Here is a 55,000-nt window from a genome sequence, read left to right as displayed (position 1 = left end):
AGTTCGCCCATCTGGGGCCAGAGATCGCGGGGGAACTGGTTGGTGCGGTCGATTTCTTCGGCTCGCGGCGCGATCTTGTCCTGCGCGAAGTCGCGGACCGTCTCGCGGATCGCATCGGCGGTCTCGCCAAGGTCGAAATTGAAGGCGCGGATGTTCGGGATCATGGCTTTCCTCCAACCTCGTGCGATTTTGGCATCGGCTTGGGTCGAAGGTTCGGGCAGGGAGCGGCAATTTGCAAGGGCGGCAATTTGCAAGGGCGTCAATTTGCAAGAGCGGGAGGCCCCCCCGCGCCGCTACTCTTCCGCGCTCGCGTAAGCCTCTCCGCCGCCCACATTGCTGCAGACGCCGGTGTTCTTCAGCCGGGCGTGGTCGCGGGGGTCGCAATTGCTGGCGAGGAACATGCGCCACTGGTTGTCGGTGCCGTAGAAGGTGTTCCGGTCAATATCGCCCGACACGCCGGGGACGCGGCCGGTGGTGGTGAATTGCCAGAAGGTCCAACGGCGGTCGTTGTAGCGATGGTGCGGCTCGGCGGCGGTGCTGCGGATCCAGAACGGATAATCGGTGAACTCGCCCTCCAGGATCTCCTGGTGGAAGGTGATGTCGGTGTAGATGATGGGGCGCTTGCCCGTATGCGCCTCCATCTCCTTCAGCATCAGGTGGATCATGGCGAGCGCCTGCTCGCGCGGCACCTTCCGCGGGCAGTTGACCGACTCGCCGTTCCATTCGACGTCGAGGACCGGGGGCAGGGCGGTCGGATCGTAGGGGACGTTCCGCTTGAACCACATGGCCTGTTCGTGGGCCGGGCGGCACCAATAGACGAAGTGATAGGCGCCGCGGGGGACCCCGGCCTGTTTGGYGCCGGCCCAGTTTTCCATAAACCGGTTGTCCACGTGGTCGCCACCCTCGGTGGYCTTGATGAAGGCGAATTTCGTTCCGGCCTGGCGCAAAGCCGCCCAATCGACCTTGCCCTGCCACTTGGAAATATCGACCCCGTGAACCGGCATTCCATGGGCGGAGGCGACGCCCGCGTGCGGACGCGCATCGCCCTTGGCGGGGTAGCGGCTGGACGGGGCAATCGCGCAGGAGGCAAGTCCGACGGCCAGCGCCAGGACCGCGCCGGCGCGCGCCGCGACCAGGATCTGGCGCAGTCGGGAGGGAGCTTTCGAGCGGCGGGAAGGACGTCGGGACTTCATCTGGTCAACTATATCCGGCGAAATCGATCTGACCAGCCATGACCCAAGCCCATTAACAACCGCTTACGAAAGAGGCTTAACGGCGGGCTAGAGGCCGAACCAGGCGGTCGCAATCCCMAGGAAAGCGAAGAAGCCGACGATGTCGGTGATGCTGGTCACGAAGGGTCCGGAGGACACCGCCGGATCGACGCCGAACCGATTGAGCGTAAGCGGCACGAAAATGCCCCCGAGCGCCGCGAAGAGCAGCACGGTGATCAGCGCCAGCCCCATGACGACGCCAAGATCGAGCGCCTGGAACCAGAGGCCCGCGATGGTGCCCATGATGACGGCGAACACGATTCCGTTCAGGAGGCCGACCATCGCCTCGCGGCGGATGATGCGCCAGGCGTTCGAGCGGCCGAGCTCGCGGGTGGCAAGCGCCCGCACCGCCACCGTCATGGTCTGGGTGCCCGCATTGCCGCCCATGGAGGCGACGATGGGCATGAGCACCGCGAGCGCCACCATGTGCTCAAGCGAGGCCGAGAAGGCGCCGATCACGTTGGCGGCGACGATCGCCGTGCACATGTTGGYGAAAAGCCAGGGAAAGCGGCTGCGCTGGGTCGTCATCACCGTATCGGACAATTCTTCGTCGGAGTGGACACCGCCGAGCTGCTTGATGTCGGCATCCGCCTCCTCTTCAAGCACGTCGACGATGTCGTCGACCATCATCACGCCGACGAGCCTTCCGGCCTCGTCGACCACGGCCGCCGACACGAGGTTGTAGCGCTCGAACATGCGCGCCACCTCTTCCTGGTTTTCGGTCGCCTTCACGCGGTCCGGCTCGTCATCCATGAGCTGTTCGATGGTCATCGGACGTTTCGACCGCAGGAGCCGGTCGAGCGCCACCGCTCCCAGGAGATGGCCGGCGGGATCGATCACGAAGATCTCGTAGAAGGTCTCCGGCAGGTCCGGCGTCTCGCGCATGAAGTCGATGGTCTGGCCGACGGTCCAGAAGGGGGGGACCGCGATGAACTCGGTCTGCATGCGCCGGCCGGCGCTGTCTTCCGGATAGTCGAGCGAACGCTGGAGCGCCACGCGCTCGATCGCCGGCAGCCGCTCGAGCACATCCGCCTTGTCCTCGTCGTCGAGGCTTTCGAGAATCGTGACGGCATCGTCGGATTCGAGGTCCCGCACGCCCTCCGCGACGGTGGCGGTTTCGAGCTCCTCGAGGATTTCCTCACGAACCGAATCGTCGACCTCGGTCAGGGCCGCGAAGTCGAAATCGGATCCGAGCAATTCGATCAGGCGAGGGCGGTGATCGGTGTCGAGGGCTTCCAGGAGGTCGCCCATTTCGGATTCGTGGAAATCCTCCACGAGATGGAGCAGGCGCGCGGTGTCCGAAGCGTCGATCGCGTCGCCGACCGCGCGGAGAAAGTCCTGGTTGATCTCGCCGTCATCGTCGCGGAACGACCATGGGGCTGTTTCGCCCTCGGGCACGCCAGGTGGCGTCAGATCGTCGACGTCCTGCATGGGTCGTTCCTCGAAGCGCTGGATCCGACGGCCTTTTAGATAGGCGCAAGCATCAGCACAATGCGCCGCAAAAGCCAAAGCCGGATCGGTGGGTTGGGTCGGTTTCCTGCCGTGTCGTTTCAAGCCGGCGCAGCGGATCGGGAAGCGACAGGCAAGTCTTGTGAACGCCACATAGCCGGACCCGCCCGTCAGCCTAGGTGACAATCCCGCGCAGGCAACAAAAAAGGCCCCGTCAGGGACCTTTTTGTAACGCGCCGGCGGATGTCCGCCGAGGCGTTCTTCAAAGCTGGTGCGGCCAAGAGGACTCGAACCTCCACGGGTCTCCCCGCTACCACCTCAAGGTAGTGCGTCTACCAATTCCGCCATGGCCGCAGAGCTTGGAGCCGGGACCGAAATCCCGTGCGAGGCGGGCTATACTAGATGGATTGCGGGACCGCAAGCCCATCGGGCCAAGAGTTTCCGCAAGGTCCAAGGGCAGGGTCCAAAGGCAAATGCCGGCCATCCGCGAGGCTTGTCCGCGGGGCGCCTTGTCTGGTGTTCCGGGGCGCATATCTCAGGCGGGTTGACCGCGCGGGGGAACGGGGATCAATACAGCGCTCCTGCCGCGCCTTTCATCCGGGTGGATCGACTTGCCGAGCCTTCGCGACAATCTCGCCGACAGCTTCCCCGCCCTCGCGGGAACGGTGCCCGTCGAATGGGCCATCGCCGAGGGGCTGACGGGATACGAGGAGGCGGTTGCCTTCATGGAAGCCCGCGCCGAGGCCATCGCCCGGGACGGCGCCCGCGAACTGGTCTGGCTGGTCGAGCATCCCCCTCTCTATACGGCCGGAACCTCGGCGCAGGATTCGGACCTCGTGGAGCCGAACCGCTTTCCGGTCCACCGCAGCGGGCGAGGCGGGCAATATACCTATCACGGCCCCGGCCAGCGGGTGGCCTATGTGATGCTGGATCTCAGTCGCCGGCAGCAGGATCTGCGCCGATACGTGGCGGCCCTCGAAGCCTGGCTCATTGCAACGCTTGCCGAATTCAACGTGCGGGGCGAGCGGCGCGACGATCGGGTCGGGGTCTGGGTTCGCCGTCCCGAACGGGGGGAGGGAGCCGAGGACAAGATCGCCGCCATCGGCATCCGCGTGCGCCGCTGGGTCAGTTTCCACGGCATCAGCCTCAACGTCGAGCCGGACCTTTCCCATTTCTCCGGCATCGTCCCCTGCGGCGTCCGCCAGCACGGCATCACCAGCCTAGTGGATCTCGGCATCCCAGTGACCATGCCGGAGGTGGACGGCGCCCTTCGCCGGAGCTTCGAGACGATCTTCGGGCCGACGGAGCGCGCCTGAGCCGCCCGGACGTGACCCGGAAGTCACAAGCGGCGATTTTTCGGCCTGTCCCCGAGGGATTTCGGCTCCCGCCGCCTCATGGCTTCTCGCCAGCGGTGCTTCATGCTCTAAGCTTGGGAGAAGATTACCTGATCGGCGGATATCCCATGACTCGCGTCCTCATCGCCTCCCTCATCGCCTTGACCGCTTCGGCCTGCGCCTACCGACCCTCTCCGACCGATGTGGTCCAGATCATGGATTCGCCGGCGGACGTGCGGGTCTGCACCCGGCTGGGCGTGGTCTCTCCGACGATCACCACGACGCCGGGCTTCGGTCCTGCCACCCAATCCATGCTGGAGGCGACGGTGGCGCTCGGCGGGACGCATCTCTATCTCGACAAACAATCGAATGATTGGCTGCTCGTCCGCGGCATCGCCYATCGCTGCGGGCCCGGCGCCGTTCGCGAACGGGTCGTCATCCGCGCGAAGGGCTGACGACGAGGTTGACCACGACAAGCAGGAGCTGAGGCGTGCCCGTCATCGCCACATCCGCCGACCTTGCCTCGGATAATGCGCGCGCCAACCGCGCCGCCTGGGCCGAACTCGCGGCGGAACTGCGCGCCAAGCGCGGGATCGTGGCCGAGGGCGGACCGGCAAAAGCCCGCGAGCGGCATTTGGGGCGCGGCAAGCTGCTGCCGCGCGAGCGGGTCACGCGCCTGCTCGACCCCGGCGCGCCGTTTCTCGAACTCGGCGCGCTCGCCGCGCATGAAATGTATGACGGCGCGATCCACGGCGCCGGGATCATCACCGGCATCGGCCGCGTCGAAGGCCGCGAGGTGATGATCGTCTGCAACGATTCCACCATCAAGGGCGGCACCTATTATCCGATGACCGTGAAGAAGCATCTTCGCGCCCAGGAGGTCGCCCGCGAGAATCGCCTGCCCTGCATCTATCTCGTCGATTCGGGCGGCGCGAACCTTCCGCACCAGACCGAGGTGTTTCCCGACCGGGATCATTTCGGGCGAATTTTCTACAACCAGGCGACGCTGTCCTCCCTCGGCATCCCGCAGATCGCCTGTGTGATGGGCTCCTGTACGGCGGGCGGCGCCTATGTGCCGGCGATGTCGGACGAGACGGTGATCGTGCGCCATCAGGGCACCATCTTTCTCGGCGGACCTCCGCTGGTGAAGGCCGCCACGGGCGAAGTCGTCTCGGCGGAAGATCTCGGCGGCGCCGACGTCCACGCGCGCCAATCGGGCGTGGCCGATCATTATGCGACCGACGACGTCCATGCGCTCGCCATCGTGCGCCGGATCGTCTCGACGCTGAACACCCGCAAGGTCGTCGATCTCGACATCGCGGAGCCGGTCGAGCCGAAATACGCCATCGACGATCTCGACGCCATCGTGCCGACGGATCTCAAGAAGCAATACGATATCCGCGAGGTGATCGCGCGGCTGGTGGACGGCTCCGAATTCGACGAGTTCAAGCGCCTCTACGGCACCACGCTGGTCACCGGCTTCGCGCGGATCTGGGGCATGCCGGTCGGCATCATCGGCAATAACGGCATTCTGTTTTCCGAGAGCGCTCTCAAGGGCGCCCACTTCATCGAATTGTGCTGCCAGCGGCGCATCCCGCTGCTGTTCCTGCAGAACATCTCGGGCTTCATGGTGGGCCGGCAATACGAGGCCGGCGGCATCGCCAAGGATGGCGCGAAGCTCGTCACCGCGGTCGCCTGCGCGCAGGTGCCCAAGATCACGCTGCTGCTCGGCGGCTCGTTCGGCGCCGGCAATTACGGCATGTGCGGCCGGGCCTATTCGCCGCGCTTCCTGTTCACCTGGCCCAATTCGCGAATTTCAGTGATGGGAGGCGAGCAGGCGGCGAGCGTTCTCGCCACCGTCCGGCGCGACAACATCGAGGCGGAGGGCGGGAGCTGGAGCGCGGAGGACGAGGAAGCCTTCAAGGCGCCGATCCGCGATACTTACGAGCTGGAAGGCAGCCCCTACCATGCCACCGCCCGGCTCTGGGACGACGGCATCATCCTGCCGTCGGAGACCCGCCGCGTTCTCGCGCTCGCGTTTTCAGCGACCTTGAACGCGCCGGTGCCGGAGACCCGTTTCGGCGTGTTCCGGATGTAGCGCCGGCGCGAAGCCGCGACGGTCTCCGGGTGACATGGTTTGCCGATTCACGGCGGATTCATGTGGCGCGGCCGCAACACCTTCAAACCTTCCTGATCTGGCCGCGCTTGGCCCACGCTCCGCCGCGATCCCGCCATAAACCGAAGGCACCTCATGGGTCTCGCTAAACTGCTTTAACGGCAAAGCTTTAGGGCAGTGGGGCGCAGACGACGGCCAGGCGCGAGCGGGTTTTTTCTGACTCTCTTGGGACGTTGCGCGAAAGGTGTGGCGCATGGCAGAGCACCAGGGTTCCGTAACCATTCGGGACCCAGTGTTACGCCAAGCGGGGAAGAGTGAAGTTCATGGATGCGCGCCGGTTCGACAAATCGAAACTCCCAAGTCGCTACGTAACGGAAGGCGCAGCTCGCGCGCCGCACCGTTCGTACCTCTACGCGATGGGTCTGACCCAGGAGCAGATTCACCAGCCATTCGTCGGCGTCGCCACCTGCTGGAACGAAGCCGCGCCCTGCAACATCTCCCTGATGCGCCAGGCGCAGGCCGTGAAGAAGGGCGTCTCCTCCGCTCAGGGCACGCCCCGAGAGTTTTGCACCATTACCGTGACCGACGGCATCGCCATGGGTCACCAGGGCATGAAGTCCTCGCTGCCGTCGCGCGAGGTCATCGCCGATTCGGTCGAGCTGACCATGCGCGGCCACGCCTATGACGCCCTCGTGGGCATGGCCGGCTGCGACAAGTCTTTGCCCGGCATGATGATGGCGATGGTGCGCCTCAACGTCCCGTCGATCTTCATCTACGGCGGAAGCATTCTGCCCGGCTCGTTCCGGGGCAAGCCCGTGACCGTGCAGGATCTGTTCGAGGCCGTCGGCAAGCATTCGGTCGGCGAGATGTCGGACGAGGACCTGACCGAACTCGAGCAGGTGGCGTGCCCGTCCGCCGGTGCCTGCGGCGCTCAGTTCACCGCCAACACCATGGCGACCGTGTCCGAGGCCATCGGCCTCGCGCTGCCCTATTCGGCGGGCGCTCCCGCCCCTTACGAAATCCGCGACCGGTTCTGCTTCACCGCCGGCGAGATGGTGATGGAGCTTCTGGCGAAGAACATCCGTCCCCGCGATATCGTCACCCTCAAGGCTCTGGAAAACGCCGCCACGGTGGTGGCCGCGTCCGGCGGCTCGACGAATGCGGCGCTTCACCTGCCGGCGATCGCTCACGAGATCGGCATCAAGTTCGACCTGTTCGACGTGGCCGAAATCTTCAAGCGCACGCCCTATATCGCCGACCTGAAGCCGGGCGGCCGCTATGTGGCGAAGGACATGTTCGAAGTCGGCGGCATTCCGCTCCTCATGAAGACCCTTCTCGATCACGGCTTCATGCATGGCGATTGCATGACGGTGACTGGCCGCACGATTGCCGAGAACCTTGCCAATGTGCGCTGGAACGACGAGCAGGACGTGGTGCGTCCGGCCAACAAGCCGATCACCGCGACCGGCGGCGTCGTCGGCCTGCGCGGCAACCTCGCGCCCGAAGGCGCCATCGTGAAGGTCGCGGGCATGCCGGTCGACAAGCAGGTGTTCCGCGGTCCCGCGCGCTGCTTCGACGGCGAGGAGGCATGCTTCCAGGCCGTCAGCAAGAAGCAGTACAAGGAAGGCGAAGTCCTCGTCATCCGCTACGAGGGTCCGCGCGGCGGGCCCGGCATGCGCGAGATGCTGTCCACGACGGYGGCGCTCTACGGCCAGGGCATGGGCGACAAGGTCGCGCTCATCACCGACGGCCGGTTCTCGGGCGCGACGCGCGGCTTCTGCATCGGCCATGCGGGTCCGGAAGCGGCGGTCGGCGGCCCCATCGCGCTGGTGCGCGACGGCGACATCATCGCCCTCGACGCCATCAAGGGCACCATCGACATCGAGCTGTCCGACGAGGAACTCGCGCGCCGGCACGCCGAATGGAAGCCGCGCGAGACCGATGCGACATCGGGCTACCTCTGGAAATATGCGCAKACGGTGGGACCGGCGCGGGACGGCGCCGTGACCCATCCCGGCGGATCGGCCGAGAAGGAATGCTATGCGGACATCTAGTCTGATTGCCGCTTGCGGCGTGGCGTTGCTTGGCTCGAGCGCAGCTTTCGCGCTCGATGCCGCGCCGCGTCCGCAGCCTCTCACGCCGACCATCAAGTATGGCTCGGCGCGCGAGGCTTTGCGCAACGGCATGAGGGACTACAACGCAGGCGACAAGCAGGGCGCTGCCCTCGCGCTCGAATATGCGGCGGGGCAGGGGCATACCCTGGCTCTCTGGAAACTCGGCCGCATGTATGCGGATGGCGACGGGGTCGAGCATGACGACCTCAAGGCCTTCGAGTATTTCTCGAAACTCGCGGACCAGAACGCCGACGAGAGCCCGGATTCGCCGAACGCCGCGGTGGTGTCGAGCGCCTTCGTGGCCTTGGGGACCTATTTCCTCGACGGCATCCAGGGCACGTATGTCTCGGCCAACCCGGGCCGGGCGGTCGAGATGTTCAATTACGCCGCGAGCTATTTCAGCGATTCGAACGCCCAGTACAATCTCGCGCGCCTCTACCTCGAAGGCACGGGCGTCGAGAAGGATTCGCGGCAGGCGGCGCGCTGGTTCAACCTGGCGGCCGAAAAGGGCCACCACCCCTCGCAGGCCCTGCTGGGGCATCTGCTGATGACGGGCAACGGCGTTCCCCGTCAGCGCGCCAAGGGCCTGATGTGGCTGACCCTGGCGCGTGAATCGATTGAGCCGAACAAGTACCAGTGGATCGGGAAGCTCTACGACGAGGCATTTGCCGTGTCGGGCGACAGTGACCGCAAACTGGCGCTCGATCTTCTCGAGCAATACATTCAGGCGCGCCGCTAAGCGTTTGCGTTTAGGCCTCGATCTTGAGGTCCACCAGCACCGGCACGTGGTCCGACGGTTTCTCCCAGCCGCGGACATCCTTGCGAATGCTGACCGATTGCAGCTTGTCCTGCGCCTGCGGCGACAGGAGCAGGTGATCGATGCGGATGCCGTTGTTCCGTTGGAACGCGCCGGCCTGATAATCCCAGAAGGTGTAGAGGCCTGCCTGGTCGTTGCAGGCCCGCAGGGCATCCACGAAGCCGAGATCGAGCAGCGCCCGGAAGCGTGCCCGGCTCTCCGGCTGGAACAGCGCATCATTGACCCAGAGAGCGGGATCGGCGGCGTCCTTCGGCTCGGGAATGACATTGTAATCCCCGCACAGGACGAGGTTCTCCTCCAGCCGGAGGAGTTCCCGCGCGTGCGCCGTCAGCCGGTCCAGCCAAGCGAGCTTGTAGGGAAATTTCGGCGTGCCGATGGGATTGCCGTTGGGGAGATAGATGGACGCCACCCGCACGACCCCGTTCGCCGTCGGCACGACCCCCTCGATATAGCGCGCATGGTCGTCGCCATCGTCGCCCGGCAGGCCGCGACGGACGTCTTCGAGGGGCCGCTTCGACAGGATGGCAACGCCGTTATAGGCCTTCTGGCCGTGAGTCGCGACGTTGTAGCCGAGCGCCTCGACCTCGAATCGCGGAAAGGCGTCGTCGACGCATTTCAGCTCCTGCAGGCAGACCACATCCGGCTCGCTCGTCTTGAGGAATTCGGCCAGATGCTCGAGCCGCTGCTTGATCGAGTTCACGTTCCACGTCGCAATCCGCATCGGCTCACTCTCGTTTCGAGATCCTTGTGGGGTTTCATCGGATGTTCGCGCAGGTCTGGCAAGGCCGGAGCCGAACGCCATCCCCATCCCCGTCCCAATCGCCATGTCGCGACGATGCGCGATGGCGGCGCAGCCCGATGGTGCGGTAGAATGGGCTGGCGGAAAAACAGGGGTTCGCTGTGACGATCCACATCCACGGCTACGCGATCGTCTCGGATGACGACCGCATCACCGATTCGACCGGCGAGACGCCCCCGTCGCTCAGGAACGACGCCGACTGGGCGTATTTCCAGCGCGAGCTCGACCGGGCCGATCTCGTGGTGCTCGGACGGATCGGGCATGAGGCCAATCCCAACACGAAGGGCCGCCCGCGTCTCGTCGTCTCGACATCGTCGTCGGGACTCGAAAAGCGCGGCGACGAGTGGTGGTGGAATCCCGACCGCTGCGGCTGGGAGGAGGCCATGTCGACCATTCTCCCGCAGGGCGGGCGCGTGGCGGTGCCGGGCGGGCGCAGGGTGTTCGATCTGTTTTTGCGAATTGGCTACGACGTCTTTCACCTTTCCCGCGCCGAAGGCATCCGGGTCGGCCCCGGCATCGGCCTGTTCTCGGTTTGCGACGCGGGGAAATCCGCCTGCGCGGCGCTCTTCGAGAGCGGTCTCGAGGCGGGGCCGCGACAGGTGCTCGATCCGCGCCAGCCGGTGAGCTTGACCCTGTGGAGCCGTTGAGCCGAAACTCGGCTGGCTGTTCCACGTTGGTCTGGAGCATTCGCGAGGAGGGAGCATTGCGGACACTCACATTGGCGACGCTGACGATTGCCGGGCTGTTCGTCGGGCAGGCCCTCGCTCAATCCGGAGGCTCGGCGGGAAGCTCCGGTTCGACAGGCAGCTCCATGGGGAGCCCAAGTCCCGGAAGCGCCGGCACCAAGACTGCGCCCGGCAGGGCGACCCCGTCTCCGGGTTCGCGGCCCAGCGCCGTCACCACGCCACGGCCCGCGCCGGGAACGGAGGGCAGCACGGGCGCCGCCCCGTCCACCGCCGGGGCGCTCGACCCGTCCGGACCCGCGCCGACGGCGCGCGAACTCGAAATGCGGCGCAAGAGCGAGATGATCGACCGCAAGGTGCGGCGCGGGATTTGCGTAGGCTGCTGACGCCGAGGCGTTGGCGGCGCGTCTGGACTTGATCAGGCCGAGGCCCGGTCGAGCCGTGCGATCGCCTCGGAACCGAGTTCGAGCCGCGTCGCCGCGACGAGATCGGCCAGTTGCTCGACGCTCCGCGCACTGGCGATGGGCGCCGTGATGCTGGGGCGGGCGATGAGCCAGGCGAGCGCCACCTGCGCCGGCACGGTGTTCCTTTCCGCCGCCACCTCGTCGAGGGCCGCGAGAATGCGTGTGCCGCGATCGTTGAGATAATCGGCCATGCGCCCGCCGCGCACGCTCTTGCCGAAATCTGCTTCCGACCGGTACTTGCCGGTCAGAAAACCGCTGGCGAGACCGTAATACGGGATCACGCCGACCTCGTGCGCAAGACAGAGGGGTTCGAGTTCGCTCTCGAATTCGGCGCGGTCGTGGAGATTGTATTTCGGCTGCAGGGATTCGTAGCGGGGCAAGCCGTCCTTGGCGCTGATGTCGAGCGCCGATTTCAGCCGCGCGGCGGTGAAGTTCGACGCGCCGATGACGCGGACTTTGCCCGCCTCGATGAGTTCCTGATAGGCACCGAGCGTCTCCGCCTGCGGCGTCTCCTCGTCATCCCGATGGGATTGATAGAGGTCGATGTAATCGGTCTGCAGCCGCGTCAGCGAATCCTCCACCGCCCGGCGGATATAGGTCTTCGACAATCCTTTACGCCCTTCGCCCATGTCGGACCCGACTTTCGTGGCGATGACCAGCTTCTGCCGATTGCCGCGCGCTTTCATCCACTTGCCGATGATGGTCTCGGATTCGCCGCCTTTGTTGCCGGGCGCCCAGCTGGAATAGACGTCCGCCGTGTCGATGAATTCGAGGCCGCTTGCGACGAACGCATCGAGGACGCGGAAGGACGCCGCCTCGTCGGACGTCCAGCCGAACACATTCCCGCCGAGGCAAAGGGGCGACACCATCAGGTCCGAGCGACCGAGCCGACGTTTGTTCATGGGAAAGTTCCTTCTTTGGCGGCCGCGCGGTTTTGCAGACGATCGTGGGCGACAACGGGTTTATGGGGCAGGGGCATGGGTTTTGCAGGTCTGCGAACCTATATCCCGTGTCGCACGATCCTATCCTGCCCAATCACCGCATGGAAACCGTATGCCGCCGCTTTCTGTCCTCGATCTGTCTTTCGTCACCGCGGGCTCGACGCCGGCGCACGCCCTGCGCAACACGCTCGATCTCGCGCGGCATACCGACCGGCTCGGCTTCACGCGGTTCTGGGTCGCCGAACATCATAACCTGCCATCCGTCGCCAGCGGCGCGCCGGAGATCATGATCGGCCAGATCGCCGCCGTCACCGAACGGATCCGCGTCGGCTCCGGCGGCGTGATGCTGCCCAACCATGCGCCGCTGATGGTGGCGGAGCGGTTCAAGCTCCTCGAAGCGCTGTTTCCCGGCCGCATCGACCTAGGACTCGGCCGCGCCCCGGGCACCGATCCGGTGACGTCCTATGCGCTGCGGCGGCTGCAGCAGCAGGAGCGGGGCGGCGACGACTTTCCGGAGCGCCTTCAGGAGCTGTTGCTGCTGGAGACCAAGGGATTTCCGGCCACTCATCCGTTCTCCAAGATCGACATCATGCCGTCTGGCGTGCCCCTGCCGCCGATCTGGCTTCTCGGATCGAGCGATTACAGCGCGCATCTGTCGGCGCAGCTCGGGCTTGGCTTCGGCTTCGCGCAGCATTTCGCAAGCCATGACGCGACCGATGCGATGATGAGCTACCGGCGCGAGTTCACACCCTCGTCATGGCGCAGCGCACCCCACGCGATCCTCACCATCGCGGCGATCTGCGCCGAGACGGATGCGGATGCGGAGCGGCTCGCCTCGAGCGCCGATCTCAACGTCCTGCGCCGCAATCGCGGCGAATACGGTCCCCTGCCGAGTCCCGAGGAGGCGCTCGCTTATGATTATTCGGCCGCCGAGCGTGAGGCCATCCGGCGCAACCGGCAACGGCTGTTCGTCGGCTCGCAGCAGACAATGCGCGAGCTGCTTGCACCGCTCCTGGAGGCGACCCAGGCTGACGAATTGATGATCACCGCGGCGGTCTTCGACCACGACGCCAAGCTGCGCTCCTATGACCTGCTCGCAGATGCGTTCGGCGCAAAAGGATAGGGGACTCGCCTCGCGCGCCGGCGAGGCTAGAATGGCGCGGTCGTGGCAACGGCTTTGAAGGAACAGTCATCCGGGAGGACGCCATGGGCCGGAAATTCATCGATTGCCGTGAGATCCCCAGCGATGTGAAATGCTCGCTGGCCATCGTCGCCGATAGCGTCGACGAAGTCGTCAACGCCGCCGTCCTGCACGCGGTCGCGGTGCATAAGGAAAAAGACACGCCGGAACTTCGTGACGGGATTAGGGCGCTGATCAAGGACGGCTCGCCGCCGTCCTGAGCACCCGTTCCCTCCCCGCGAAGGGGAGGGAAGCTCGGTTGCCGGACGGAAACCTCACTCCTCGTCGTCAGGATCCGTCACGTCGACGAGGAACATGATGAGAGGACTGTCGTCGTCCTCCGCATCGTCTTCCCCTTCCTCGTCCACATCGGCTTCCTCGAACTCGGTGATCTCGAGGTCGGTGGCAGGTCGCAGGGCAAGGGTGGCGAATCCGTCCCAGAGCGGAGCGCCGTCCGTTTCGAGCGCCTTCAGGTCGTCCTTGAAATCCTCGCTCATGAAAAGCTCGCGCGCTTCATCCTCGTCGGCATTCGTGACGGCCACAGCCTTGTCGCTGATCGTGAGAGTGAACACAGCATGTCCTTTCCGAGAGATCGTGGGTCCAAAAGATCGTGGGCGGATATGTTCAACGCCCGACCCGACCGATCGGGTACGTCGATTTCCTCCCGATGAGGTATAGCTCGCGGCGGATAGTCAAGGGCGGCGGAGGATTACCTTGGGAGAGACCGCGGTCTGGCGCGAAGACATCGACTCGCTGGCCTTCATTCCGGGATGGCATGCGGGCCAATGCGTGGTGCACCGGCTTGCCTTCCGCGTTCTCGTCGGGCCATCACCGACGCCCGGGACCTGCATGACGTTCTTCCTCGACCACCGCTCCATTTTTGACGAAGCGGCGCGAGCCAAGGCGGCGCTGAAACGCCTTCCCCTCGACGCCAACTTTCACCTCACCAGCCGCGACCTCAGGCGCGTGCTGCCGAGCGGCGCCTAGTCACTCGCCTCTTGGGCAGGAGCCAATCTTTTGATTGGCGGTGCGAGTGCTGGCATCTATACCTGTCGTGTCGGATCAAAAGGGAACACGGTGCGGGCCTTCGCCCAAAGCCGCGGCTGCCCCCGCAACTGTAGGCGGAGAGCGCTCCTCGATACTGCCACTGGGATCGTCCTGGGAAGGCAGAGGAGACGCGTCGATCCGTGAGCCAGGAAACCTGCCGACAGCGCTTAAACTCTCGATCGGCCCTCGGGTGGAGGGCGAAAGGACCCACATGACGACCCATCAAACGACACTGCCCCTTTCCGCCGGCACGACATCGGCCTCGCGGCTGACCCAGCTCTGTTTCGCGGCATTCCTCGGCCTCTTCATCGTCGGCTTCGCGGGGCTTTCGCAAGTCAGCGCAGTGCACAACGCGGCGCATGACGTGCGGCATTCGCTCGCCTTCCCCTGCCATTGAGGAAAGGCCCATGAGCCTGTTTCGCAACATCGTCTTTGTCTCGGCGCTGGCTGGGCTCATTGCCGGCCTCGCCATGACGGCGATGCAATATGCCGGCACCGTTCCGCTGATCCTGCGGGCGGAGACCTACGAGAAGGCGGAGCCTTCGCAAGCCTCGCACGATCACGGGGCCGCCGGTCACACGGGCGGCGAGGCCAGGGCGGCGGCGCATCCGCACGAGCACGATGAGGATGCCTGGGCCCCGGCCGACGGCTTCCAGCGCTCGGCCTTCAYGGCGCTTGCCAACATCGTCACGGCCATCGGGTTCGCGGTTCTCCTCGTGACCGCGTCCGAGTTCGCCGGGGGAATGACCGGCTGGCGGCAGGGCGTCTTCTGGGGGCTGGCGGGCTTTGCGGTCTTCACCCTCGCACCGGGGCTCGGCCTCCCGCCGGAGCTGCCGGGAATGCCTGCGGCCGAACTCGCGGCAAGGCAGGTCTGGTGGGTTGCAACTGTCGGCGCGACCGCTGCCGGGTTGGCGCTTCTCGCGTTCACCCGGGCATTGCGGCTGGCCGTGCTGGCCATCGCGCTGATCGTGGTTCCGCATCTGGTCGGAGCGCCGAAGCCGGCAAGCTTCGAAAGCGCGGTTCCGGAAACGCTTGCCCATGACTTCATCGTCATGGCGTCGCTCGTCAGCCTGGTCTTCTGGGTGCTGCTCGGGGGCGCCGCCGGCTTCATCCGCTCGCGGTTCCTGCCGGCTGCCTGACGCAGCGACACGTGACACCGACCGGGGCCTTCGCGAGCCCCGGTTTTCTTCATGCCCGTGCTGAAATTCAGCCGGCGAGAACGTGAAAGAACGTGCCTGTGACGGCACCGTTGCGATGACCGGCGAGGCCAAGCGAAACCCCTGTCGCGTCAGTGACCTGAGCGAGATTGCTCGCATCCTGGCTGACGATGGACGCGTAGTGGAATTCGTGGCCGACCAGCCTCGCGCCCTTGCGGCCCAAGGGGCCGTCCTCGCTGAGCGTGGCGACACGATAGCCGAGGTGGAGCTTGCGCCGCTTGTAGCTGGTTGCAACCGGCAGGAGACCCGACATCGGGTGGGTGACGCCGCCGCCATCCTCCAGGCTTTGCCCCAGCACCATGTAGCCGCCGCACTCGCCATGGATGGGCCGGCTTTCCCCGAACGCGCGCAATCCCTCGAGGAAACGGCCCACGGCGGCAAGGCGTGCGGCATGAAGTTCGGGATAGCCGCCCGGAAGCCAGCAGGAATCGCAATCCGCCGGCGGCTTTTCGTCCGCGAGCGGTGAGAACGGCACGATCTCCGCGCCGGCCTCGCGCCATCCGTGCAGGATATGCGGATAGACGAACGAGAACGCCTCGTCCCGTGCGAGCGCGATGCGCTGGCCCGGGGGCGGAAGCGCCGGGCATGGCCCCGCCATCGGCCGTATCGTGGTGGCGGCCATGGCGACGATCCGGTCGAGATCCACCGCCTTCTCGATCCTGTCTGCGAGATCGTCGAGCCGCCTGTCGAGATCCGCGGTTTCGCCCGCTTGCACCAATCCAAGGTGACGCTCCGGAAGGCTGATCGTGGAATCCCGCGACAGCGCGCCCAGAACCGGAAGCCCGATCCGGTTGATGCCATCCTCGACGAGCCGGCGATGGCGGTCGCTCGCCACCTGGTTGAGAATGACGCCCATGATGGAGATGCGCGGATCGTAGCGGGCGCATCCGAGCGCGATGGCGGCGGCGGATTGCGCCTGCCCCGACACATCGAGCACGAGAAGCACCGGCCAGCCGAAACGGGCCGCCACATCGGCGCTGGCGCCGGTGCGGCCCGTCTCGCCCTCGATGCCGTCGAAGAGGCCCATGGAACCCTCGGCGATGACGAGATCCGCACCCGTGGCGCTGCGCTGGGCGAGGGCATGGAGCAGCGTGTCGTCCATGGCGAAGCTGTCGAGGTTGAGGCTCAACTCGCCGGTGGCGGCCGCGTGAAAGGCGGGGTCGATATAGTCGGGGCCGCACTTGGCGCCCCGCACGCGCAGGCCGCGACGCCGCAGCGCCCGCTGAAGGCCGAGCGTGACGGTCGTCTTGCCGGAGCCGGACCGCGGCGCGGCGACCAGCAGGCCCGGGGCAAGCCCCGTCACGCCGCCGCTTCCGAGCGCAGGCGCAGAAGATGGTGCTGGATCTGGGATCGGAACGCCGCGATCGCGCCGATGACCAGGATGGCGGGAGAGCGCAGCGAACCTTCCAGCGCGAGGCGTGGCAGATCGCCGAGCTTGGCGTCCAGCACCTCCTCGTCCGACGTGGTGGCCGAGCACACGACGAGGACCGGCGTTCCGGCATCGAGCCCGCCCGCGATCAGGTCCGACACGATGGCGGCGATATTGGTGACCCCCATGTAGAGGACGATGGGGACATTGGCGCGGGCCAGGGCCGCCCAATCGCTCTCGTGACCCTCGGCGCAGTGGCCGGTGGCGAGGATGACGGCGTGGTTGGTGTCCCGGGTCGTTGCAGGAATACCGTGGATCGCAAGCGACGCAAGCCCGCTCGACACGCCGGGAATGATCCGGAAATGGATGCCGGCTTCGCTCAGCGCCAAGGCCTCTTCGCCGCCGCGACCGAAGATGAACGGGTCTCCACCCTTCAAACGCACCACCCGGTGGCCGGCCTTCGCCAGCGCGATCAGCCGGTCGGTGATGTCGGATTGGGCGACGGAGGCGCGGCCGCCGCGCTTGCCCGCATGTTCGAGCGTCGCGTCGGGACGGGCAAGCGCGAGAATGCGCGGATCGACCAGCGCGTCGTGGACGATCAAGTCGGCGCCCGCCAGTGCGTTCAGGGCGTGAAGGGTCAGCAGGCCGGGATCGCCGGGCCCCGCACCGACGAGCCAGACGGTGCCCCGATCAAACGTAGGCGAGAGATGCGTCAGGCTCACGTCGATATGTCCTCAGGGCCGGGTGGGATAGTCCGAAACGGTATGACCGAAACGCGGCCTGCTGCAAACCTCGGATCGGTCCTCATGAGCGCGCTCCCCCCGGCCGGAAGCGGCGATCGTAACCCGCCGAATAGAGCGCGCTTTCGCCGAAGGACCCGGTGCCGAGGGCAGGACCCACGAGAATCAGCGCGGTGCGCTCCAATCCGGCCGTCCGGACCAGCGCGGCGATCTCGCCCAAGGTCGACCGCAACACCCGTTCGTCGGGCCAGGACGCGCGCCAGACCACCGCCGCCGGGCAATCGACGCCATAGGTGGGGAGCAGTTCCGCCACCACCTTGTCGATGACATGGATCGACAGGTGAATGGCGAGCGTCGCCCGCGTCGCCGCGAAGGCCGCGAGCTTTTCGGTCTCGGGCATGGCGGACGCCCGGCCCGAGGTGCGTGTCAGGACGACCGACTGGGCGACCTCGGGGAGCGTCAGCTCGCGACCGAGGGCGGCGGCAGCGGCCGCGAAGGCCGGCACGCCGGGGGTCAGCGTATAGGGGATGTCGAGGGCGTCGAGGCGGCGGAGCTGCTCACCGACGGCGCTCCRGATCGAGAGATCGCCCGATTGAAGCCGCGCCACGTCCTGTCCGGCTTCATGCGCGCGGACGAGTTCTTCGACGATCCGATTGAGATCGAGGGGCGCGGTATCGACGATGCGGGCGCCGGGCGGACACCACGACAGCATCTCGGGCGGAATGATCGAACCTGCGTAGAGACAGACCGGGCAACGCGCGATGAGATCGCGGCCCCGGACCGTCACGAGATCGGCTGCGCCCGGACCTGCGCCGATGAAATGGACCGTCATGGCAGGCCTCCCTCGGCAAGAGCGCAGGTGACCGCGGCGGAGGCGATGCGGGGCAGCAGCAGGCGGGCATTGCCGCCGGCGGCGGCGAGCGCCGAGGCCTCGGCGACGGAGCCCACTCCGTGGAGCGCCTCGACGCGAGCCGAATGGGTGCGAACGCTCGCGGCCTTCGCGCGAAGGGATAGCCGCGACACCGGAATTCCCGGCAGGCCGAGGCGAGCGGCGGCGTCTGTGAAGCCCGGTTCGCGCGCCCGTGCTTCGAGCGTGGCGAGGCCATCAAGCCGCGCGACCGCCGCGTCCGCCATCGCGCGGCGGACCAGGTCGACGATCTCTTGCCCCGAGGCTCCCGCCCGCATGCCGATCCCCGCGACGATCATCGTTTCACCGCCGACCATTGGGTGATGGGCATGGCCGGGCRCCAGCCCTGCAGGGAGCCGACCGGTTCGAGATGCGACAGGGCGATGCGCTTGAGCGAACCGCCATGCGCGGCATGCCAGCCGAGAATCGCCCGTTCGGTTTCCAGCGTCACCGCATTGGCGACGAGCCGTCCGCCGGGTTTCAGGGCCGCCCAGCAGGCCTCGAACACGCCCTCGCGCGCGCCGCCGCCGCCGATGAAGATGGCATCCGGCCGGGCCAGATCGTGCAACGCCCCGGGTGCCTCGCCGGTCACGATGTCGATCTCGGGGACGCCGAGATGGCGGGCGTTCCTCAGGATGCGGGCGGCGCGGTCGGGATGCGTCTCCACCGCGATGGCGCGGTTGCGGGCATGGCGCAGCATCCATTCGATGGCGATCGAGCCGGCGCCCGCGCCCACATCCCACAACAGCTCGCCGGCGCGTGGCGCCAGTGCCGCGAGGGTGACGGCCCGCACATCAGCCTTCGTCAATTGCCCGTCATTCTCGAACCAGCCATCGTCGAGGCCGGGAGAAAGCGTCACGATGCGGGCATCGGGCGCGGCAGTGACAGTGATAGCCACGAGATTGAGCGGATCGACGTCGCGCAGATCGAACGCCTCGGCGGCGGCGTGCCGGATGGTTTCGCGCGGGCCGCCCATGGCGGAAAGAACCGTGAGGTGCGACGCGCCGAAGCCGCGCTCGCACAGCAACGCTGCCAGCCTCTCCGGCGTCGTGCCATCCCACGACAGCGCCAGGATGCGGGCCCCCGGCTGGAGGTGCGGGATGACCCGTTCCAGCGCACGCCCGTGAAGGCTGATGCAGGCGCAATCGGGGAGGGACCACCCGAGCCGCGCGGCCGCGAGGCTGAAGGCCGAGGGCTGCGGAAAGCAGGCCATCTCCTGCGGCGGGACGAGCTTCGCCAACTCGGCTCCGACCCCGTAATGAAAAGGATCTCCCGTCGCGAGCACGCAGACGCGCCGGGGGCGCTGGGCCACGATGAGGCGATAGGTGTCGCCGATCGGATGAGACCAGAGCGCGGTCTCGGCCGTCAGCGGTCCGGCCAGCGCAAGGTGACGCGCGCCGCCGACCACCAGATCCGCGTTCTCGACCGCCGCGACCGCCGCCGCCGACAGCCCCGCGCGGCCGTCCTCGCCGATCCCCACGATGGCGAGCCAGGGCTGCGCCTCCCTCGACTCCGGGGCGCTGTTAGGGGACAAGGCACACATGCGCATTCTCATTCTCGGCGGCACCGCGGACGCCGCCGCTCTGGCCAACCGGTTGGCGGGTTTGGCCGATACCGACGTGATGCTGTCGCTCGCGGGCCGGACGCGGCAACCGCTCGCCGCGTCCGTACCCATGCGGGTCGGCGGCTTCGGCGGCGTCGCGGGCCTGAAGACGTGGCTCGTCGAAAACCGGACCGATTGCGTGATCGACGCCACCCATCCGTTCGCGGCGATGATCTCGCGCAACGCCGCGCGCGCCTGCGATGAACTGGGTATCCCGATCGTCGCCCTGCATCGTCCGGCATGGTCGAAAATGGAAGGCGACCGATGGATCGAGGTCGCGGATATGAGCGAGGCCGTCGGCGCGCTGGGCGAGAGGTCCCGCCGGATCTTCCTGACCATCGGCCGTATTGAGATCGCAGCCTTCGCGACCGCCCCGCAGCACCATTATCTGGTTCGCACGATCGAGCCGGTCGGCGACGCCTTGCCGGTACCGCATGTGACGGCGATCGAGGCGAGGGGCCCCTTCGACGAGGAAGCGGAGGTGGGTCTCCTGCGCCAACACCGCATCGAAATTGTCGTGTCGAAGAATTCCGGCGGACCCGCCACTTACGCCAAGATCGCGGCGGCGCGACGGCTCGGTCTTCCGGTCGTGATGATCGCTAGGCCCGAGAGTCCGGACGTCGCGTCGGTGGGGAGCGTCGACGAGGCCCTCGTGTGGCTCGCCGGTCATCGCCCGCCTCCATAGAAACGCGGCGTGTAGACGTAAGGCCGCTCACTGCCCCGTGCGATCAGCCTCGTGGTGCTGGCGCCGATCATGACGAGCGTCGACATGTCGGCTTTGACGTCTCCCGCCCGATCGAGGTTCGTGACGGTCAAGAATTCGTTCGGGCGCCCCACCGCGCGGGCGAAGATCACGGGCGTTTCGCCCGCCCGGATCGTGCCTGCAAGACTCAGGGCTTCGCCCAGTTGCCAGGGGCGCGCCGACGAGATCGGGTTGTAGAGGGAGATGACGAAATCCGCGCTCAGCGCCGCAATCAGCCGCTGCACGATCACCTCCCAGGGCTTGAGATTGTCCGACAGGGACATGGCGCAGAAATCGCCGCCGAGTGGTGCGCCGAGACGCGCGGCTGCCGCCAGCATCGCGGTGATGCCGGGCTCCACCGTGATCGGAATGTTCCGCCATTCCGGCCTGCCGCCATCGAGCGCCTCGAAGACCGCCGCCGCCATGGCGAAGATCCCGGGATCTCCCCCGGAAACCACGGCCACATGTTTGCCTTCGACGGCAAGATCGAGCGCCATCGCGGCGCGCTCCACCTCGACCCGGTTGTCGGAGGCGTGTCGCCGCTGGTGGGCATGCGCCGGTGCGCGGTCGAGATACGGGCCGTAGCCGACGAGGTCGGTGGCGCGGGCGAGTGCGTCGGAGGCCGCGGGCGTGAGCCATTCGGCGGTGCCGGGGCCGAGGCCCACGATCACGAGGGAGCCGACGGCGCTCACAGGCGTCGCCCCTGACCGGGCACGAGGATCAGCGCGAAATAGGGCGCGGCGTCGTCGGTCTTTTCCGTGAGCGGACAGATGAATTCGTCTGCCATCGTCCCGCGCTCCACATAGACGGCGCGCTCGTGCAGGCCCGCCGCTTGCAGAGCCTCCCGGACTTTCGGAAGGTGTCGCCCGAGCTTCATGATGACGGCGGCGTCGGTGGCGCGAAAGCGCGCGACGAGCGTCTCGTGGTCGAGGGTCGCGGGACAGATCGTCAGCACGTCGTCGCCCCAGGTGATGGGAACGCCCKCGCGCGTCCAGCTTCCGGACATGCCGGTGACGCCGGGCACGACTTCGGTGGGAAAACGGGGCGCGAGACGGCGCCAGAGATGCATGAACGAGCCGTAGAAGAACGGGTCGCCCTCGCACAGAACCGCGAGCGAGCGGCCGGCTTCCAGCTCCCGCGCCAGCCGTTCGGCGGCCTCTTCGTAGAACGGCGTGATGGCGGAACCGTAGGCCGGGTCGCGCGCGTCGATCTCGGTGGTCACGGGGTAGACCAGCGCGATCTCGCGGGCGGCATCCGGCGCCATGACCGCGTCGGCGATGGTCCGTCCGTTGCCGCGCTTGCCCTTCCTGCAGAAGTGCACGAGCAGGTCGGCGCTCTCCAGGATTTTCAGCGCGCGGATCGTCATGTAATCCGGATCGCCCGGCCCAAGGCCGACGCCATAGAGATGACCGGCTTTTGCTGCTCCCGCTGTCATTCGTCTGCGCTCGCCAGGGCATTCACCGCCGCTGCCGCCATGGCCGAGCCGCCGCGCCGGCCGTGGACCACCACGAAGGGAAGATCGGATTGTGCGGCCAGAGCCTGTTTGGACTCGACCGCGCCGACGAAGCCGACCGGGATGCCGATCACGGCCGCGGGCAGTGGCGCGCCTTCGCGCACCATTTCGAGCAAGCGGAACAAAGCCGTAGGGGCGTTTCCGAACACAACGATGGAGCCTGCGAGCCGCTCGCGCCACAACTCCATGGCGGCGGCGCTGCGGGTATTGCCGAGGTCGCGGGCAAGGGTGGGAACGCGCGGATCGTCGAGCGTGCAGATCACTTCGTTGCCCGCCGGCAGGCGCGCTCGGGTGATGCCGTTCGCCACCATCTTGCTGTCGCACAGGATCGGCGCGCCGCCGCGAAGGGCCGCGACCGCGGCCTCGGCGAAGTCGCCGGACAGTTCGACGTCCTTCGGCAAATCCGTCATGCCGCAGGCATGGATCATGCGAACGACGAGACGTTCCTCGACTCCGCTGAAACGCGCCAGATCGGCCTCGGACCGGATCATCGCGAAGGAGCGCCGATAGATCTCGGCTCCTTCGCGCACATAGTCGAAGGCCGCGCTCATGGCCGTCCTGCCTCGAAAACCCGCATGAGATCCTTCCCGTCCGAAACGCGCGCCAGCTTGTCGACGATGTCGTCGAGGCCAGCGCGGACGAGGGGCTTATCGCGCGCGCTCCCGCCGAGCACAACCTGATACGAGCCTTCATCGCCCACGAGCGTGAGGTCGGCCGGCGCGGGATGGGCGCAGCCCTTCCGGCAGCCCGAAACGTGGAGCGAAACGCCCACTGGCAGCGCGGCGGCGAGCCGGTCGGAATCMGCATGGGTGAGGGTCGAACCCCTGCCGCAACCCTGCATGCCGGCGCAGGTGCTGACGGCGAGGCGCGGATCGCCCGGGTCCACGATGAAGCCGGTTTCCCTCGCGAGCGCCGCGAGGCTGGCCTCGCCTGAGGCGTTCACGCAGGGGATTGCCAGCGCCCGGAAAGGCGACAGGCGAATCTCGCCGCTGCCGTATTCCTCACTCCAGTCCGCGACCCGGCCAAGCCCCTCGAACGTGCAGCGCCCATAGGGCGGGATGACAAAAACCGAGAGATGCGAGTCGGTTAAGACGCAGCCCGCATGTGGCGCTTGAAGGCGATCGGGAGGGGCTTCCGGTGGCGGGAGCCGGAGAGCGCCGAGAAGCTGCGCCAATCCGTCGTCTCCGATCTCCCGCACACGCAGGCCTGCGAACGCGCCGGCCGCCGCGACCGCGCGCAGCAGCAGGTCGATCGTCGCCGGAACATCCGGGAGAGTCTGCACCCCGGCCCAACGGGTCTCCGTGAGTCTCGCCAAGCCCAGCGCAATGCGGGTTGCGTCCAAAGCCACAAGGCGGATATCCGCGCCGATGGCGTCGAGGGAAATCGCCCCGCCGCCATCCACCACGATCGACAGTTTGGGGTGAAGGCCTCGCGAGTCTCGGGCAATCGCCTCGATGCACTGCGCGAGCGCCGCCGCGTCGATCCGGTCGCGCCGGTCGATTCCGGCGAGCGGCGAAATCGTGGTGAGGCGAAACGGGCTCTGGCTCCGCACCCCGTCCAGCAACCCCGCCGCGACGAGACGATCGACGAGCGGCGGATGCGAGTCGGGCGTCACGCCGCGAATCTGGATGTTGCCCCGCGACGACAGATCGAGAAGGCCGTTGCCAAAAAGGCGCGCGCCCTCCGCGATGGTCCGCGCCTGCGAGTCCGTCAGAACCGAGCAGCGCGGATGGATGCGGACCAGCAGGCCGTCCGCCGTCGGCATCGGGCGCAGCATATCGGGACACCAGCCCCGTCGCATGTCCGTCGGCGCGCTCAAGACGCACCTTCGCGCAGGAGGTCGAGACGGGCATCGACGGAGTTGCGGCGGCTTGCCCAAAGGCCGCGCCGGCGCGCTTCCGTGAGCCGGGCCACGATGGCGCGGGCGGCCTCGGGATTGGCGGCGTGAAGACGGGCATAAAGCGCCTCGTCGGCCAGATAGGCGTTGTAGAGGGCGTCGAAGGCCCCGTTGGTCACCGCGTCCGTGGTGGCGGCGAAGACGAACAGCGCATCGACGCCCTGGGCGAGTTCCGCCGCGCCCCGCCAGCCGTGGCGCAACTGACCTTCCATCCAGCGTCGATTGACGAGGCGGCCATGAACGAGCCGGGCGATGTCCTCGCGCAAAGTGCGGGATTTCGGTGCTTCGCCGCGACTGGTGTCGAGGCTGTAGAGCGACGGATTTCCTCCCAGCAGCCGCGCCGCTGCCGCGAATCCGCCGATCGAATCGCCGTTCGAGTCCCCGTCGAGAAGATCGCGCTCGGCCACGTCCGTCACGTGAACGAACGCGTCGGCCTCGGCGATCCTTTGCGAGAAGGATGGATCGGCGCGCCCGTTCTCATCCTGGCCGAACGCATGGGAGGTGCGCGCCAGATAAGCCTTGGCGAGATCGTCGCGGCTGTCCCAATCGCCGTCCAAAGCCTCGCCCGCGACACCGGCGCCGAAGCGCCCCGGCGCGGCGCCGAACACCCGCGTCAGCGGTTCGCCCCGGCGGCGCGCGGCCGCGAGCGCGTTCCATGAATCCTCCTCGTCGAGTTCGGCCACGGCGCGGGCGGCACGGTCGAGAAGCACGATCTGGTCCGGAAAGGTGTCGCGAAAGACGCCGGAAATACGCAGGGTCACGTCGATGCGTGGATGGTCGAGGAGGGGCGCCGGGATGATGTCGAAGCCGGTGACGCGGGTCGAGGCCGTGTCCCAGCGGGGACGGACGCCCATCAGAACCATGGCGTGCGCCATGTCCTCGCCACCGGAGCGCAGGGTCGGCGAGGCCCAGAGATCCATCACGATCCGGCGCGGATAATCGCCTTCCTCCTGCAGATGGCGGCGGATGACCTCCGCTGCCGCGCGCGCGCCCAATGCCGCGGCGGCGCGGGTCGGGATGGCCCGGGGGTCGAGGGTTGCGAGGTTGCGGCCGGTCGGCATCACGTCGCGTCGTCCCCGCGACGGCGACCCGGCCGGGCCGGGCGCGACGAAGCGGCCATCGAGTGCCCGCAGCAATCCCTCCCGCTCTCCGACGCCGCAGGCATGCAACTCGCCGGAGCCTTCGCCGAAGACATGCAGCCCGTCGCGGATCACGACCTCGCCGAGGTCGCAGAGATGCGCATCGAGCAGGGTCAGCGCTTCGTCGATGGGAGTGTCGGCATCGACGCCGACATTTTCAAAAAGGCCGCCGGCTTCCGCACGATCCATGATCTCGCGGGCGACCAGACCGGCGCGGCGCGGGTCGAGGATCTGCGCGGAGGAATATTCCTCGACGAGCTCGCGGATCACCGCCATGTCGTCCGTCAGGTCGGCGCTGGCGACCGCAGGCGTCATGTGGCCGACGGTGATTGCGCCCAGCCGTCGCTTGGCGGGCGCCGCTTCGCCCGGATCGTCGACGATGAAGGGATAGATCACCGGCAGCGCGCCCATCGTGAGCCGGGGCGCGCATTCCCGGGACAGCGCCACCGCCTTGCCGGGGAGCCATTCGGTGGTTCCGTGCGTGCCGAGATGGATGAGTGCGTCCGCGCTCTCCCTGAGACCGAGATAGAACGCCAGATAGGCGTGGGTCGGGGGCGCGTCGGGGTCGTGGTAGAAGGCCTTGCGATCGGCCCCTCGGCCGCGATCCGGCTGCAGCGCCAGCAGCACCTTGCCCGCCCTGAGGCCGCGGAAACGGAACGCCCCGTCGACCAGCAGAGGATCGGCTTCCGGTGCGCCCCAGGAATCCTCGATGGCGCTGCGCAGCGTTGCCGACAGGGTCGAGAGCCAGGCCTCGTAGCGGCTCAACGGAGTTGCGAAGGATGCGGCGCCGCCGGTCAGCGCCGGCATGATGTCCTCGACATCGAAGGACCGGCCGGCATCGTAACCGGCACCCGCCAGGCAATCGAGGATGGTGCCGACGCTCGCAGGCGTATCGAGGCCGACCGCGAACCCGGCGCGGCCGCCCCGGGCCGGATAGTCGGACAGGATCAGCGCGAGGTGGCGTTGGTTCGTCGGGGTGCGGCGGAGATCGACCCAGGCGCGGACCTGATCTGCCGCAAGAGCGATCCCGTCCGGATCGGGGATCTGCCGGCGCCCGGTATCGCCAAGGACAGGATCGGGCACCCCCTCGTCCTTGAAGGCGATCGGCCCGATGGCGATGCGGCCGTCGAATTCCGGCAGCACGATCTGCATCGTCATGTCGGCGGCCGAAAGACCGCGCGCGGAGGCAAGCCACGCCTCGCGCGTCGAGCTCGCGGCGATGATCTGGAGAACCGGGCAATCGGCCGCGTCGAGAACGAAACGTTCATCCTCGCGCGCGGAGAAGGCCGTGGTGGTGACGATGATGTCGGGGGCGCGCATTGCCAGGCCCTCGCGCAGCAGCGCCACCGCCTCCGCGTCCTTCAGGCTCGGCACGGCGAGCACCAGCACCGATAATCCGCGATCCTGAAGGCTTTTCCGGAAAGCATCGATCGCTTGCGTATCAGCGGCGAGGATCGCCGAGCGATAGACGATCAGCCAGGCGAGCGGCTCTTCAGGCGCTCCCAACGCCGCGGCCGAAAGATCTATCGCGCCTTCATGCGGCGACCACGCGAAAGCGCGCGGCAAGGGATGAGCCGCCGCGGCTTCGACAGGTTCGCCGATCTCACGCGCGATGCGCCGCAGAAGCGCGCGCATATTGTCGACGCCGCCGGCGCGAAAACAGGTGTCGAGTTCTTCCACCAACGCCGGCGGAACCGTGGAGAACGCAGCAAGCCGCTCATCCGGCCTGTCGTCGCCCGGCAGCACGGCGAGCTTCACCCCCGCTTCGCCGCACACGTCGCGGAGGCGCTCCAGTCCATAGCGCCAGTAATCGAGGCCGCCGAGGCAGCGCACGAGCACGAACTTCGCGCGCGCCGCCGTCTTCTCCGCATAGAGATCCACCGAGAGCGGGTGCCGGAGCCGCTTCAGGCTGGCGAGGCGAAGGCTTGGAAGCGCCACCTCATCCCGGCGATACGCCGCGGCGAGCGCGCTGAGGTCGCTGTCGGTGAAGGACAGCGCCACGATATCTCCCGGCGCCTGATCGAGATCGATCGCGCTTTCGCTCTCGTCGAGCGAGACCGATGTGACCGGGAGAAGGTGCATCGCTCAGCCCGCGAGCGCGGCCTCGACCGACGCCCGGTCGAAGCCTTTCAGGCCGATCACCACGAGACGGCCCTGGCGGTCCTCGCCTGCATTCCAGGGCCGGTCGAAATGATGCGCGATGCGGCGGCCGACACCCTGCACGACGAGGCGCAAGGGGCGGCCATCGACCGGCACGAACCCCTTGATCCGCAGAACGCCGTCGGTTTCCGCCGCCTTACCGACCCGGGACGCCAGCGCTTCCGCCGACGCGACCGTGCCGACCGGGATGGCGATGCTCTCGAAATCGTCGTGATCGTGCTCGCCCTCGTCGTGATGGGACGGACGCCCCGCGAGATCGCCCTCGGCCGCGGCCTGCAGGCCGAGGATGAGGGCGGCATCGACGCCGCTGTGATCGGTCTCGACGATCTTGACCGAACGGGGCAGGTGGGCGGCGATGTCGGCCTTCACGCGCGCCTTGTCGTCGGCGCTCATCAGATCGGTCTTGTTGAGCAGGATCATGTCGGCGCAGAGAAGCTGATCCTCGAAAACCTCTTCGAGCGGGTTGTCGTGCTCGACGGATGGGTCGGCGGCGCGCTGGGCGGCGAGTGCTTCCGGATCGTCGGCGAAAAATCCCGCCGCGACGGCGGGACCGTCGACGACCGCGATCACGCCGTCCACCGTCACCCGCGAGCGGATCGCCGGCCAGTTGAACGCGGTGACCAGCGGCTTGGGCAGGGCAAGCCCCGAGGTCTCGATCAGGATGTGCTCCGGCGGGTTCGGGCGATCGAGAAGTTTCGTGAGGGCAGGCACGAAATCATCCGCCACCGTGCAGCAGATGCAGCCGTTCGGCAGTTCCACGATGTCGTCCTCGGTGCAGCCGCTGATGCCGCAGCCCTCGATGAACGAGCCGTCGAAGCCGATGTCGCCGAATTCGTTGACCAGCACCGCCAACCGCCGACCCTCGGCGTTCTGGAGGAGATTGCGCACGAGCGTGGTTTTGCCGGCCCCGAGGAAGCCGGTCACGATGGTGCAAGGGATCTTGGTGAGGTCGGTCATGAGGTCCTGTCCGATGGAGGGAAAGAGAAGGTCCGCGCTGGGTCCGCCCAAGGCGATGCGCAGAGCCGCGAAGGAAACGCACGGGCCGCACGACGCAGCGTGGAAGGACGGGGGTCGTTCGTCATCCATCGCCGGCCGCTCCGATCGTGCCGGATCCGCCCTGGATGGGAGGGTTCGGCACCATGAGCTTCCACGGACGAGGCCGGACCCCAATGAGCCCGGTACAGCCAACAGGACACCCCGCCCAATTGGCCCGAAGGAAGCGACGCGACGGCAGGTCTCCTGGCTCGCAGCACCCGCTCCGCCTTCCCGAACAATCGTCCAGTGGCTCTTGGAGCAGGCGTCGCTGCTTACAGTTGCGGGGGCAGCCGCGGCTTGAACCGCGTTCCCTTTTCACCTCTTGACGAGGCACCGTCGCCCCATGCTTAGCCTGTTCGCCCGGAGCCCGCAATCTCCGCCGGTCGGGAGTTGACCTGCGTCCCGCGGCAGGGTCCAACGGCCCGGCACGACCGCGAGGAACCGATTCATGACCCTCCCCAACGACGACGCGACCCAGCGCCACAAAGCCAAGATGGCCAAGCGCAAGGAGGTGCAGGATCGCGAGGTGGCCTCGAAGACCATCGAGAAGGGGCTGCTCATCGTCCATACCGGCTCCGGCAAGGGCAAGAGCACGGCGGCCTTCGGGCTGCTGCTGCGGGCGCTCGGCCATGGCTGGCCGGTGGGTGTGGTGCAGTTCATCAAGGGCGCCTGGCACACGGGCGAGAAGACGGCGCTCGCGCGGTTCGACGATCTCGTCGAGTGGCACACCATGGGCGAGGGCTTCACCTGGGAGACGCAGGACCGCGAGCGGGATGTGGCTGCTGCCCGGCGCGCCTGGGACAAGGCCAAGGAGCTGATGGGGCGACCCGAGATCCGCATGGTCGTGCTCGATGAACTCAACATCGCCTTGCGCTACGATTATCTGCCCCTCGACGAGGTGGTGGCCTGTCTTTGCGCGCGGCGCGCGGACCTCCACGTGGTGGTGACGGGTCGGAATGCCAAGGCGGAACTCATCGAGGCGGCCGATCTCGTGACCGAGATGAACCCGATCAAGCACCACTTCGCAGCCGGCGTGAAATCGCAAGCCGGCATCGAGTTCTAGAGGCGGCGTGATGAAGAAGCTCCTGGTGATCGGCATCGGCGCCGGCAATCCCGATTACATGACCGTTCAGGGGATCGACGCCCTGAACAGGGCCGACGTGTTTTTCGTGCTCGACAAAGGGGAGGCTGCCGAGGAACTCATCGCCATCCGTGAGGAAATCTGCCGGCGCTTCATCACGCGCGCGCATTATCGGACCGTGAAGGTCGCGCAGCCGGAGCGCGACAGGGCGTCCGTCGATTACAAGGCCGGCGTCGATGCGTGGCACGCCGACAAGGCCGCCTTGTTCGAACGGCTCATCGGCGAGGAACTCAGCGAGGGCGAGTGCGGCGCGTTTCTCGTCTGGGGAGATCCGGCGCTCTATGACAGCACGATCCGCATCCTTCACCAGATCCTGGCGCGGGGACGGGTCTCGTTCGAATACGAGGTGATCCCCGGCATCAGCAGCGCGCAGGCGCTGGCGGCGGGTCACAGAATCCCGCTCAACCGCATCGGCGAGCCGGTGGAGCTGACGACCGGCCGGCGCGTCGCATCGGGATTCGAGGTGGACAGCGTGGTGCTGCTCGATGCCGGTCCCGGTCTGGAATCGCTGCGCGGGCGCGACGCCACGATTTATTGGGGCGCCTATCTGGGAACCGCCGACGAGGTGCTCATCACAGGCCGGATCACGGATGTGCTCGACGAGATCCTGCGAGTCCGGGAGGCCATGCGACGCCAGAAGGGCTGGATCATGGACACCTATCTGCTGCGGCGCGAGGAGCCCTAGAGGCTCGCCTGCCGCAAAACCGGCAGGGGCTTGACCGCCGGTCCGCTGAAACGGGTGATCGTGAGATCGCCGGGCAGATGCGGCGCGAAGGTCAGATCGAGTGCGGCGGTGCGCGAGTCGAAGAGGGCGCTCGCGGCTACCTTGGGCTCGGTCCAGTTGACGGGCTTGCGGACCGGCTCCGGAACCGGGGGCGCCGCCACCTCCACGATGGGAAGGACCAACGGATCGGCGCTCGCCACCACGATCGGCTGGGGTGCCGGCCGCCGCGGCGGCAGCGGCGCGAAGGCCATCGGTTCGGCGACCTCGGGTTCGGGGGACGCGCTGGCAACCGTGACGGGCGCGGGCTCAGGCGCGGGCGCCTTCCTGCCCTTGTTGAAGAGACCCGCGAACAGCCCGCCGAGCGAGCCGCCGCCGGCGGACGCCTGCTGCGCCAGCGCGGTGTTCCTCGACAGGATCTCCGCCCTCGCCGTCTCGTAGCCGGCAAGCGGCTTGCCGTTCGCCGGCAGATGCAGCGTCTTCCCGTCGGGGAAGAGGCGGGCGAGCTGGTCCTGCGTCATGCGCGGCCAGGCGCGCACGCTGCCGGTATCGATATGGACGAACGCGCTCGAACTGTAATAGCCCACGCCGCCATATTGCAGCCGCATGGCCGCCGCGCGGAGGCGGCCGGTCTCCACGTCCGGCAGGCGGATGTCCATGGCCTTGCCGAGCATGTGCTGGCTGTGTTCCGAGACGCCGCTCGAACGCCGGCGCAACATGCCGTTGGTGGCGGGCGAGCGATAGGCCGAGATGATGTTGACGGGCTCGTTCGATCCGACCTCGCGATAGAGCTCCCACAGAATGTCGAAGAGACGCGGGTCCATCTTGATGGGTTCGTCCGTGCGCCAGTCCCGCAGCAGCCAGTTGAGCTGTGCCAGTCCCTGATCGTCATAGCGCCCGTCGCGGCGGAACGTGACTGTCACGCTTTCGCGCGTATGCGTGTGGAAGATCGTCAGGCTGCGGGTGTCGCCGTTGGCGACGGCGTTCTGCGTGCCGGTGGCGGCGGAAAAAAATGCCAGCGAGGCGATCGCGACAGCGGCCAAGGGGGAGCGCGCGTGGCGGCCGGAGAGGAGTTTGCGGGAGAACTTCGGAAGCGCTCGCGACCCGCGGGCGGGGGAGGGTTCAAACAATGTCATGGGAGGCGTGCCGGACATGCGAACCAATGTGCACGCGGCACTTTAACCAACCGTTAGCGACGATCGAAAGTCGCAAAATTCCTCGATTCATGGCCCGGGCTCACTGAAAACTGAGGGGAGACGAAGGACTGGCTCGTCGGACAGGGATAAGCCAACAGCGCCGAATCTCAAATTGTCGTCAATGTCGCGGGCATGTGCGGAAGCTTCACCGCAGATGGTGTTCGACCCAGTCGCGCAGCGAATTGGCGTCGCTCGCGCCGGCGCGCTGGGCGACGACATTGCCGTTCCTGAACATCATCAGCGTGGGAATGCTGCGAATGTTGTAGCGCGCGGAAAGGACCTGCTCCGCATCCGCGTCGACCTTCAAAAACCGCGCTCGTGGTTCGATCTCGGACGCGACGCGTTCGAATACCGGCGCCATGGCCTTGCAGGGGCCGCACCATTCCGCCCAGAAATCCGCCACCACCGGAATCTGGTTTCGCGTCACATGGATGTCGAAGGTCGACGTCGTCGCCGGGAGCGCGCCGCCGACGAAAAGGGGGCGGTGACACCGGCCGCATTTCGCCTGCGCGGCGTCCTTGTCGTCTGGCACCCGGTTCACACCGGCGCAATGGGGACACACGATGTGCGGGGAACGATCGCTCATGAAAACCTGCCAAGCTTCAGGGCATCGGGTTCGAGGGACCTTCCGCCAGGACCATGAAGATTGCGGACAGCACCCCTGCGAGGACCAACAGGCCCATCAGGATCGAGCCCACAGGAATGTGACGGCTTTTCCAGGAAAGCCGGACGGCCTCCCGATGCTCCGGATCCTTTCGTGGAAGTCGATTCTGCGGCATGATTTCCTCCCCTGGACGCGAGAGGTCGTTGCGCGGAACAAAGGCCGGGCGGCATGGGCCCGTGAGGGGAAACATCGCGGGCACCCATTTGTTCGGGGAGCGACGAAAGAATCGGGACTTGTTGCCGGTGCGCCCTGTCGCGCGGAGGCTTTCGCCTCTATGATCGGGCGACATTCATCAATCCAGAAAGCGCACCCATGACCGGACCGACCGAGACATTCAAGCGCGCCAAACCGCGACAGCGCACGGCACCGGCGCGCAGCGTCGTGCTCTCTCCAGAAGATCGCAAAGCCTATGAGGAACTGGCGCAAAGCAGGGATGAACGCGAGAAGAACTACACGCGTCATCTGCCGGCCGACAGCAAGAGACGATAGGCGACGAGCAGGCCGGGAAGGCGGTACATCCGCGCCTGCCCGGTGCTCGTCTCAAGCGCCAATCGACCGGCGCCTGAACAGAATCTGGCCTCGTTTCCCGGGGAAAGCAAGCGCTCCAAAGAGGCGCGGCGGCGCTTTCGGGGGATGCCCTATTGGACGATGTCGCGGTCGTCCGAATGCTGGTCGCGGAGCATGGTTTCGATCCGCCGCAGATACAAAATCGAGTCCTCCGGCAGGTCGAGCTGCTGCGCCTGGTCGATCAGACTGCCGAAGACGCCCGCCATCGCGGCAAGATCCGACACCTTGTTGGCGTCGAGGATGTGAAAGAACGCCGTGAACGCCACCATGCCGGCCTGCTCGCGAAGCTCGAGCCGTTCGCAGCGCGTCTTGAGCGCCTGGATCTGGCGATCCTGGGTAGCGGCGATTTCGACGAGGGTCAGCATCTGCTGGGCGAGGTTCTCGGTGGCGGGGTCGTTGGCCGCCATCGGTGCGGGTTGCATCGCCGTTGCCAGCATGGGGGGCCTCTCGATCATGGCTGCGTCGGCCGAAGTTTTCTCGGCGCGAACGTGTTGGGTGCGATCGACGCGCGCTGCCAGCACGGCGCGGGGCGCCGCGCCTCCAAAGGCGCGCAAGTGCGATCGCACGGTGTCGGCGAGGCTCAAGGCGTTCAGCCCGCTGCCGCGAGAGCCGGCATCCGCTTCCGCGCGGGCCTTGCGGCGCGCAGGTCGGAAAGCTGCCTCTCGATCATCGTGCGCAGCGGCGCGTGCTTTTCGCCATGTTCGGAGACGAGCGCGGACAGCACCTCGAGCGCTCTTTCGAGCCGCTCCTCGGTGATGCCTTCCGGCTGGTGGACATTGCGCTTGGTCGGCATCGCTACCCTCGAAAAGGTCGGTTGAGAGGCCTCTACGATGCAATACACCCGTTAACATTTGGTGAGACGCGCCGATGTGACAGTATAGCGCGCGATGCCTGACTTCACCGTTTCTTTGCGAGGGACGATTTCGCCGCCTTCAATTCGTTCTCGATCTTGTCGAGCTTGTTCTCGACTTTGTCGAGCTTGGCGAGGATCTGGTAGAGAACGTCCGGCACGACGCGAATGTAATCGACATTCTCGCGGGATGCCTTGGCGGTTGCTTTCGCGGCGTCGAGAAGCTCGCGGATCTCCGCTCCCGACATGGCCGGCGCAGGGGCGGCGGGGGTCTGGGCGTGGACCTGCGTCGATGCGGCGAGGCAGAAGGCGGCAACAAGAGCGGCGCGGCGCATAGGCGTTCTCCATCCGGATCGTGTCCGCCTGTCGAGGCGGAGATGTGCACAACGCGCCGATTCCGGTCGGCTCCATTCCACGACGCCGCGAGCCCGACGACGGACAGAATCGCCAGGGAGCGGCGCAATCCTTCATGCCATACTTTCACGGGTTGCATAGGCCTTGTCGTTTTGGAAGAGGGTGGCGTGTTGACCCCGTTGCGTGTTGGCTCGCATCGTGTTCCAGACAACCAGAATCGAAGGAGAGCGCTCGCATGGTGAAACGGATAGGCTCGACCGCGTGGCGGGTCGAGGTGGCGGCGGACGGCCGGATCTTTTCTCTTGCGGTGCGCACCGATGCGGGCCGCGAATACGAGGTCCTCCTTGGAACCGTCGATTCAACGCCGATCATCACGGACTTGCTGTCCGAGGTGGCGCGTGTCCACCGCTCGCTGCCGCCGCGGACATTCGACGCGGGCGCGGGCCCGAACCATCCGAAAAGCGTCCCGCTTCGCCCGCTCGAAACCCGCGTCGAGAGCCATGACGGGACCCCGGTTCTTGCCCTCGATTTCGGCGGAACGATCCTGAAGATCGCCATCGATCCGGCGACCTTGCGACAGCAGCTTTCCGAGGTCGCCCCGGCCGCGTGACTGCGCGCCGAGCGCTCAGGTCCTCTGGATCGCGACAAGCGGGTCGGTGAAGGGCAGGCCCTGCGCCTCCGCCACCGGTTCGCAGGTGATGAGGCCCTCGCACACGTTCAGGCCCGCGAGCAGATGCCGGTCCTGCAACAAAGCCTCGCGCCAGCCTTTGTCGGCAAGCGCCAGCGCGAAGGGAAGGGTGGCGTTGTTGAGAGCGAAGGTGGAGGTTCGCGCCACAGCGCCGGGCATGTTCGCTACGCAGTAATGGACGACGCCATCTACCAGATAGGTCGGGTCCGAATGGGTGGTCGCGTGAGAGGTCTCGAAGCAGCCTCCCTGGTCGATGGCGATGTCTACGACCACGGCGCCTTTCTTCATGCTGGCGATCATTTCGCGGGAAACGAGTTTGGGCGCGGCGGCGCCTGGAATCAGCACGGCGCCGATGACGAGGTCGGCTTCCTTCACCAGTTCGGCGATGGCGCTTCGGGTCGAATAGACCGTCGAGATCGCGTTGCCGAATTGCGCCGAAAGTCGCTTCAGCGCATCCGCCGATCGGTCGACCACGGTCACCTGCGCGCCCATGCCGACGGCGATCGTCGCAGCATGTGTGCCCGAGACGCCGCCGCCGATGATCACCACGGAGGCCGCGGGCACGCCCGGGACGCCGCCGAGCAGAATCCCGCGCCCCCCTTGGGCTTTCTCCAACGCATGTGCCCCGACCTGCGGAGCGAGCCTTCCGGCGACCTCCGACATCGGCGTCAGCAGCGGCAGCGCGCCGGACGGGGACGTCACGGTCTCGTACGCGATGCAGATGGCGCCGGATTGCATGAGGTCGCGGGTCTGGTCCGGGTCGGGCGCCAGATGCAGATAGGTGAAGAGGATCTGGCCGGGCCGCAGCCGCTTGCGTTCGCGCGACAGCGGCTCCTTGACCTTCACGATCATCTCCGCCTCGGCGAAGATGCGCTCCGGCCCGTCGACGATCTCGCCGCCGGCCGCCACATAATCCTCATTGGTCAGGCCGGCGCCGAGCCCCGCATCCGCCTGCACCAACACCCGGTGTCCGTGGTGGACAAGTTCGTGAACCGAAGAAGGGATGAGCCCGACGCGGGCTTCGTTGTCTTTGACCTCGGATGGTACGCCGATCAGCATCGAATACGCCCTTCGCATGCGGACCTGCGGTCCGCGGAGGACGCAATGATATCGATCGAGCGGGTTTCTTGTCACCCGCTCCTTTAGAGCAACCGCATGCTTTCGGCGAAACCGTTTGTCGGGGATGGGCGCCCCTGCCGAGAGCACTGGGATCCCTCGGCAGGGGCGGAGGCAGCGCCTGAAGGAAGCTGCAAGGACAGGTTACCGGAACGGAATATTCGGGCAATGTCCGGGCGACCCGCCGCTGCATCAGTTTTGTTCACAGGCTGCCGGAAGATTGGCCCTTCGACCCACAATGTGGGCAGACGCGGCCTTGATCACGCAAGCGGGTCAAGCGCCCGTCGTCACAGCCTCGGGCGGACGCGCTTTCTTGCGAGCCGTCGCCCGCGGCTTGTGGGCCTTCAGGGCGCCCAGATAGGACGACGCCCACCATGCGACGTCCTGTGTCTTCAGGCTTTTCATCATTTCTGTCCAGCGCTGGATGCGTTCGTCGAGACTCATGTGGAGCGCGGTGTTGATCGCCTCCGCGACTTCGAACTTGTCGTTCGGGTTGACGATGAGCGCATCGGTCAGCTGTTGCGCTGCCCCGGCGAATTTCGACAGGATGAGCACGCCGGGGTCGGCGGGATCCTGTGCTGCCACATATTCCTTCGCGACGAGATTCATGCCGTCGCGGATCGGCGTCACGAGCCCGACCTTCGCGAGACGATAGAGGCCGGCAAGGACCGGGCGCGGATAACTGCTGGTCACGTAGTGGATCGGCACCCAGCCGGGTTCGCCCAGCGACCCGTTGATGCGACCCAGCGTGTCGTTCACGGCGCGGCTCAGGGTGGCGTATTCGGGCACTTCGCTCCTGCTGGTTGGCGCGATCTGCAGATAGGTGACGCGCCCGCGCTGATCCGGATTGCTGATGAGAAAGCGCTCGAAGGATTCCATCCGCTCGGGGATGCCTTTGGAATAGTCGAGGCGGTCGACTCCGATGATGAGCTGGCGCGATCCAAGGCCCGCCACCGTCTGCCTGACGAGCGGGAGCGAAGCCGAGCGCCGCGCCGCCGCCTGAAAGCCGTTGAGGTCGATCCCGATCGGAAAGCCTTTCACCCGCGCGCGGCGATCTCCCAATTGCAGCACATCGTTCTTGACGATCGTGGCGCCGACTTCCTGCACGAGTCCGCGTCTGAGATTGTCGGCGTCACGCTCGGTATGCACGCCCACGAGATCGTACGACATGATGGCGCGCAGCAAATCGGTGCTGCCGGGGAGGGTGGCGAAGACTTCGGGCGCCGGCCACGGGATGTGGTGAAAATAGCCGATCCGGTTTTCGACGCCCAGCGTTCGCAGTTCGGCCGCCAGCGGAATGAGATGGTAATCGTGTACCCAGATGAGATCGTCGGGCCGCACGAGTTGCGAAAGCGCCGTCGCGAAGGTGCGGTTGACACGCAGATATCCGGCGTAGTCGGAACGCGAAAAATCCGCGAGGCCGATCCGGTAATGCATGGTCGGCCACAGGGCGCGATTGGCAAAACCGCTGTAATATTCCTGACGATCGATGGATGTGAGGTCCATGAGCGCGTATTTGACACGCCCCTTGTCGACGATGCGCGGTTGCGCGGACGGATGCGCCGCGACCTTGCCGCTCCAGCCGAACCACATTCCCGGATAGGCCTCAAAGGCTTCCTTGAGCGCGACGGCCAATCCCCCGGCCGCGCTCTTGGTGTCCGGAACGGCTACTCGATTGGAAACGACGACCAGTCGTGACAATGACGTTCTCCTTGTTGCTCCGTTGGCCTGAGCCCGGGCGCAGCAAAGACGAAAGCCGTCCGGATCCTCGCGGCCCGGGCGCGCGCGGGCATCTCCCGAGGAGATGGACGCGCAGCCGTGGACAATGGTTCTCCGTGGCGCCTAGTAACAGCCCCAACGGTTGCAATAGCCACCCCTGTAATACCCGTAGGGGCGATAATAGCCACCGTAATAAGGCCTCGAATTGGCAGCAATGACGGCGCCGCCGATCAAGCCGGCGGCCGCGCCGACGGCCACGGCGTTCGCGGCGGCATTGGAATTGGCGACGTTCTGCTGATAACTGGCATTGATGCAGCGGCCATAGGCGCTCGTGCCCGGCCTCAATCCGGCCTGAAGGCAAACGCTTTCGGCACTCATCATGGATTGTTCCGTGGTCTGGCAGCCGGCCAGTGCCAGTCCGATCGCCCCGATTGCAATGATAAGACGCATGTCATCCCCCCTGACCTGCCTTACCAGATAGAACAGCACTCGCGCCTCGACAATGTTTTGCCGTAATTTTTAAGCGCGTGCGTCCCATTCGGGGAATGGGACGGCGGAGGCCGCCGTCCCTGGAAGAAGGGGTCAGATCCCCCAATAATACGGGGTTTTCCAGTAATCGTGGAGCTCGCGCTCGCGGTTGCGATCCGACCAGCGGTAATCGTCCTCGCGGTAGAAGGTCGGCGCGCCGCGGAGCTGTTCTTCGGTGATGTCGGTGCGATAACCGCCGAGCGAGGTGTCGTAATCGAGCTTATTCCACGGAATGGTGTGCTCTTCCTCGCCGATCCCGAGGAACCCGCCGAACGACATGACCACATAGGTGACTTTGCCGGTCATCTTCTCGATCATCAGACGCTTGATCGATCCGATATGGTTTCCATCGGGCCCGTAGACACTGGTTCCCTCGACGCGATCGCTCTCGATCAGGGGATCGCCAGTCATGACGCCCGGTGCATCTGAATGTGTCATGGTGTTCAGTCTCCTGTGAAAATCGCCGAAATTCGGCGCGCCGCCACGGCGGGGCGTTAAGAGTGCCGGGTTAACGTGGTGCCGCGCGTGCCGGTTCCCGACTAGCCGGTTCCAGCCTCTGCTCTGGCGGGTTCCGGTCCCCTGCGGTATGAACCGCTGATGCAATCCGATGGAAGGGCTGAGGATGGCCGGGGCCGCCGGAAACGATCTCATCGATTGGGTTCTGCAATTCGCGACCGCGCATGACGATCTCGATGCGCTGCTCACCGGATTGAGCGAACGGCTGGTCGAGGCGCAGTTTCCACTTCTGCGCGCCAGCATTTCCCTGCCCACCATCGATCCGAGCGCCCGCGCGGTGGCGTATATCTGGTGGCGCGGCAAAGGGGTCGCGACGGAGCGCGTGCCTCATGGCGAGGATCAGGCGGAAAACTTCCAGCGCAGCGTGATATTCGATCTGCAATCGCGCAACAGGGACATGGCGCGCTTCCGTCTCGAGGACGGGGAGGGTATCGACCGCTTCGCTCTCCTGCGCGACATGCAATCCGAGGGCGCGACCGATTACCTGTTGCGGCTTGTTCCGTTCAGCGGCGGGTCGGTTGCGCTTGCCGGCGTCGCCCTTTCCGTTGCAACCGATCGACGGGGCGGGTTCAGCGACGATCAATGCCGGCTCATCAATTGTCTCGTTCCGGCCCTGGCGCTCGCCGCCTATCGGATCAGCATCGCGCACATAGCGGCCGACGCGCTCGGCGTCTATCTCGGGCCGCAGACGGGACGGCGCGTTCTTGCCGGCGAAATCCGCCGCGGAGAGGGCGAGCGCATCTCGGCCGCCCTTCTCAATGCGGATCTGAAAGGGTTCACGCATCTCACGGAACGCGAGGACCCGCTGCGGGTGGTAGGCTGGCTCAACGAGCATTTCGAAGCCATCGGCAACGCGGTGACGAAACGCGGTGGCGAGATCTTGAAATTCATGGGCGACGGCCTGCTGGCGGTCTTCCCCGTCAGCGATCCGCAGGCGCGGCCTTGCCCGGTCTGCGAAGAAGCGCTGGCCGCCGCCGAGGAGGCGATCGCCGCCAATGCGGCGGTCAATCGAAGGCGGGTTGGAAGCGGCGAGCCGCCCCTCGACGTCGATGTGGTGCTGCATTTCGGCGACGTCGTCTACGGCAATGTCGGCGCCGCGCGCCGGCTCGATTTCACCGTTATCGGACGCGCCGTCAACGAGGCGAGCCGGATGGAGGCGCTCTGCGACCGGCTCGGCGTCAATCTCGTCGTGTCGGAAGAATTTGCAAAAAGGTGCAGCCGGATGACTGAGGGCATGGGTGAATTCGAATTGCGCGGCATCGCCGGACCACGCCGGATCTACCGCGTGCCATGACAACGATCAGGCGCCGCACCTTCTGGCATCGGACGTTGGCGATCTTGCTCGTCTTGGTCGCGCTCTATCTCGCGACGGCCTATCTGCTCCTGCCCCGGCTGTGGCTGCATTATGAGCACCAGCCGCAGCTCGCGGCGCGTCCCATGGTGACGCGCACGACGCAGGACATTCCCGGCGATCCCATCAATGTCGGGCTGGTGGGAACGAAGGAAGAGGTGATCCGCGCTTTCGCGGCCGCCGGGTGGCATCCGGCAGACGCCATTACCTTGCGCAGCAGCATCGAGATCGGCGCGAGCGTCGTTCTGGACCGGCCTTACGTAGCGGCACCGGTCAGCACGCTCCTGTTCGAGGGGCGAAAGCAGGACCTTGCGTTCGAGATGCCGGTCGGAAACAGCGCCGATCGGCGCCACCATGTCCGCTTCTGGCGCGTGCTCGAGAAAGGCGCCGAGGGACGGCCGGTCTGGCTCGGATCCGCGAGTTTCGACGTGGGCGTCGGGTTGAGCCGCGACACGGGAGAGATCACACACCACATCGCCCCGGACGTGGATGCGGACCGGGATCTCGTGATCCACGACCTTTCGAAAGCCGGGATGCTGGTGTCGACCTATCAGGTCTCGGGGGTGGGGCCGACGCTCGACGGGCGCAATGGCGGCGGCGATCGCTACTACACGGACGGCGAAGTGACCGTTGGCGTGATCAGCCCGAACGCGAACCGCGCCGGCGGCGCGCCCGAGATGCTGGCCAATCCGGCAGCGACCGTCTTCAAGCAGAAGGCGTGGTCGTTCGGCCTGAGGTTGCGGGACGTTTTCTGAAGCAGGGCGACCTACGCCGCGTCTCCGGCATCCGCGGCCTTTTTCTTCTCCGCATGATGGGTGTCCAGCGTGCCGAACTGGGTCATGACATAGACCAGCACGCTCGATGTCCAGCCGAAGGTGAAAAGGCCCGAGACCGCGATGATCGGGCCCAGTTGGCGCCAACTCGGCGGCAGCCGCACGACGCCCTCACCGAGTGTGGTGTAGGTTTCGGCCGCGAAGAACGCCGCCGACGAGAGATTGGGGATGAGGTTCAGCCAGTAGATCGGCAGCGCCCAGACCACCACCTCGATCAGGTGGACGATGACGAGTTGCGCGACCACCACGCCGAACAGCAGATTGACCCGCCAATGGGGCGTCTCTGTCGTGACGTGCACCCACCGGCCCGAAAAGTAACGCGAGATCCGGCGGATGCCGGCGCCGTGGATGAACACGACGACGACCAGGATGGCGATGCCGAGGACGATCTGGAGCAGATCGAATGACGTCGAGACGACTTCGACCGGCAAACGGTCCAACGGGTCGGGCGGGATCATGGTGTCCTAATGCTCTCCGCGGGTGGGAGGCGCGTGGCATCGCCGCCAGGCTCACCCCACTCCGCCAAGGCTTCCACGGCGGGCAGTGTCGGGGCTCTTGATGAAGTTTTCGTTGACGGTCTGGCCGACGAATGCTTGCCCTGCTTGCCCGCGCTGCTTTTCCTCGGCCTCAATGAGGCGTAGACTTCGCGCGCATTCCGACTACCGGGGAGGTTAACATGGTCCCTCGTGCGGCGTATGGAGTGAACGCGTTCAGCAAAATCGTCATCGGTGCCGCGGTGGTGGGAGCGGCCTGCGTCGTTGCCGGGCCGGCGCCCGGGCAGGACGCGCCGAAAACGGAGGTGGCGCCGTTCCATCACGGCCTTCAGGCCCCTCCCGCGGCAGCGCCCAGCGCCTACGACGAGGCGACGCCGCCGCTCTTCGACAATCTCGGGCGGCATGCCTGGAAGGTGACGACACCGAGCCCGGACGCACAGGCGTTTTTCGATCAAGGTCTTCGCCTCGCCTATGGGTTCAATCACGGCGAGGCCCGACGGGCTTTCCGTCAGGCGCAACGGCTCGACCCGACCTGTGCCATGTGCTTCTGGGCGGAGGCCTGGGTCCTTGGACCCAACATCAACGTGCCGATGGACCCGGCGGCTAATGCTCCGGCGCTCGCGGCGCTGAAGCAGGCCCAGGCGCTCGCGGGCAATGCCAACGACAAGGAGCAGGCGCTGATCGCCGCCCTCACCAAGCGCTATGCGGACGATCCCAACGCCGATCGGATAGCCCTCGACAAGGCCTGGGCGGAAGCCCTGGGTGAGGTGGCGAAACGCTTTCCCGACGATGTCGAGTTCGCCGTGATGCACGCCGAGGCGATGATGGACACGCAGCCCTGGGATTACTGGGAGGATGGCGGCAAGCGGGCGAAGGGATATGCCAACGAGATCGTCGCGGAACTCGAGCGCGCGATGGCGCGGAACCCCGAGCATCCCGGTGCGATCCATCTCTACATCCACGCGGTCGAAGCCTCCGACAAGCCGGAGCGCGCCCAGGCCGGCGCGGACAGGCTCGCGGCCCTGATCCCGGGCGCCGGCCATATCGTGCACATGCCCAGCCACATCTATTACCGGGTAGGCCGCTATCTCGACGCGCTGGATGCCAACAAGGCGGCGGTCGCGGTCGATGAGAGTTATATCGGCGCGGTCAAGCCGACGGGGCCGTATCCGCTCGCCTATTATCCTCACAACGTCCACTTCCTTCTCGCCGCGGCGCAACTCGCGGGGGATTCGAAGACCGCCATGGCGGCGGCCGCGAAGCTGCGGACGATCGTCAGCCCCGAGGCGGCGAATGCTGTGCCGATGGTGCAGCCCGACATGGCGGCGCCCTTCTGGGCCAGCGCCATGTTCGGCCAGCCCGATGAGGTGCTCGCGCTGGCGGTCCAGGACAACGCACCCACTTATGTGAAGATCATGCGCCATTACGCGCGCGGCCTCGCCCTGCTGGAGCGCGGACGGGCGGCCGAAGTGCCGGCCGAAATAGCCGCCATGGAATCCCTCGCGGGCGCCGAGGATCTCGCAAAAGCCGCTGCGGCGGGCATTCCCGGCCCGGAGGTTCTGACCATTGCCAAAGAAGTCCTGGCCGGCCGCATGGCGATGGCAAGAGGCGATCCCGCGGCGGCCATCCCGTTCTTCCAGCGCGCAGCCGAATTGCAGGAATCCCTCATCTATATGGAGCCGCCCTACTGGTATTACCCTGTCCGGCAATCGCTCGGCGCGGCGCTGCTGCTGGCAGGGCGGACCGATGAGGCCGACCAGGCTTTCCAGGCGGCGCTGAAGCGCTCACCCAACAGCGGCTGGGCGCTTTTCGGCCTCATGGAAGTGGCCAAGACCCGGGGCGACAAGGCGGCCCAGCAGGACGCCGAGGCGCGCTTGGCGAAGGTCTGGATCGGCGAGCGCGGGGTTCTCGATCTGAAACGCCTGTGAGGATTCCTGCAAGGAGGGTCGGCCATGTATGTCGTGATTCGAAAATTCCGGAAGATGCGGTCGGTGGCGGAGGCTGCCCGCCGCGCGGAAAGCGGCATTGGCCAGATGTTGAAGGGCTCTCCGGGCTTCCGTGGTTATTATGTTTTCGATGCCGGCGACGGGGCGGGTGGCTCCGTCACCCTCTTCGAGGACAAGGCCACGGCCCTGGCGGCCAATGAGAAGGCCATTGCCTGGGTCAAGGGAAGTTTGGCCGACCTTATCGAGGGGGAGCTTGAGGTCACGGTCGGGGAGGTGCTGGTGGCCATGACGCCGCCGTCGTGATCAAACTTCCAACAGGTTGCATTTTGTCTCCCGGAAATATTGGTAGATAGGTCAGCCTTGCTGATGCATTATGCGCTCGACCAGCTTGAGCGTTGACCTAGATGCTCAAGGGCTGGAACGCGCGCGGCCGCCCCGGCGACTGCCGTCTCTACGGGCTCGAACGAATGGGAGACCACGACGCGATGACCGATTATCCCCCCTTGGCGCTCCATGTTCCCGAACCCGCCGTGCGGCCGGGCGGCCATCCGGACTTTTCGAACGTTCCCATTCCGGAAGCGGGGTCGGTGGACCGGCCCGAGGTGGACGCCGATCCGGCCACCATGCGCAAGCTCGCCTATTCGATCATCCGGGTCCTCAACCGGGACGGGGAGGCGGTGGGTCCGTGGGCCGGCAGCCTGACCGACGAGGAATTGCTGAAGGGTCTTCGCGATATGATGACCCTTCGGGCCTTCGATGCGCGCATGCAGATGGCACAACGCCAGGGCAAGACTTCGTTCTACATGCAGCATATGGGCGAGGAGGGCGTGAGTTGCGCGTTCCAACGCGCGCTCCTGCCGGGCGACATGAACTTTCCCACCTATCGCCAAGCCGGGCTGCTCATCGCGTCGGCCTATCCGCTCGTCGACATGATGTGCCAGATCTATTCCAACGAGCGCGATCCGCTGAAGGGCCGGCAATTACCGGTGCTCTATTCGGCAAAGGATCACGGCTTCTTCTCGATCTCCGGCAACCTGGCGACGCAGTACATCCAGGCCGTCGGCTGGGCGATGGCCTCGGCGATCAAGAACGACACCAAGATCGCCGCCGCGTGGATCGGCGACGGCTCGACGGCCGAATCCGATTTTCACGCGGCGCTCGTCTTCGCCTCCACCTACAAGGCGCCGGTCGTCCTCAATATCGTCAACAATCAATGGGCGATCTCGACCTTCCAGGGCATCGCGCGCGGCGGGTCGGGCACCTTCGCGGCGCGCGGTCTCGGCTTCGGGCTTCCGGCTTTGCGCGTCGACGGCAACGATTTTCTCGCGGTGCATGCGGTGGCCCAATGGGCGGCGGAACGCGCAAGGCGCAATCTCGGTGCCACGGTCATCGAATACGTGACCTACCGCGTCGGCGCGCATTCGAGTTCGGACGATCCCTCCGCCTACCGTCCCAAGACCGAGTCCGATGCGTGGCCTCTGGGCGACCCGATCATCCGCCTCAAGAACCACCTGATCTTGCGTGGCGTGTGGTCCGAGGAGCGCCACAAGCAGGCCGAGGCCGAAGTTCTCGACACCGTGATCGGCGCCCAGAAGGAAGCCGAGAAATACGGCACCCTTCATGCGGGCGGCAGGCCGTCGGCGCGCGACATGTTCGAGGGCGTCTATGCCGAGATGCCGCCGCATCTGCGCCGGCAGCGCCAGCAGGCGGGAGTCTGACGATGCCCCGCAAGACAATGATCGAAGCCATCCGCGATGCGATGGACGTGATGATGGAGCGCGACGACAACGTCGTGGTGTTCGGCGAGGATGTGGGTTTCTTCGGCGGTGTGTTTCGCGCCACGCAAGGGCTGCAGGCGAAATACGGCAAGAGCCGCTGTTTCGACGCGCCGATCAGCGAACTCGGCATCGTCGGCTCCGCCGTGGGGATGGCGGCTTATGGTTTGCGGCCCTGCATCGAAATCCAGTTCGCCGACTACATGTATCCGGCCTATGACCAGATCGTCTCCGAGGCGGCGCGCATGCGCTATCGCTCGAACGGGCAATTCACTTGTCCGCTCGTGGTGCGGATGCCGACCGGCGGCGGCATCTTCGGCGGCCAGACGCACAGCCAGAGCCCCGAGGCGCTGTTTACCCAYGTGGCCGGCCTGAAAACCGTGATGCCGTCCAATCCCAGCGACGCGAAAGGTCTCTTGATCTCCGCTATCGAGGACCCCGATCCGGTCATCTTCCTCGAACCCAAGCGCCTCTATAACGGACCCTTCGACGGCCACCACGAGCGCCCGGTGACGCCTTGGTCGAAGCACGAACTCGGCGAGGTGGCGGACGGCCATTACACGATCCCGCTGGGCAAGGCCGCGATCCGACGCGCCGGATCGGCCGTGACCGTGCTGGCCTATGGCACGATGGTGTACGTCGCGGAGGCCGCGGCGGCTGAGACCGGCATCGATGCCGAGATCATCGATCTGCGCTCGCTCGTTCCCCTCGACCTCGAGACCATCGAAGCCTCGGTGCGCAAGACCGGCCGATGCGTGATCGTGCACGAGGCGACGCTCACATCCGGCTTCGGCGGGGAGCTTTCAGCGCTGGTGCAGGAAACCTGTTTTTATCACCTCGAAGCACCCGTCACCCGCGTGGCGGGTTGGGATACGCCTTATCCGCACGCGCAGGAATGGGATTACTTCCCGGGTCCTGCCCGCGTCGGTCAGGCGCTGCTGAAAGCGATGGAGTCCTGATGTGGCCGAGCATGTAATCAGACTCCCCGACGTGGGCGAAGGCGTCGCCGAGGCCGAGCTCGTCGAATGGCACGTGAAGGTCGGCGATCTCGTGCGCGAGGACGCGATCCTCGGCGCGGTGATGACCGACAAGGCCACGGTCGAAATTCCGTCGCCCGTCGAAGGCAAGGTGCTGTGGCTCGGCGCGGAAGTCGGCGACGTGGTCGCGGTGGGCTCCAACCTCGTGCGCCTCGACGTGGCGGGGGAGGGTGAGGCCGCCGCTCCAACCTCCGAACCCAAAGCTGCGCCTGCGCCCGCAACTCCTCCCGCCGCCGCTCCTCCGCCACCGGCTCCAGCACCGGCGCGAACCGCCGAACGTGCCGCTCCCCCCAAGCCGCTCCCGCCCCGCGCGTCGACCGGTGCCGCGCTTCGCCCCGAGGGCGAGAAGCCCCTGGCCGCGCCGGCGGTGCGTCTGCGCGCGCGGGAGGCCGGCATCGACCTGCGTCAGGTCGCGGGCACGGGCCCTGCGGGCCGCATCACCCATGAGGATATCGACGCGGTGTTTGCAAAGGGTCCGGCAAGCGCGCGAGCGCCTGTCCGGCAGGCGCGCACCTCCGTCGAGGACATCAAGGTCGTGGGATTGCGCCGCCGGATCGCCGAGCGGATGACCCTCGCCAATGCACGGGTTCCCCACATCACCTACGTGGAGGAGGTCGACGTCACCGCGGTCGAGGATCTTCGCGCCGCGCTCAACAAGGACAAGCGACAGGATCAACCCAAGCTGTCGTTCCTGCCGTTCCTGATGCGCGCGATGGTTCGCGCCATCGAGGAACAGCCCAATCTCAATGCGCATTTCGATGACGAGGCGGGTATCATCCATCAGCATGCGGGCGTGCATATCGGCATCGCGGCGCAAACCCCCACGGGCCTGATGGTGCCGGTGGTCAGGCACGCGGAGGCGCTCGATCTCTGGGGGATCGGCGGCGAACTGGGCCGCCTCGCGGAGGCCGCGAAGGCCGGCACCGCGACCCGCGAGGAACTCAGCGGCTCGACCATCACCATCACGTCGCTCGGCGCCATGGGYGGCATCGTGACGACACCCATCATCAATCATCCCGAGGTGGCGATCGTCGGCGTCAACAAGATGATGGTGCGCCCGATCTGGGACGGCTCGACGTTCATCCCGCGCAAGATGATGAACCTCTCGTCGAGCTTCGATCACCGGGTCATCGACGGGTGGGATGCGGCCGTGTTCATCCAACGCATCAAGGCGCTGATCGAGACGCCCGCCATGATGTTCATCGAAAGCTGATCCCATGAAAGAGATTTCCTGCAAGCTTCTGGTGATCGGCGCCGGGCCGGGCGGATATACCTGCGCGATCCGCGCGGGCCAGCTCGGCATCGATACGGTGATCGTCGAGGCGAAGAAGGCCGGCGGAACGTGCCTCAATGTCGGCTGCATCCCCTCCAAGGCGCTGATCCACGCGGCTGACGAATTCGAGGCCGTTCGGCACATGGCGCAGGGCAGCAACCCGTTCGGAATCGCCGCGCAGAACCCCGTCCTCGACTTCGGCCGGACCATCGCGTGGAAGGACGGCATCGTCGGTCGTCTCAATAACGGCGTCACGCACCTCCTCAAGAAGGCGGGCGTCAAGGCGCTCGTCGGTTGGGCAACCTTTCGCGACGGCAAGACGGTTGAAGTCGCGACCGAACTCGGGGTGCAGGTCGTGCGCGCCGAACAAGTGGTGATCGCAACCGGCTCGGAGGCCGTGACGTTGCCGTTTCTCCCGTTCGGCGAGCGGGTCATCTCGTCCACGGGTGCGCTCGCGCTCGCGGAGGTTCCGGGCAAACTCGTCGTGGTGGGGGGTGGCTATATCGGGCTCGAACTCGGTACCGCTTTCGCCAAGCTCGGCGCCGACGTGACGGTCGTCGAGGCGCAGTCCCGTATCCTTCCGCAATATGATTCCGAGTTGACCCGCCCGGTCTCGAAGCGTCTTCGCGAGCTTGGCGTCGAGGTCCTCACGAGCGCTAAGGCAAAAGCGCTCAAGCGCGACGGTCTCGCTATCGAAACAGTGGATGGGAACGAAGTCATACTTCCCGCCGACAAGATCCTCGTGACCGTGGGCCGCCGGCCGCTCACGGCCGGGTGGGGGCTCGAAGACATCGACCTCACGATGGATGGGCCCTTCATCCAGATCGACGACCAGTGCCGCACTTCGATGCGCGGAATTTTCGCCATCGGCGATGTGACGGGTGAGCCGATGCTGGCTCACCGCGCCATGGCGCAGGGGGAGATGGTGGCGGAGATCGTCGGCGGTCGGAAGCGCGCCTGGGACAAGACCGGCATCCCCGCCGTGTGCTTTACCGATCCTGAAATCGTCACGGTGGGCCTGTCGCCCGAGGAGGCGCGCGCCGGCGGCGTCGAAGTCACGATCGGACATTTTCCGTTCCAGGCCAATGGCCGCGCCATGACATTGGGCAATGAGGCAGGCCTCATCCGCGTGGTGGCGCGTGCCGATAACCATCTGCTGCTCGGCATCCAGGGCGTGGGCGCCGGAATAGCCGAGCTTTCCTCGGCTTTCAGCCTGGCACTCGAAATGGGCGCGCGGCTGGAGGACATCGCCGGCACGATTCACGCGCACCCGACACAAGGGGAGGCGTTTTTCGAGGCGGCGCTCGGGGCGCTCGGCCACGCGATCCACATCTAGGCGGGCCAACAAGCGCGGCTGTTCGGCAATTTCGGATTAGTGCGCCCGTCTACGGGGGAAAACGTAGTCTCGCCCATTTCGTGAACCGAGATTTTACGATGTGATGTGGATGAGCAGGTTGCGTATCGCTCGGAACGCCCGGCCGAGGCCTCTGATGAGCCACGGCGCGGGCGTTTCACATTGTAGAGCGCAACGCCAAGGCCATCACCGGCTCGACTGGCGCTGCGCCAATCCGCGACAGCGATATCCGACGAAACATTGTTCGATATCGGCGGTCGGCACCCAAGCCGGCTCGATGGTTTCCCCCGCCGCGCAAAACCTCCCGCTGCTGACGAAGCGGTCATAGGTGTAGGTTCCGGTGCTCAGCACGAGCGCGCCCGCGGCGCTCACATATCGGTTCGCCGCGAGACAGCTCATCGCCGGCGAGGCCGGCCGGCCTTGGGCCAAGGCTTCCGGCGCCGAGACGATGGGCAACAGGATCAATGCCGCTCTCATCGCTCTCATGCATCGTCTCCTGCGCGTCGACGATCATCAAACGCGCCAATCAAGGAGAATCTTCGGCCAGGAAGGGAGGCGATCCATCAGATCCATCCCAACGATCAGGTAACAACTTACAGCTTGCGAAATATTTTCAGGACACTGTCCCGTCCCATCGACGTGAACGTCCCCAAGCGCGACGGGAGAAACCGGATCGCGCTATCTCCACGCTTGCGCGACCTGTTCCGACCGGTCACCGGGGCCGCGGGTGAGCGCCGCATCGATCTTTAAAAAGATCGGCGATTCGACATGCGCGGCTTGTCTGGCGCCGCGCTTGCTTGCATTCGGGAGGGAGTTCTCCGCGACTGACGATCGGAGGAAGATTATGYCCGAACGGGGCGTTCGAAAAAAAGAACGTTCCGGTTGTTTCGCCGCGACCAATCCGCGAGAATGCGTCACGAAAAATCCGACGGACCGGAAGCGTTCGGCGTGGCGAAGACGTCCCGCGACGGCTGCCGACCACGCCGGAAAAACGACGGGAATCGAAAAGGCCATGACGACGCAGAGACGCGACATTATCGACGAACTCGTGGGCATCGCACCGGGCTCACACCTGGACGCGGTGCGCTCCTTGCGTCCGGAAGCGCGGGACAACGCGCAAAAGAGCTACGGCGCGCTCTTCGAGCCGGACGACCCGCGCGACATCACGTTGGAAGAACGCTTTGCGGTCGCAACATTCGTCGCAGGTCTCCATCGCCAGCAGGAAGTCTCGCGCTTTTACGCCGCGCATCTGCGTCCACTTGCCGGGACAGATTATCTCGCAGCCATCGATGACGAGATCGCGCTCGGAACAGGCGAGGGGCCCTATGGCAGGTTCCCTACCGGACCGTTGAGTTCCGAGGACAGCGCCGGTGCAACCTACCGGACGTCGGATGGCGCGCACAAAGTTCTCGGACCCCGGCTCGCCGGCGCGTTCGAACACGCGCATCTGCTGGTGTTTCATCCACGCGACGCAAGCCCCGCCGCGCTGCAGCGCCTGCTCGATGCAGGATGGTCGACAGACGGCATCGTGACCCTGTCGCAGCTGGTGTCGTTTCTCGCGTTCCAGATCCGCGTGATCGCCGGGCTTCGCGCATTGGCGAAGAACGTTGCCCTCCGCGAGGCGGATGTCTCGTCGCTGGCGGCCGCACTGGCTTCGGGCGGCTCTCTCTAGTCCCGCCGCCGCACCGCCCCGACGCAAGGATCAAGCATCATCATGACGACCACCATCGCGCATCCGGACAACGTGGAGCCGGCGACTTTCACCCAGGACGATCTCGGTTGGCTGCCTTGGCTCGAACCGTTTCCCGCCGAACAACTGACCGACCGTCATTGGGCCGGCCTGGTCGATGCGTCGCGGTCGAAATCGGACTATTTCATGCTGCTGGCGCGGGATCCGGACATTCTTCAGTTCAGGACCAAGACCGACAAGGATATTTTCTACAACACGAAATCCGGCCTGCCGCGCGCCGAGCGCGAATTGTCGGCGGCTGCCACCTCTCGCTACAATGGCTGCATTTTTTGCGCGTCGGTTCACGCGCGCTTCGCGACGCAGTTCTCAAAGCGGCACGACGAGGTCCAGCGGCTTCTCGACGAGGGCATCGGTGCGCAGATCGACGAGCGCTGGGATGCAATCGTTGCGGCGTCGGTTGCCTTGACGAAGACTCCCGTCGCATTCGGCGAGGATGAGATAGACGCGTTGCGGGAGGCGGGCCTCGATGACCGCGAGATCGTGGACGTGATCAATGGTTCGGCCTTTTTCAACTGGGCCAACCGGCTGATGCTCTCGCTCGGGGAACCGGCTCCGCCGGCGTCGCGCTGACGCTGTAAACGTCAATCCCGTTTCTCCGCCGCGTATCGGTCGCGAATGCGTTCGTTGAAGAACTCGCCTTTCGACGGCGCATCGAGAAATTCCTCGTAGAGCGCGCGAGGAAAGTCGAAATATACATAGCTTCCCGTTTCGCGGAACGTGACGCGCAAGATACGGGTGCCGCGTTCGTAATCGATCCGCAGGATGGCGCTTGAGGAGATGTGCGGCACCGGACTTCCCTCGTCCTGTTCGCATCGGGCGAGCAGACTTGTGTCCGTCACATGGCCGTGCTCGCCGCGCTTCCTTTCAGGTTTCGGACCCGAACGGAAGCGCCGAGCTTTGGATCAGTGTCAGTTCGCGATGGACAGGCGTTTCCGTCATTCACATCTTCTTGCCGGTCGCGTCGTATTGCTTCAGGAATGCGATGAGGTCAGTGACGCGTTTTTCATCCTTGATGCCCGCATAGATCATCTTGGTGCCGGGGATCTTGGCCTTGGGGTCCTTGATGTATTCGGCAAAGACCGCCTCGTCCCACGTGATGCCGGAATTCTTGTTGGCCGGTGAATAATTGTAGCCTTCCACAGTGCCGGCCGGGCGACCGAAAAGACCATTCAACACGGGTCCTACGGCGTTCTTGGCGGTCTCGCCGATTTGGTGGCAGGCCCTGCACTGGGCGAAGGTTTTCTCTCCCGCGGCCGCATCCTGAGCGTGGGCATATCCCGTTCCGGCGGCGACGATGAGGGAGGCAATGAGGGCAACGCGCATCACAATTCTCCTGCTGACTCGCTGAATATGATCATAGGGGATCGTCCCGAGGGTTCAATGCCGCATCGAGGGCCGCTGCCACGGCCTAGTTCTGCGCGCCTTCGGCGATGAGGAGAAGCTTGTGCGGCTCACGGATCATGATCCTCTGCCGGCCGCCTTCCACGAAACCCTGCTCTTCCCACGCGCTCAGGATGCGGCTGACCGTGTGAAGGGTGGTGCCCGTCATCTCGGCGACGTCCTGCCGCGAGATGGGAAAATCGATCTGAATGCCTTCTTCGACCTTGCGCCCAGCCTGTTGGGCAAGGCGCAGCAGGGCGTGGGCCACACGCCTTTCCACCTGTTCGGTGGACATCTCGACCACCCGCGTATGGGCGTCCTGCAACCGGCTTCCGACCGTTTGGAGCGTATTGACCGCGAGGTTCGGGTGTTTTGCCACCAGCCGTGGCCAGATCGCCGACGGCCAGACGAGCGCGATGCTGTCGACGACCGCGAGCGCGGTGGCCGGGTAGGTCGTGCGTCCCATCGCCATGGCGATCCCGAACATTTCGCCGGGCACGACGAAGCGAACGACCACCTGCTGGCCGTCCGGCGTGAGCTTCATGACCCGGAGATGCCCGTGCAGGAGAACGAAGAACGAATGAGCGTCCTCGTCCTGCTGAAAGACGCTCGATCCTTTCGTGTAGCGGATTGATTGGGCCTCGCGCAGCATGTCGTCGAGGTCCTCCGGCGACAAGCCGGCGAACAACGGAAGGTTGGTGATCAAAGACCGGTCGACATGAGACATTACGTGAACTCCCGCCCTCCTTCTACATGGATGGGGGCGGGGTGTGAATGCGCCTTCTCGCATCGCGCCCGAGGGCGATCCGGACAAGAAAAGCCCGGTCATGCCGGGCTCTCCTCAGGGTCGTGTCCGAAACCTAGTGACCGAGGGCGCTCGCCGAGCGCTTCGGGTCGAAGTCCTTGAAGATTTCGGGATTATCCGGGCCCTCGACCGCGAGGACGCCCGCAAGCCCCTTCTCGACGCGGCTCAACGCATGATCGACCAGGATATAGTTGCCCGGCACGTCGAGCTTCAGATCCACCACGATGGCGCCACCCGGAGGAGTCGTGACGGTCTGGACGTCGTTGAGCGGCTGACTCGTCAGCGAGCCCATGGGATAGACATTGTCGAAAATCTCCCCGATGACGTGAAACGACGAGGTGAAGTTCGGTCCGCCGACGCCGAAATACACGCGCACGTTCTCTCCGACCTTCGCTTTCAGGGGAGCCTTCTTCAGGCTGTCGGTGGTGCCATTGAACACGAAGAATTCCGGACGCTCGTTGACGAGCTTGTCGTAGCTCTCCTCCAGGTGCCCCTGGGTGCCGATCGGCTTCTCCGTGTAGAGCTCGCCCTGCATCACGTAGAACTCGCGGTCGACCTTCGGCAGGCCGCCTTCCGGCTCGACCAGGATCAGGCCGTACATGCCGTTGGCGATGTGCTGCGCGACCATCGGGGTTGCGCAATGATAGACGTAGAGGCCGGGATTGAGCGCCTTGAATTCAAAGCCGCGGCTCTCGCCCGGCGCCGCCTCCGTCGCCTTCGCGCCGCCGCCCGGACCGGTGACCGCATGGAAATCGACATTGTGCATCAACATGTTGTCGTCGTGGTTCTTGAGGCTCACTTCCACGGTGTCGCCGACCTTTACCCGGATGAAGGGGCCCGGCACTTTCTTGTTGAACGTCCAGTAATGATAGGTCGCGCCGTCGGCGAGCCGGCCCGTCACCTCGACGGTATCGAGATTCACCTTGATCCGCCGCGGGCCACGCGCTTCGATGGGGCCGGGAAGGTCGGTCGGATCACGGGCGATATCGATCGGCGCGCCGGGGATCCCGTCCGTCGCCTGGGAATGGACATGGCCGGTCGAGGCCGCCGCGACCTTGTCGCGCGCCGCCAGATCGACCGGAAGCAGGACCGCCGTACCAAGGGCAAGGGCAGCAGCGGTCGCGAGAAGCGGCCGACGTCCCGAGGTCATCAGAGTTTTCATCACACTCACCTTTGTGGGACCGTCTGGCGGATCGGTATGGTCCGTCATCGGATAGGGAGTTTGTAGACATTCCGGCGGCCTGCGGATTTGCTCCAGTGCAAACAGGCGCTGCCTTAGTCGCTCTGCAACCTCGGAACTGAAAACTTGTTTGCGCTGCAACAAACAGGCCGCATCCAAGGGCTCCTATGACACTGCCACGAGCTTTCGGGCTCATTCAGGCATTCGCAATAAGGAGATACATCATGCGCAAGATCATTGCCCTGGGAGCATTCGCAGCAGTCCTCGCTCTCGCAGGAGCGGCCAGCGCCGCCGAGATCGAAGTCAAGATGCTCAACAAAGGTGCCGGCGGCGTGATGGTGTTCGAACCAGCCTTCGTGAAGGCCGAGCCCGGCGATACCATCAAGTTCCTGGCTTCCGACAAGGGGCACAATGTCGAGAGCGTTCCAGCGATGCTTCCCGAAGGTGCGCAGGCCTTCGTTGGAAAGATGAACGAGGACATCACGATCACAGTCGATAAGGCAGGCGTCTACGGCTATCGTTGCAAGCCTCACTATGGAATGGGAATGGTCGGCATGATCGTCGTCGGCGAGCCGACCAACACCGACCAAGCCAAGGCGGCGACGCATCCCGGCAAGGCGAAGCAGGCATTTGCAACCCTCTTCGAGACGATGGAAACACAGAAAACCGCCGCCAAATAAAGTAAGTATTGCAGGATAGCGTCGGCGCGGCTCAGGTCGCGCCGACGCATGTTTCGTTTCGATGGAATTCTGGCGCAAGGATACCGAGCATGGCCCCTATCCCTCGCCTGCGCGACTATGACGGTCCCGCCCTTCTGTCGTATGGATTCCGTCCGTTCTTTCTGCTGGGCTCGCTCTATGCGGGACTCGCCATTCTGGTGTGGGTGCCGATCTATTTCGGGGACGTCACGCTGCCGACGGCCTTCGCGGCCCGGGATTGGCACATTCACGAAATGCTCTACGGCTACCTCGCGGCGGTGATCACGGGATTTCTGCTGACCACCATTCCCAACTGGACCGGGCGTCTTCCCATTCAGGGGCTCCCGCTGCTGGTGCTGGTCTTGCTATGGTTGCTCGGGCGCGTGGCTGTGACGAGTTCCGCGTGGACAGGGTGGGGATACGCTGCCGTCGCGGATATTTCGTTTCTTCTGATCGTCTGGCTCGCCGCGGCGCGCGAGATCGTTGCGGGCAAGAATTGGCGCAACCTGAAGATCCTCGTCCTGCTG

62 protein-coding genes, 1 tRNA gene and 2 riboswitches (1 of these 65 cut by a window edge) are annotated in these 55,000 nt (G+C 65.9%); of the genes, 29 read left to right on the top strand and 34 right to left on the bottom strand.

Going from position 1 to position 55,000, the window contains the following annotated elements; genetic code table 11:
- The 4 genes from AC1DVM_RS05500 to AC1DVM_RS05485 form a co-directional block, all read right to left on the bottom strand.
- Positions 1–164, bottom strand: partial view of an isovaleryl-CoA dehydrogenase gene (locus AC1DVM_RS05500; RefSeq protein ID WP_477252693.1) — the 5' portion only. Its footprint begins 1,006 nt before the window's first position; 164 of the gene's 1,170 nt are visible here — the first part of the coding sequence; its start codon is at positions 162–164; the stop codon falls past the left edge of the window.
- Positions 165–293: 129 nt separating this feature from the next.
- Positions 294–1,193, bottom strand: coding sequence for a glycoside hydrolase family 25 protein (locus AC1DVM_RS05495; RefSeq protein ID WP_477252692.1), 900 nt, complete (start codon positions 1,191–1,193; stop codon positions 294–296).
- 87 nt (positions 1,194–1,280) lie between these two features.
- Entirely contained in the window at positions 1,281–2,702 is a 1,422-nt protein-coding gene (gene mgtE / locus AC1DVM_RS05490; protein ID WP_477252690.1) for a magnesium transporter, read from the bottom strand.
- 287 nt (positions 2,703–2,989) lie between these two features.
- Positions 2,990–3,074 (bottom strand) — tRNA-Leu (locus AC1DVM_RS05485).
- A gap of 257 nt (positions 3,075–3,331) precedes the next feature.
- Between AC1DVM_RS05485 and lipB the strand changes: the two genes are divergently transcribed.
- The 5 genes from lipB to AC1DVM_RS05460 all read left to right on the top strand — a co-directional run bounded on the left by lipB (position 3,332) and on the right by AC1DVM_RS05460 (position 9,023).
- Positions 3,332–4,036, top strand: coding sequence for a lipoyl(octanoyl) transferase LipB (lipB, locus tag AC1DVM_RS05480; RefSeq protein ID WP_477252688.1), 705 nt, complete (start codon positions 3,332–3,334; stop codon positions 4,034–4,036).
- 146 nt (positions 4,037–4,182) lie between these two features.
- A complete protein-coding gene (locus AC1DVM_RS05475; RefSeq protein WP_477252687.1) occupies positions 4,183–4,509 on the top strand; it encodes a hypothetical protein in 327 nt (108 codons plus the stop codon).
- A 35-nt stretch (positions 4,510–4,544) separates the two neighbouring features.
- A complete protein-coding gene (locus AC1DVM_RS05470; protein ID WP_477252685.1) occupies positions 4,545–6,152 on the top strand; it encodes a carboxyl transferase domain-containing protein in 1,608 nt (535 codons plus the stop codon).
- Positions 6,153–6,493: 341 nt separating this feature from the next.
- A complete protein-coding gene (ilvD, locus tag AC1DVM_RS05465; protein WP_477252684.1) occupies positions 6,494–8,224 on the top strand; it encodes a dihydroxy-acid dehydratase in 1,731 nt (576 codons plus the stop codon).
- Positions 8,211–9,023: a tetratricopeptide repeat protein gene (locus tag AC1DVM_RS05460; protein ID WP_477252682.1), complete on the top strand. Its 813-nt coding sequence runs from the start codon at positions 8,211–8,213 to the stop codon at positions 9,021–9,023. Before ilvD ends, AC1DVM_RS05460 begins: the two co-directional genes overlap by 14 nt.
- 10 nt (positions 9,024–9,033) lie before the next feature.
- Here AC1DVM_RS05460 and xth read toward each other — a convergent pair whose 3' ends face one another.
- The gene (xth, locus tag AC1DVM_RS05455) at positions 9,034–9,822 is read right to left on the bottom strand and encodes an exodeoxyribonuclease III (protein ID WP_477252680.1); all 789 of its coding nucleotides are present in this window, start codon (positions 9,820–9,822) and stop codon (positions 9,034–9,036) included.
- A 179-nt stretch (positions 9,823–10,001) separates the two neighbouring features.
- Here xth and AC1DVM_RS05450 point away from each other — a divergent pair, with 179 nt between their 5' ends.
- Positions 10,002–10,547, top strand: a complete 546-nt coding sequence (locus AC1DVM_RS05450) for a dihydrofolate reductase family protein (protein ID WP_477252679.1) — start codon at positions 10,002–10,004, stop codon at positions 10,545–10,547.
- Between the two features lie 56 nt (positions 10,548–10,603).
- Positions 10,604–10,969, top strand: a complete 366-nt coding sequence (locus AC1DVM_RS05445) for a hypothetical protein (RefSeq protein ID WP_477252677.1) — start codon at positions 10,604–10,606, stop codon at positions 10,967–10,969.
- A 32-nt stretch (positions 10,970–11,001) separates the two neighbouring features.
- Here AC1DVM_RS05445 and AC1DVM_RS05440 read toward each other — a convergent pair whose 3' ends face one another.
- A complete protein-coding gene (locus tag AC1DVM_RS05440) occupies positions 11,002–11,949 on the bottom strand; it encodes an aldo/keto reductase (protein WP_477252675.1) in 948 nt (315 codons plus the stop codon).
- A 151-nt stretch (positions 11,950–12,100) separates the two neighbouring features.
- Here AC1DVM_RS05440 and AC1DVM_RS05435 point away from each other — a divergent pair, with 151 nt between their 5' ends.
- Positions 12,101–13,111: an LLM class flavin-dependent oxidoreductase gene (locus AC1DVM_RS05435; protein WP_477252673.1), complete on the top strand. Its 1,011-nt coding sequence runs from the start codon at positions 12,101–12,103 to the stop codon at positions 13,109–13,111.
- Positions 13,112–13,194: 83 nt separating this feature from the next.
- A complete protein-coding gene (locus AC1DVM_RS05430; protein ID WP_477252671.1) occupies positions 13,195–13,389 on the top strand; it encodes a DUF1059 domain-containing protein in 195 nt (64 codons plus the stop codon).
- Between the two features lie 54 nt (positions 13,390–13,443).
- Here the strand turns inward: AC1DVM_RS05430 and AC1DVM_RS05425 are convergent, their stop codons facing one another.
- The gene (locus AC1DVM_RS05425) at positions 13,444–13,740 is read right to left on the bottom strand and encodes a hypothetical protein (RefSeq protein WP_477252670.1); all 297 of its coding nucleotides are present in this window, start codon (positions 13,738–13,740) and stop codon (positions 13,444–13,446) included.
- 142 nt (positions 13,741–13,882) lie between these two features.
- On the opposite strand from AC1DVM_RS05425, the gene AC1DVM_RS05420 reads away from it, so the two are divergent.
- The 3 genes from AC1DVM_RS05420 to AC1DVM_RS05410 all read left to right on the top strand — a co-directional run bounded on the left by AC1DVM_RS05420 (position 13,883) and on the right by AC1DVM_RS05410 (position 15,354).
- Positions 13,883–14,155, top strand: a complete 273-nt coding sequence (locus tag AC1DVM_RS05420) for a hypothetical protein (RefSeq protein ID WP_477252668.1) — start codon at positions 13,883–13,885, stop codon at positions 14,153–14,155.
- A 27-nt stretch (positions 14,156–14,182) separates the two neighbouring features.
- A riboswitch (cobalamin riboswitch) is annotated at positions 14,183–14,391 on the top strand.
- A gap of 35 nt (positions 14,392–14,426) precedes the next feature.
- On the top strand, positions 14,427–14,612 hold the full coding sequence (locus AC1DVM_RS05415) for a CbtB domain-containing protein (RefSeq protein ID WP_477252667.1): 186 nt from the start codon (positions 14,427–14,429) through the stop codon (positions 14,610–14,612).
- 10 nt (positions 14,613–14,622) lie between these two features.
- Positions 14,623–15,354, top strand: coding sequence for a CbtA family protein (locus AC1DVM_RS05410; RefSeq protein ID WP_477252665.1), 732 nt, complete (start codon positions 14,623–14,625; stop codon positions 15,352–15,354).
- Between the two features lie 67 nt (positions 15,355–15,421).
- On the opposite strand, the gene AC1DVM_RS05405 is transcribed toward AC1DVM_RS05410, so the two are convergent.
- The 5 genes from AC1DVM_RS05405 to cbiE form a co-directional block, all read right to left on the bottom strand.
- Positions 15,422–16,735, bottom strand: coding sequence for a cobyrinate a,c-diamide synthase (locus AC1DVM_RS05405; protein ID WP_477252663.1), 1,314 nt, complete (start codon positions 16,733–16,735; stop codon positions 15,422–15,424).
- Positions 16,732–17,523 carry a uroporphyrinogen-III C-methyltransferase gene (gene cobA, locus AC1DVM_RS05400; RefSeq protein WP_477252661.1) on the bottom strand — a complete coding sequence of 264 codons (792 nt, stop codon included), beginning with the start codon at positions 17,521–17,523 and terminating at the stop codon, positions 16,732–16,734. The genes AC1DVM_RS05405 and cobA overlap by 4 nt, the downstream gene beginning before the upstream one ends.
- An 82-nt stretch (positions 17,524–17,605) precedes the next feature.
- Positions 17,606–18,373 (bottom strand): precorrin-4 C(11)-methyltransferase, encoded by a 768-nt coding sequence (gene cobM / locus AC1DVM_RS05395; RefSeq protein ID WP_477252660.1) that lies wholly within the window; start codon positions 18,371–18,373, stop codon positions 17,606–17,608.
- Positions 18,370–18,747, bottom strand: coding sequence for a cobalamin biosynthesis protein (locus AC1DVM_RS05390; RefSeq protein ID WP_477252658.1), 378 nt, complete (start codon positions 18,745–18,747; stop codon positions 18,370–18,372). The genes cobM and AC1DVM_RS05390 overlap by 4 nt, the downstream gene beginning before the upstream one ends.
- Positions 18,744–19,991, bottom strand: coding sequence for a precorrin-6y C5,15-methyltransferase (decarboxylating) subunit CbiE (cbiE, locus tag AC1DVM_RS05385; protein WP_477252657.1), 1,248 nt, complete (start codon positions 19,989–19,991; stop codon positions 18,744–18,746). The genes AC1DVM_RS05390 and cbiE overlap by 4 nt, the downstream gene beginning before the upstream one ends.
- On the opposite strand from cbiE, the gene AC1DVM_RS05380 reads away from it, so the two are divergent.
- Positions 19,990–20,736 (top strand): cobalt-precorrin-6A reductase, encoded by a 747-nt coding sequence (locus AC1DVM_RS05380; RefSeq protein ID WP_477252656.1) that lies wholly within the window; start codon positions 19,990–19,992, stop codon positions 20,734–20,736. The two genes, cbiE and AC1DVM_RS05380, sit on opposite strands and share 2 nt — an antisense overlap.
- On the opposite strand, the gene cobJ is transcribed toward AC1DVM_RS05380, so the two are convergent.
- From cobJ to cobW, 6 genes are read right to left on the bottom strand one after another with little or no spacing between them, the layout of a single operon-like run.
- Positions 20,718–21,485, bottom strand: a complete 768-nt coding sequence (gene cobJ, locus AC1DVM_RS05375; protein ID WP_477252655.1) for a precorrin-3B C(17)-methyltransferase — start codon at positions 21,483–21,485, stop codon at positions 20,718–20,720. The genes AC1DVM_RS05380 and cobJ overlap by 19 nt on opposite strands.
- Positions 21,482–22,228, bottom strand: a complete 747-nt coding sequence (locus AC1DVM_RS05370; protein WP_477252653.1) for a precorrin-2 C(20)-methyltransferase — start codon at positions 22,226–22,228, stop codon at positions 21,482–21,484. Before AC1DVM_RS05370 ends, cobJ begins: the two co-directional genes overlap by 4 nt.
- Positions 22,225–22,857, bottom strand: coding sequence for a precorrin-8X methylmutase (locus AC1DVM_RS05365; protein ID WP_477252652.1), 633 nt, complete (start codon positions 22,855–22,857; stop codon positions 22,225–22,227). Before AC1DVM_RS05365 ends, AC1DVM_RS05370 begins: the two co-directional genes overlap by 4 nt.
- A complete protein-coding gene (gene cobG / locus AC1DVM_RS05360) occupies positions 22,854–24,125 on the bottom strand; it encodes a precorrin-3B synthase (protein WP_477252650.1) in 1,272 nt (423 codons plus the stop codon). The genes AC1DVM_RS05365 and cobG overlap by 4 nt, the downstream gene beginning before the upstream one ends.
- A complete protein-coding gene (gene cobN / locus AC1DVM_RS05355; protein ID WP_477252648.1) occupies positions 24,122–27,424 on the bottom strand; it encodes a cobaltochelatase subunit CobN in 3,303 nt (1,100 codons plus the stop codon). Before cobN ends, cobG begins: the two co-directional genes overlap by 4 nt.
- Positions 27,425–27,427: 3 nt before the next feature.
- Positions 27,428–28,459 carry a cobalamin biosynthesis protein CobW gene (gene cobW, locus AC1DVM_RS05350; RefSeq protein WP_477252734.1) on the bottom strand — a complete coding sequence of 344 codons (1,032 nt, stop codon included), beginning with the start codon at positions 28,457–28,459 and terminating at the stop codon, positions 27,428–27,430.
- Between the two features lie 255 nt (positions 28,460–28,714).
- A riboswitch (cobalamin riboswitch) is annotated at positions 28,715–28,890 on the bottom strand.
- A 95-nt stretch (positions 28,891–28,985) separates the two neighbouring features.
- Between cobW and cobO the strand changes: the two genes are divergently transcribed.
- Together cobO and cobF are read left to right on the top strand one after the other, a co-directional pair.
- Entirely contained in the window at positions 28,986–29,600 is a 615-nt protein-coding gene (gene cobO / locus AC1DVM_RS05345; protein WP_477252647.1) for a cob(I)yrinic acid a,c-diamide adenosyltransferase, read from the top strand.
- A 10-nt stretch (positions 29,601–29,610) separates the two neighbouring features.
- A complete protein-coding gene (gene cobF / locus AC1DVM_RS05340) occupies positions 29,611–30,363 on the top strand; it encodes a precorrin-6A synthase (deacetylating) (RefSeq protein WP_477252645.1) in 753 nt (250 codons plus the stop codon).
- Here the strand turns inward: cobF and mepK are convergent.
- From mepK to AC1DVM_RS05325, 3 genes are all read right to left on the bottom strand, one after another.
- Positions 30,360–31,535 carry a peptidoglycan L,D-endopeptidase MepK gene (gene mepK / locus AC1DVM_RS05335; RefSeq protein ID WP_477252644.1) on the bottom strand — a complete coding sequence of 392 codons (1,176 nt, stop codon included), beginning with the start codon at positions 31,533–31,535 and terminating at the stop codon, positions 30,360–30,362. The two genes, cobF and mepK, sit on opposite strands and share 4 nt — an antisense overlap.
- Positions 31,536–31,740: 205 nt before the next feature.
- On the bottom strand, positions 31,741–32,181 hold the full coding sequence (gene trxC / locus AC1DVM_RS05330) for a thioredoxin TrxC (protein ID WP_477252642.1): 441 nt from the start codon (positions 32,179–32,181) through the stop codon (positions 31,741–31,743).
- Positions 32,182–32,197: 16 nt separating this feature from the next.
- Positions 32,198–32,374: a hypothetical protein gene (locus tag AC1DVM_RS05325; RefSeq protein ID WP_477252641.1), complete on the bottom strand. Its 177-nt coding sequence runs from the start codon at positions 32,372–32,374 to the stop codon at positions 32,198–32,200.
- Positions 32,375–32,571: 197 nt separating this feature from the next.
- Between AC1DVM_RS05325 and AC1DVM_RS05320 the strand changes: the two genes are divergently transcribed.
- Positions 32,572–32,748 (top strand): hypothetical protein, encoded by a 177-nt coding sequence (locus tag AC1DVM_RS05320; protein WP_477252640.1) that lies wholly within the window; start codon positions 32,572–32,574, stop codon positions 32,746–32,748.
- 149 nt (positions 32,749–32,897) lie between these two features.
- On the opposite strand, the gene AC1DVM_RS05315 is transcribed toward AC1DVM_RS05320, so the two are convergent.
- The 3 genes from AC1DVM_RS05315 to AC1DVM_RS05305 all read right to left on the bottom strand — a co-directional run bounded on the left by AC1DVM_RS05315 (position 32,898) and on the right by AC1DVM_RS05305 (position 34,011).
- Complete coding sequence (locus AC1DVM_RS05315) at positions 32,898–33,410, bottom strand: hypothetical protein (protein WP_477252638.1); 513 nt, start codon at positions 33,408–33,410, stop codon at positions 32,898–32,900.
- 5 nt (positions 33,411–33,415) lie between these two features.
- Positions 33,416–33,619: a hypothetical protein gene (locus AC1DVM_RS05310; RefSeq protein WP_477252637.1), complete on the bottom strand. Its 204-nt coding sequence runs from the start codon at positions 33,617–33,619 to the stop codon at positions 33,416–33,418.
- 104 nt (positions 33,620–33,723) lie between these two features.
- Entirely contained in the window at positions 33,724–34,011 is a 288-nt protein-coding gene (locus AC1DVM_RS05305; RefSeq protein ID WP_477252636.1) for a hypothetical protein, read from the bottom strand.
- 254 nt (positions 34,012–34,265) lie between these two features.
- Here AC1DVM_RS05305 and AC1DVM_RS05300 point away from each other — a divergent pair, with 254 nt between their 5' ends.
- Positions 34,266–34,640 carry a hypothetical protein gene (locus AC1DVM_RS05300; RefSeq protein WP_477252634.1) on the top strand — a complete coding sequence of 125 codons (375 nt, stop codon included), beginning with the start codon at positions 34,266–34,268 and terminating at the stop codon, positions 34,638–34,640.
- Positions 34,641–34,655: 15 nt separating this feature from the next.
- Here AC1DVM_RS05300 and ald read toward each other — a convergent pair whose 3' ends face one another.
- The 4 genes from ald to AC1DVM_RS05280 all read right to left on the bottom strand — a co-directional run bounded on the left by ald (position 34,656) and on the right by AC1DVM_RS05280 (position 38,519).
- Positions 34,656–35,777 (bottom strand): alanine dehydrogenase, encoded by a 1,122-nt coding sequence (gene ald, locus AC1DVM_RS05295; protein ID WP_477252632.1) that lies wholly within the window; start codon positions 35,775–35,777, stop codon positions 34,656–34,658.
- A gap of 330 nt (positions 35,778–36,107) precedes the next feature.
- Complete coding sequence (gene otsA / locus AC1DVM_RS05290; RefSeq protein WP_477252630.1) at positions 36,108–37,535, bottom strand: alpha,alpha-trehalose-phosphate synthase (UDP-forming); 1,428 nt, start codon at positions 37,533–37,535, stop codon at positions 36,108–36,110.
- Positions 37,536–37,676: 141 nt separating this feature from the next.
- Positions 37,677–38,003, bottom strand: a complete 327-nt coding sequence (locus tag AC1DVM_RS05285; RefSeq protein WP_477252628.1) for a hypothetical protein — start codon at positions 38,001–38,003, stop codon at positions 37,677–37,679.
- Positions 38,004–38,135: 132 nt separating this feature from the next.
- The gene (locus tag AC1DVM_RS05280; RefSeq protein WP_477252626.1) at positions 38,136–38,519 is read right to left on the bottom strand and encodes a PRC-barrel domain-containing protein; all 384 of its coding nucleotides are present in this window, start codon (positions 38,517–38,519) and stop codon (positions 38,136–38,138) included.
- Between the two features lie 184 nt (positions 38,520–38,703).
- Between AC1DVM_RS05280 and AC1DVM_RS05275 the strand changes: the two genes are divergently transcribed.
- Positions 38,704–39,891 (top strand): adenylate/guanylate cyclase domain-containing protein, encoded by a 1,188-nt coding sequence (locus AC1DVM_RS05275; protein WP_477252624.1) that lies wholly within the window; start codon positions 38,704–38,706, stop codon positions 39,889–39,891.
- Positions 39,888–40,703 carry an LssY C-terminal domain-containing protein gene (locus tag AC1DVM_RS05270; protein WP_477252623.1) on the top strand — a complete coding sequence of 272 codons (816 nt, stop codon included), beginning with the start codon at positions 39,888–39,890 and terminating at the stop codon, positions 40,701–40,703. Before AC1DVM_RS05275 ends, AC1DVM_RS05270 begins: the two co-directional genes overlap by 4 nt.
- 11 nt (positions 40,704–40,714) lie before the next feature.
- Here the strand turns inward: AC1DVM_RS05270 and AC1DVM_RS05265 are convergent, their stop codons facing one another.
- A complete protein-coding gene (locus AC1DVM_RS05265) occupies positions 40,715–41,239 on the bottom strand; it encodes an ion channel (protein WP_477252621.1) in 525 nt (174 codons plus the stop codon).
- A gap of 218 nt (positions 41,240–41,457) precedes the next feature.
- On the opposite strand from AC1DVM_RS05265, the gene AC1DVM_RS05260 reads away from it, so the two are divergent.
- From AC1DVM_RS05260 to lpdA, 6 genes are all read left to right on the top strand, one after another.
- Entirely contained in the window at positions 41,458–43,203 is a 1,746-nt protein-coding gene (locus AC1DVM_RS05260; protein ID WP_477252619.1) for a hypothetical protein, read from the top strand.
- Positions 43,204–43,227: 24 nt separating this feature from the next.
- A complete protein-coding gene (locus AC1DVM_RS05255; RefSeq protein ID WP_477252618.1) occupies positions 43,228–43,524 on the top strand; it encodes a hypothetical protein in 297 nt (98 codons plus the stop codon).
- Positions 43,525–43,706: 182 nt separating this feature from the next.
- Complete coding sequence (locus AC1DVM_RS05250; protein WP_477252617.1) at positions 43,707–44,939, top strand: thiamine pyrophosphate-dependent enzyme; 1,233 nt, start codon at positions 43,707–43,709, stop codon at positions 44,937–44,939.
- 2 nt (positions 44,940–44,941) lie between these two features.
- On the top strand, positions 44,942–45,955 hold the full coding sequence (locus AC1DVM_RS05245; protein WP_477252616.1) for an alpha-ketoacid dehydrogenase subunit beta: 1,014 nt from the start codon (positions 44,942–44,944) through the stop codon (positions 45,953–45,955).
- A 1-nt stretch (position 45,956) separates the two neighbouring features.
- Positions 45,957–47,246, top strand: a complete 1,290-nt coding sequence (locus tag AC1DVM_RS05240) for a dihydrolipoamide acetyltransferase family protein (protein ID WP_477252615.1) — start codon at positions 45,957–45,959, stop codon at positions 47,244–47,246.
- Between the two features lie 4 nt (positions 47,247–47,250).
- On the top strand, positions 47,251–48,642 hold the full coding sequence (gene lpdA, locus AC1DVM_RS05235) for a dihydrolipoyl dehydrogenase (protein WP_477252613.1): 1,392 nt from the start codon (positions 47,251–47,253) through the stop codon (positions 48,640–48,642).
- 204 nt (positions 48,643–48,846) lie between these two features.
- On the opposite strand, the gene AC1DVM_RS05230 is transcribed toward lpdA, so the two are convergent.
- Positions 48,847–49,146 (bottom strand): hypothetical protein, encoded by a 300-nt coding sequence (locus AC1DVM_RS05230; RefSeq protein ID WP_477252611.1) that lies wholly within the window; start codon positions 49,144–49,146, stop codon positions 48,847–48,849.
- A 526-nt stretch (positions 49,147–49,672) separates the two neighbouring features.
- Here AC1DVM_RS05230 and AC1DVM_RS05225 point away from each other — a divergent pair.
- Together AC1DVM_RS05225 and AC1DVM_RS05220 are read left to right on the top strand one after the other, a co-directional pair.
- On the top strand, positions 49,673–50,332 hold the full coding sequence (locus tag AC1DVM_RS05225) for a CMD domain protein (protein WP_477252609.1): 660 nt from the start codon (positions 49,673–49,675) through the stop codon (positions 50,330–50,332).
- A 42-nt stretch (positions 50,333–50,374) separates the two neighbouring features.
- Entirely contained in the window at positions 50,375–50,980 is a 606-nt protein-coding gene (locus tag AC1DVM_RS05220) for an alkylhydroperoxidase domain protein (RefSeq protein ID WP_477252608.1), read from the top strand.
- A gap of 11 nt (positions 50,981–50,991) precedes the next feature.
- Here the strand turns inward: AC1DVM_RS05220 and AC1DVM_RS05215 are convergent, their stop codons facing one another.
- The 4 genes from AC1DVM_RS05215 to nirK all read right to left on the bottom strand — a co-directional run bounded on the left by AC1DVM_RS05215 (position 50,992) and on the right by nirK (position 53,757).
- Positions 50,992–51,249, bottom strand: coding sequence for a KTSC domain-containing protein (locus tag AC1DVM_RS05215; protein ID WP_477252607.1), 258 nt, complete (start codon positions 51,247–51,249; stop codon positions 50,992–50,994).
- Positions 51,250–51,349: 100 nt separating this feature from the next.
- Positions 51,350–51,733 (bottom strand): c-type cytochrome, encoded by a 384-nt coding sequence (locus AC1DVM_RS05210; protein ID WP_477252606.1) that lies wholly within the window; start codon positions 51,731–51,733, stop codon positions 51,350–51,352.
- 85 nt (positions 51,734–51,818) lie between these two features.
- Positions 51,819–52,517: a Crp/Fnr family transcriptional regulator gene (locus AC1DVM_RS05205; protein ID WP_477252605.1), complete on the bottom strand. Its 699-nt coding sequence runs from the start codon at positions 52,515–52,517 to the stop codon at positions 51,819–51,821.
- A 133-nt stretch (positions 52,518–52,650) separates the two neighbouring features.
- On the bottom strand, positions 52,651–53,757 hold the full coding sequence (gene nirK, locus AC1DVM_RS05200) for a copper-containing nitrite reductase (protein WP_477252603.1): 1,107 nt from the start codon (positions 53,755–53,757) through the stop codon (positions 52,651–52,653).
- 242 nt (positions 53,758–53,999) lie between these two features.
- On the opposite strand from nirK, the gene AC1DVM_RS05195 reads away from it, so the two are divergent.
- A complete protein-coding gene (locus AC1DVM_RS05195; RefSeq protein ID WP_477252602.1) occupies positions 54,000–54,455 on the top strand; it encodes a pseudoazurin in 456 nt (151 codons plus the stop codon).
- A gap of 89 nt (positions 54,456–54,544) precedes the next feature.
- A partial coding sequence (locus AC1DVM_RS05190) for an NnrS family protein (protein WP_477252600.1) occupies positions 54,545–55,000 on the top strand: 456 nt, incomplete at its 3' end.

Source organism: Microvirga sp. P4_A5, from assembly GCF_056402495.1.
This window is presented reverse-complemented; position numbering and strand designations above follow the sequence as displayed.

Bases quoted from the DNA above. Each gene is read 5' to 3' on its own strand.
- AC1DVM_RS05260 (WP_477252619.1), top strand. From the start codon at position 41,458: ATGGTCCCTCGTGCGGCGTATGGAGTGAACGCGTTCAGCAAAATCGTC.
- AC1DVM_RS05230 (WP_477252611.1), bottom strand. From the start codon at position 49,146: ATGAGAGCGATGAGAGCGGCATTGATCCTGTTGCCCATCGTCTCGGCG.
- AC1DVM_RS05270 (WP_477252623.1), top strand. From the start codon at position 39,888: ATGACAACGATCAGGCGCCGCACCTTCTGGCATCGGACGTTGGCGATC.
- cobO (WP_477252647.1), top strand. From the start codon at position 28,986: ATGACCCTCCCCAACGACGACGCGACCCAGCGCCACAAAGCCAAGATG.
- AC1DVM_RS05305 (WP_477252636.1), bottom strand. From the start codon at position 34,011: ATGCGCCGCGCCGCTCTTGTTGCCGCCTTCTGCCTCGCCGCATCGACG.
- cobN (WP_477252648.1), bottom strand. From the start codon at position 27,424: ATGCACCTTCTCCCGGTCACATCGGTCTCGCTCGACGAGAGCGAAAGC.
- lpdA (WP_477252613.1), top strand. From the start codon at position 47,251: ATGAAAGAGATTTCCTGCAAGCTTCTGGTGATCGGCGCCGGGCCGGGC.
- mepK (WP_477252644.1), bottom strand. From the start codon at position 31,535: ATGACATTGTTTGAACCCTCCCCCGCCCGCGGGTCGCGAGCGCTTCCG.
- AC1DVM_RS05225 (WP_477252609.1), top strand. From the start codon at position 49,673: ATGACGACGCAGAGACGCGACATTATCGACGAACTCGTGGGCATCGCA.
- AC1DVM_RS05320 (WP_477252640.1), top strand. From the start codon at position 32,572: ATGACCGGACCGACCGAGACATTCAAGCGCGCCAAACCGCGACAGCGC.
- AC1DVM_RS05280 (WP_477252626.1), bottom strand. From the start codon at position 38,519: ATGACACATTCAGATGCACCGGGCGTCATGACTGGCGATCCCCTGATC.
- AC1DVM_RS05275 (WP_477252624.1), top strand. From the start codon at position 38,704: ATGGCCGGGGCCGCCGGAAACGATCTCATCGATTGGGTTCTGCAATTC.
- AC1DVM_RS05440 (WP_477252675.1), bottom strand. From the start codon at position 11,949: ATGAACAAACGTCGGCTCGGTCGCTCGGACCTGATGGTGTCGCCCCTT.
- AC1DVM_RS05390 (WP_477252658.1), bottom strand. From the start codon at position 18,747: ATGATCGTCGCGGGGATCGGCATGCGGGCGGGAGCCTCGGGGCAAGAG.
- cobF (WP_477252645.1), top strand. From the start codon at position 29,611: ATGAAGAAGCTCCTGGTGATCGGCATCGGCGCCGGCAATCCCGATTAC.
- ald (WP_477252632.1), bottom strand. From the start codon at position 35,777: ATGCTGATCGGCGTACCATCCGAGGTCAAAGACAACGAAGCCCGCGTC.
- nirK (WP_477252603.1), bottom strand. From the start codon at position 53,757: ATGAAAACTCTGATGACCTCGGGACGTCGGCCGCTTCTCGCGACCGCT.
- AC1DVM_RS05380 (WP_477252656.1), top strand. From the start codon at position 19,990: ATGCGCATTCTCATTCTCGGCGGCACCGCGGACGCCGCCGCTCTGGCC.
- AC1DVM_RS05210 (WP_477252606.1), bottom strand. From the start codon at position 51,733: ATGCGCGTTGCCCTCATTGCCTCCCTCATCGTCGCCGCCGGAACGGGA.
- AC1DVM_RS05250 (WP_477252617.1), top strand. From the start codon at position 43,707: ATGACCGATTATCCCCCCTTGGCGCTCCATGTTCCCGAACCCGCCGTG.
- AC1DVM_RS05325 (WP_477252641.1), bottom strand. From the start codon at position 32,374: ATGCCGCAGAATCGACTTCCACGAAAGGATCCGGAGCATCGGGAGGCC.
- AC1DVM_RS05310 (WP_477252637.1), bottom strand. From the start codon at position 33,619: ATGCCGACCAAGCGCAATGTCCACCAGCCGGAAGGCATCACCGAGGAG.
- AC1DVM_RS05195 (WP_477252602.1), top strand. From the start codon at position 54,000: ATGCGCAAGATCATTGCCCTGGGAGCATTCGCAGCAGTCCTCGCTCTC.
- trxC (WP_477252642.1), bottom strand. From the start codon at position 32,181: ATGAGCGATCGTTCCCCGCACATCGTGTGTCCCCATTGCGCCGGTGTG.
- AC1DVM_RS05460 (WP_477252682.1), top strand. From the start codon at position 8,211: ATGCGGACATCTAGTCTGATTGCCGCTTGCGGCGTGGCGTTGCTTGGC.
- AC1DVM_RS05205 (WP_477252605.1), bottom strand. From the start codon at position 52,517: ATGTCTCATGTCGACCGGTCTTTGATCACCAACCTTCCGTTGTTCGCC.
- AC1DVM_RS05430 (WP_477252671.1), top strand. From the start codon at position 13,195: ATGGGCCGGAAATTCATCGATTGCCGTGAGATCCCCAGCGATGTGAAA.
- AC1DVM_RS05435 (WP_477252673.1), top strand. From the start codon at position 12,101: ATGCCGCCGCTTTCTGTCCTCGATCTGTCTTTCGTCACCGCGGGCTCG.
- cobW (WP_477252734.1), bottom strand. From the start codon at position 28,459: ATGACCGACCTCACCAAGATCCCTTGCACCATCGTGACCGGCTTCCTC.
- AC1DVM_RS05255 (WP_477252618.1), top strand. From the start codon at position 43,228: ATGTATGTCGTGATTCGAAAATTCCGGAAGATGCGGTCGGTGGCGGAG.
- AC1DVM_RS05300 (WP_477252634.1), top strand. From the start codon at position 34,266: ATGGTGAAACGGATAGGCTCGACCGCGTGGCGGGTCGAGGTGGCGGCG.
- AC1DVM_RS05265 (WP_477252621.1), bottom strand. From the start codon at position 41,239: ATGATCCCGCCCGACCCGTTGGACCGTTTGCCGGTCGAAGTCGTCTCG.
- xth (WP_477252680.1), bottom strand. From the start codon at position 9,822: ATGCGGATTGCGACGTGGAACGTGAACTCGATCAAGCAGCGGCTCGAG.
- AC1DVM_RS05285 (WP_477252628.1), bottom strand. From the start codon at position 38,003: ATGCGTCTTATCATTGCAATCGGGGCGATCGGACTGGCACTGGCCGGC.
- AC1DVM_RS05415 (WP_477252667.1), top strand. From the start codon at position 14,427: ATGACGACCCATCAAACGACACTGCCCCTTTCCGCCGGCACGACATCG.
- AC1DVM_RS05220 (WP_477252608.1), top strand. From the start codon at position 50,375: ATGACGACCACCATCGCGCATCCGGACAACGTGGAGCCGGCGACTTTC.
- AC1DVM_RS05365 (WP_477252652.1), bottom strand. From the start codon at position 22,857: ATGAGCGCGGCCTTCGACTATGTGCGCGAAGGAGCCGAGATCTATCGG.